Origin of the sequence: Streptomyces sp. A1277, from assembly GCF_004795015.1 — a bacterium.
Classification (GTDB): Bacteria; Actinomycetota; Actinomycetes; order Streptomycetales; family Streptomycetaceae; genus Streptomyces.
The window spans coordinates 173,015-228,537 of sequence record NZ_SSBI01000002.1 but is presented as its reverse complement, the minus strand read 5'-3'; the positions used below and the strand labels follow the sequence as shown (position 1 = coordinate 228,537).

Here is a 55,523-nt window from a genome sequence, read left to right as displayed (position 1 = left end):
CAGCCGCCCAACGGCTTCTGGGCCCAGGCCACCGCCGACCCAGGCCGCACCGTCCTGACCGCACCCGACGGCGAGAGCTGGACGGCGGGCCGGCTGCACGCCGAGGCCAACCGCCTGGTCCACGGACTGCGCGCGGCCGGCCTGGCGGAGGGGGACGCCTTCGCCGTGGTGCTGCCCAACGGCGTCGAGTTCTTCACCGCCTACCTCGCCGCCACCCAGGCGGGCTTCTACCTCGTCCCCGTCAACCACCACCTCGTCGGCCCCGAGATCGCCTGGATCGTCGCCGACTCCGGCGCCAAGGTGCTCATCGCCCACGAACGCTTCGCCGAGGCCGCGACCGCCGCCGCCGACGAGGCGAAACTGCCCGCGAGCCACCGCTACGGCGTCGGCACCGTCGACGGATTCCGCCCGTACGCCGAACTACTGGCCGACCGGCCCGCATCACCCCCGCGGGACCGCACGCTCGGCTGGGTCATGAACTACACCTCCGGCACCACCGGCCGCCCGCGCGGCATCCGCAGGCCGCTGCCCGGCAGGCTGCCCGAGGAGAGCCACCTCGGCGGATTCCTCGGCATCTTCGGCATCAAACCCTTCGACGGCAACGTCCACCTGGTCTGCTCACCGCTCTACCACACCGCCGTCCTCCAGTTCGCCGGAGCCGCGCTGCACATCGGCCACCCCCTCGTCCTGATGGACAAGTGGACGCCCGAGGGGATGCTGCGCGCGATGGACGCCCACCGCTGCACCCACACCCACATGGTCCCCACCCAGTTCCACCGCCTCCTCGCCCTGCCCGAAGAGGTCCGCGCCCGGTACGACGTCACGGCGATGCGGCACGCCATCCACGGCGCCGCCCCCTGCCCCGACCACGTCAAACGGGCGATGATCGACTGGTGGGGCCGGTGCGTCGAGGAGTACTACGCGGCCAGCGAGGGCGGCGGCGCCTTCGCCACCGCCGAGGACTGGCTGAAGAAACCCGGAACCGTCGGCCGGGCCTGGCCGATCAGCGAACTCGCGGTCTTCGACGACGACGGCAACCGCCTCGGCCCGGGCGAACTCGGCACCGTCTACATGAAGATGAGCACCGGCGGCTTCAGCTACCACAAGGACGAGGGCAAGACGAGGAAGAACCGCATCGGCGACTTCTTCACCGTCGGCGACCTCGGCCTCCTGGACGAGGACGGCTACCTCTTCCTCCGCGACCGCAAGATCGACATGATCATCTCGGGCGGCGTCAACATCTACCCCGCCGAGATCGAGAGCGCCCTGCTGACCCACCCCGCCGTCGCCGACGCAGCCGTCTTCGGCATCCCGCACCCCGACTGGGGCGAGCAGGTCCGGGCCGTGGTCGAGGCCGCCGAGGGGTACGAGGCGGACGACGCGCTCGCCGACGAGATCCTCGGCCACTGCGCCGGCCTGCTCGCCGGGTACAAGCGCCCCAAGAGCCTCGGCTTCATCACCACCATGCCGCGCGACCCCAACGGCAAGCTCTACAAACGCCGGCTGCGCGCACCGTACTGGGAGGGCCACGGCTGACACCCACGGGGCCCGCCGGCAGCGACGATGGGATCAAGACCCTTGACCGACGGGCCCCGGCCGCACAGGATCACGCCATGACCGGTGTACGCAGCAGCACAGTCGACGGCCTCGTGACCCGCAGCGCGCGGCGCGCCCCCGAGCGCACCGCCCTGCGGTACGCCGGACGGACCTGGACCTACCGCGAGCTCGACGAGGCCGTCACCACCGCGGCTGCGGCCCTGACCGAGGGCCACCGGCTGCGCCCGGGGGACCGGGTCGCCTCCTACGCCCACAACTCCGACGCGTACCTGATCGCCTTCCTCGCCTGCGCCCGGGCCGGGCTCGTCCATGTGCCGGTCAACCAGAACCTCACCGGCGACGACCTGGCGTACATCCTCGGCCAGTCCGGCAGCTCCCTGGTCCTCACCGACCCGGACCTGGCCGCCCGGGTCCCCGAGGGGTTCGCCGTACGGCGACTGCGCGACGACGAGGGCTCCCTGCTGGCCGAACTCGGCACCCCGCGCCCCTTCACCCCCGCACACGAGCCGACCGCGGACGACCTGGTCCAGCTGCTCTACACCTCCGGGACCACCGCGCTCCCCAAGGGCGCGATGATGACGCACGGCGCCCTCGTCCACGAGTACGTCAGCGCGATCACCGCCCTCGACCTGCGCGCCGGCGACCGGCCCGTGCACGCGCTGCCGCTCTACCACTCGGCGCAGATGCACGTGTTCCTGCTGCCGTACCTCGCGGTGGGGGCCGAGAACACGATCCTCGACGCGCCGGACGCGGGCCGGATCTTCGACCTGGTGGAGTCCGGGCGGGCCGACAGCCTGTTCGCCCCGCCCACCGTGTGGATCGCCCTCGCCAACCACCCCGAATGCGCGGCCCGCGACCTCGGCGGCCTGCGCAAGGCGTACTACGGGGCGTCGATCATGCCCGTCCCCGTGCTGGAACGGCTCCGCGACCGGCTGCCGGGCCTTGCCTTCTACAACTGCTTCGGCCAGAGCGAGATCGGCCCGCTGGCCACCGTCCTGGGGCCGGACGAGCACGAGGGCCGGATGGACTCCTGCGGCCGGCCCGTCCTCTTCGTGGAGGCCAAGGTGGTCGACGAGGACGGCAAGGACGTCCCCGACGGCACCGCCGGCGAGGTGGTCTACCGCTCGCCCCAGCTGTGCAGCGGCTACTGGGACAAGCCCGAGGAGAGCGCCGAGGCGTTCCGCGACGGCTGGTTCCACTCCGGCGACCTCGCCGTCCGGGACGCGGAGGGCTACTTCACCGTGGTCGACCGGGTGAAGGACGTCATCAACTCCGGCGGCGTCCTCGTCGCCTCCCGCCAGGTCGAGGACGCCCTCTACACCCACCCCGCCGTCGCCGAGACGGCCGTCGTCGGGCTGCCCGACGAGCGCTGGATCGAGGCGGTCACCGCCGTCGTCGTCCTGCGGGAGGCGGCGACCGAGGACGAGCTGATCGCGCACGCCCGCGAGCGGCTCGCCCACTTCAAGGCCCCGAAGCGGGTCCTGTTCGTGGACGGCCTCCCGCGCAACGCCAGCGGCAAGATCCTCAAGCGGGAGCTGCGCGACCGCTTCGCCTGACGGCTGTGCGGCCGCGTGTCACCGGACGCGGCCGACGCCGACGTGGAAGGTGTCGATGATCTCCCGGCCCTCCGGCGCGGGGGTGCCGTGGTGCCACTGCGGGGCGGTCACCAGGCCCGGATCGACCAGGTCGAGCCCGTCGAAGAAGCGGGCCACCTCCGCACGGTCACGGGGCCGCAGCGTGATGCCGCTCGACCGGTAGCGGTCGAGCGCCTCCTGGTCGGTGGTGATGAAGTCCTGGGTGAAGTGGGAGAGCACCAGGCAGCTGCCGGCGGGCAGCGCGTCCACCAGGGTGCGCGTGATGCCGTACGGGTCCTCCTCGTCGGCCAGGAAGTGCATCAGGGCGATGAGCGAGAGCGCCACGGGCCGGTCGAAGTCGAGCACCGTACGGGCGTGGGCGAGGATCTTCTCCGGCTCGCGCACATCGGCGTCCAGGTATTCGGTGACGCCCTCGGGGGAGCTGACGAGCAGCGCCTCCGCATGCCTCAGGACGATCGGGTCGTTGTCCGTGTAGACGATCCGGGCCGCCGGGTTGACCTCCTGGACGACCTGGTGGAGGTTCGGCCGGGTCGGGATGCCGGTCCCGATGTCGAGGAACTGGTCGATGCCCGCCCGCGCGGCCCAGCCGGCCGCACGCTGCATGAACGCCCGGTTCTGCGCGACCCCCGCCTTCGCCAGCTCCGGCATCTGCTCGCCCAGTTCCTGGTCGACGGGGTAGTGGTCCTTGCCGCCGAGGAGGTAGTCGTAGACGCGGGCCGGGTGCGGCCTGCTGGTGTCGATCGGTGTCCTGTCCGGGCCTGCCGTCATGGTGTGCTCCCAAGTTCTTCGACGGGAGAACACGGGCCCTCCCTCGCGGACAGCGATCACTCCGGCCCATCTTGCCACAGCAACTCCGGTGGCCAGCAGAGGAGTTGGCGTCAGCTATCCCCGCTCGTCCACGATCCTCCGGAACTTGCCGACCGACCGCTCCAGCGTCTCCGGGTCGAGGATCTCGACGCCCACCGACACCCCGATCCCGTCCTTGACCGCCGCCGCGACCGAGGCCGCGGCCGCCGCCCGCTGCTCGGGCGTGGCCCCCGGCCGGGCCTCCGCCCGCACCGTCAGCACATCGAGCCGGCCCTCGCGGGTCAGCCGCAGCTGGAAGTGCGGCGACACCCCCGGCGTCCGCAGCACGATCTCCTCGATCTGGGTCGGAAAGAGATTGACCCCGCGCAGGATCACCAGATCGTCGCTGCGGCCCGTGACCTTCTCCATGCGCCGGAAGACCCGGGCGGTACCGGGCAGCAGCCGGGTCAGGTCCCGCGTCCGGTACCGGATCACCGGCATGGCCTCCTTGGTGAGCGAGGTGAACACCAGCTCGCCCTTCTCCCCTTCGGGCAGCACCTCGCCGGTGAACGGGTCGACCACCTCCGGATAGAAGTGGTCCTCCCAGATGTGCAGCCCGTCCTTCGTCTCCACGCACTCCTGCGCCACGCCCGGCCCCATCACCTCCGACAGCCCGTAGATGTCGACCGCGTCGATCGCGAACCGCTCCTCGATCTCGCGCCGCATCTCCTGCGTCCACGGCTCGGCCCCGAAGATCCCCGCCTTCAGCGAGGTCGTCCGGGGGTCGACGCCCTGACGCTCGAACTCGTCCAGGATGGTCAGCATGTACGAGGGCGTCACCATGATGACGTCGGGCCGGAAGTCCTGGATCAGCCGCACCTGGCGGGCCGTCATGCCGCCCGAAGCGGGGACGACCGTGCAGCCGAGCCGCTCCGCCCCGTAGTGGGCCCCGAGCCCGCCGGTGAACAGCCCGTACCCGTACGCCACATGGATCTTGTGCCCGGGGCGCCCGCCCGCCGCCCGGATGGAACGGGCCACCACGTCCGCCCAGGTCTCCAGGTCCTTCGCGGTGTAGCCGACGACCGTCGGGCGGCCCGTCGTCCCGCTGGAGGCGTGGATGCGGCGCACCCGGTCCTCGGGCACCGCGAACATCCCGAACGGATAGTTGTCCCGCAGGTCGGCCTTGGTGGTGAACGGGAACCGGGCCAGATCGGCGAGCGAGCGGCAGTCCTCCGGGCGCAGCCCGGCCCGGTCGAACGCCGCCCGGTAGTGACCGACGTTCTCGTACGCGTGCCGCAGCGTGGCCCGCAGCCGTTCCAGCTGGAGCGCCTCCAGCTCGGCGCGGCCCATCCGTTCCGCCGCGTCCAGCAGAGCCGTCATGCGGGCCTCCCTCGTTGCGTGCGCGCCGTGCGGACGACCGATCATTCGGTCGCCTCCTCCGGAGCAGTAATTCAGGATCTTCCGTCCCCTGGCAAGAGGGGCGACGCATCTCGCCCGCCCACCCGGATACGCCCGTACCGAACACGGCTGCATCACCCGTACGACCCTGTTTGGATGGGTCCATGCCGACCTTCCACACGTACGACGGGACCGAGCTGGCCTACCACACCAAAGGCGAGGGCACACCGCTGATCTGCCTGCCCGGCGGCGCCATGCGGGCGAGCGCCTACCTCGGCAGCCTCGGCGGACTCGCCGCCCGGCGGCAGCTGGTCCTGCTGGACCTGCGGGGGACCGGACACTCCGCCGCGCCCGAGGACCCGGCCACCTACCGCTGCGACCGGCTCGTCGGCGACGTCGAGGCACTGCGCGCCCACCTCGGCCCGGACCGCGTGGACCTGCTCGCCCACTCCGCGGCCGGCGACCTCGCCGCGCTCTACGCCGCCCGCCACCCCGACCGGCTGCGCAACCTCGTCCTCGTCACCCCCACCACCCGGGCCGCCGGCCTGCCCTTCGTCGAACGCGAGGCCCGCGAGGCGGCTGCGCTGCGCGGCGCGGAACCCTGGTACGCGGACGCGCTCGCGGCCCTGGAGGAGATCTGGGCGGGACGGATGACGGACGAACTCCGATCCAGGTCCCGGCCGTTCATGTACGGGCGCTGGGACGCGGCCGCGCAGGAGCACGCCGCCGCCTCGCCCGCGCAGATCAACGCCGAGGCGGCCGTGCGGTACGCCGGGGAAGGTGCCTTCGACCCGGCCGCGACGGTACCCGCCCTGCGCCGGCTCCAGGCGCCGGTGCTCGTCCTTGCCGGTGAGTACGACCACCTCATCACGCCCGACCGGGCCGCCGAACTGGCCGCGCTCTTCCCGCACGCGGAGTTCGCCGTGCAGCGCGGCGCCGCGCACTTCCCGTGGGTGGACGACCCGGGGGCGTTCGTCCGCACGGTCGCGGCCTTCCTCGACCCGGAGGTCCACAGCGTCCGGGTCGGCGGGACACGCCTCGCCTACCGGGTGTGGGGCGACCCGGCGGCTCCGCCGGTCGTCCTGGCCCACGGCCGGTGCGGCGACAGCACCACCTGGACCCGCATCGCGGCCGGGCTGGCCGCCACCCACCGGGTGTACGCCTTCGACTTCCGCGGCCACGGACTCAGCGACTGGACCGGCCGCTACTCCTTCGAGCTGTTCCGCGACGACCTGCACGGCTTCCTGGAGGCCCGCAACCTCGCCGGCGCCACCGTCGTCGGGCACTCCATGGGCGGCGCCGCGGCCTACCTCCTGGCCGAGCGGCAGCCCGGACTGATCGGCCGCCTGGTCATCGAGGAGGCGCCGCCGCCCTTCCCGCTCGACCCGCCGCGCCCCGTGCCCGCACGGCCCGCTGGGGAGCTGGACTTCGACTGGCCGGTCGTGCCGTCCATCGACGCCCAGCTGAACGACCCCGATCCGGCGGGCCGTGAACTCCTCGGTGAGATCAGCGTCCCCACCCTCATCATCGGCGGCGGCCCGAGGAGCCAGGTCGCGCAGGAGGACCTGGCCTGGATGTCCGGCCGCATCCCCGGCGCCGAACTCGTCACCATCGACGCGGGCCATCTCGTACACGCCGAACGACCGGAGGAGTTCCTGGCGGCCCTCCGGTCGTTCGGTGTCTGATCAATGAGCTGACGTCACGTCAGTCCCGGTGCAGCAGGGCCACCATCACCTCGTGCAGCGTCGCCTCGGCGTCCTCGACGCCCGACTCCGCGCGCCAGGCGACGAAGCCGTCGGGGCGCACCAGGACCGCACCGTCCGGGTGCGTCCCGTGCGCCTCGGCCCAGTCCGCCCCGTCCTCAGGCGACAGGTCCCCGCCCGGCCCGGTACCGATCCCGAACGCGTCCAGCCGCACCCCCAGCCGGTCACCGACCCGCGCCGCGGCCCGCCGCCACACCGCGTCCGCGCCATCGGTGAGCAGCACGAACGAGCGCTCGTACAGATCGAGGGTCGAGATCCGCTCGCCCGCCCGCCGTACCCACAGGTGCGGCGCCCTGCTGCCCGGGTCACCCGCCAGCCGCATCCCCTCGGGGACCACCGGCTGCTCGGGGGAGACACCCAGCACCGCGCCCCGCACGTAGCGGTAGCCCAGCGCCACGTTCAGCATCCCGCCCCGCTTGCCGCCGCCCACCGAGGGCGGCGGCGCGTAGCCGGGGTGGCTGTGCTCCTCTGACCGGGCCGAGGCCCGCTCACTGGTCGCCCGCGCCACCGGCAGCCGCTCCTGCCCGTACGTCTCCAGCAGACCCCGGCCCGCCTCGCCGCGCAGTACGGCGGCCAGCTTCCACGCCAGGTTGTGCGCGTCCTGGATACCCGTGTTGGAGCCGAACGCCCCGGTCGGCGACATCTCGTGCGCCGAGTCACCGGCCAGGAACACCCGGCCCCGCGAGTACCGCTCGGCGACCCGCTCCGCCGCGTGCCACGGCGCCTTGCCGGTGATCTCCACATCGATGTCCGGGGAGCCCACGGCGGTGCGGATGTGGGCGGCGCACCGCTCGTCCGTGAAGTCCTCCAGCGTCTCGCCGCGCTCGGGCTGCCACGGGGCGTGGAAGACCCACTCCCGCTCGTTGTCCACCGGCAGCAGCGCCCCTTCCGCCTCCGGGTTGGTCAGGTAGCACACGATGAAGCGCCGGTCGCCCAGCACCTCGGCCAGAGCGCGCGAACGGAAGGTGATGCTCACGTTGTGGAACAGGTCGCCGGCCCCCGAACGGCCGATGCGCAACTGCTCACGGACCGGGCTGCGCGGCCCGTCCGCCGCGATCAGGTAGTCCGCCCGCACGGTAGTGTGCTCGCCCGTCTCGCGATTCTTCAGCGCCGCCGAGACACCCGAGGCGTCCGGGTCGAACGACATCAGCTCGGTGGAGAACCGCAGGTCACCGCCCTGCTCCCGGGCCCGGTCCAGCAGGACGGGCTCCAGGTCGTTCTGGCTGCACAGACACCAGCCCGTCGGACTGAAGCGCGCCAGCGCCCCGCCCGGGTCGATTTCCCGGAACAGCCACTCCTGGTCGTCCCCGGTCAGCGAGCCGGCCTGGAGGATCCCGTGGTTCTCGGCCAGCACCGACGCGGCCGCCCGGATCCCCGGCTCCACGCCCGCCCTGCGGAACACCTCCATCGTGCGGACGTTGTTGCCGCGGCCGCGCGGATGGGTCGAGGTGGCGGAGTGCTTCTCGACCAGCAGGTGCTCGACGCCGAGCCGACCGAGGAAGAGGGACGCGGACAGGCCCACCAGCGAGCCGCCCACGATGAGGACCGGTACATGGAGGTCGACGTTCTCGTTCATGAGTTGCTCCAGCTCCGACGCCGTACAGATGCACTGTCCATGCCCGCGTCGGGGCCGTGCCGGAGCGCTTGGGGCCCCTGCTCACCTGAACGGTTCATAAATCTCGCGTCGGGCGGACCAGCGTTTCACGATCGGTCACGGAGACGACGCCCTCGGTTCGGGGCGGGCCGTGCGCGATCGCCGGGAGACTCCCCGTTCCGATTCCCCTCGGCAGCCGACGGCTCCCCCCGGTCCGGCCGGCTCTCCCCGCGTCTTTGCCTCTCAGCGTCGAAGGAGTTCGCAAGATGACCACCACCCTTTCGGAACGGATCTCCCAGTCCGCCTTCGACGGATCCAGACTGCGCGTCGTGCTGCTGCTGGACCTGCACGACGGCGCGCAGACGCAGTTCCTGGAGGCGTACGAGCACATGCGCAACCAGGTCGCCTCGATCCCCGGACACATCAGCGACCAGCTGTGCCAGTCCATCGAGAACCCCTCCCAGTGGCTGATCACCAGCGAGTGGGAGAGCGCGCCGCCCTTCCTCGCCTGGGTGAACAGCGAGGAGCACGTCGCCACCGTGCAGCCCCTGCACAGCTGCGTACGCGACACCCGTTCGCTGCGCTTCAGCGTCCTGCGCGAGACCGGCAAGGGCTTCGAGACCGTGCCCGACCCGCTCAAGGGCGGCCTCCAGACCTCTCCGCGCCTCGGCGACGGCGTCGTACGCCACGCGCTCACCTTCACGGTGAAGCCGGGCACCGAGGACATCGTCGCCGGGCTCCTCGCCGACTACGAGTCGCCCCGCTCGCGCGTCGACGACCACACCCGGTTGCGCCGCACTTCGCTGTTCATGCACGGCAACCGGGTGGTGCGCGCCGTCGAGGTCGAGGGCGACCTCATGGCCGCGCTGCGCCACGTCTCCCGGCAGCCCGAGATCCGCGCCGTCGAGGAGGCCATCAACCCCTACCTCGAACAGGACCGGGACCTCGCCGACCCCGACTCCGCCCGGATGTTCTTCACCCGTGCGGCCCTGCCCACCGTCCACCACGTCTCGGCCGGCCGCCACGCCCCAGAGGAGCTGCGCCGGCACGCGGTGTTCTACCAGGCCAAGGAGGGCTGCGGGATGGCTCTGGCCCGGCTGCTGGCCGGCCACGACGAGGAGGCCGCCGACGACACCGGCAGCCCCATCGACAGCAGCACCATCTTCCAGCGCGACGACGTCGTGGTCCGCCTCCTGGAGGCGAGCGGCCCGCTCGACGCGCAGCCCGCCCAGGCGCTCGGCATCCACGGCCCCGACAAGGCGGCCAGGCTGGCCCGCCTCCTGGACGGGGAAGCGAACGTCGTGCCGGCCACCGACCAGGACGCCGCACGCTTCCTCGCCCGGTCCGAGATGCGGCTGATCACCGACCGGCGGGCCGCGGATTCCTGAACCGCGCTCCGGCACCCGGGGGGTTCTCGCCCGACCCGTCACCACAACGCGCCCTGCGCCCAGGAGGAAAGCAGTCATGACCACGCACCGGCCACGCATCGTGGACCTCAGTGAGACCCAGCCCAACCGCAGGCGCGGAGGCGACCTGCGCGCACTGCTCACCCCGACCGCGGTGGGCGCCACCAGCGGCTTCATGGGGCTGGCCATCGTCGAGCCCGGCGACCGCATCGGCGAGCACTACCACCCGTACTCGGAGGAGTTCGTCTACGTCGTGCAGGGGCTCCTGGAGGTCGACCTGGACGGGGAGACGCACGCGATGCGCCCCGACCAGGGGCTGCTGATCCCGCCGCACGTGCGCCACCGCTTCCGCAACGTGGGCGGCACCGAGGCGCGCATGGTCTTCCACCTCGGCCCGCTCGCCCCCCGCCCGGAACTCGGCCACGTCGACACCGAGGTGACCGAGACCGCCGAGCGCGGCGCGCCGCCAGAACGAACCGAGGCCGCCTCATGACCCGGCGCGTGGCGGTCACCGGAGTCGGCGTCGTCGCCCCGGGCGGCATCGGTGCCCCGGCCTTCTGGGACCTCCTCTCCAACGGCCGCACCGCGACCCGGGGCATCACCCTCTTCGACCCGGCGGGCTTCCGCTCCCGGATCGCCGCCGAGTGCGACTTCGACCCGGCCGCCCACGGACTGGACGACGAGGACACCGCCCGCGCGGACCGGTACGTCCAGTTCGCGATGGTCGCCGCCCGCGAGGCGCTGGCCGACGCCGGTCTCGACACCGAGCGGACCGACCCCTGGCGGATGGGCGTATCCCTGGGTACGGCGGTCGGCGGGACCACCCGGCTGGAGCACGACTACGTCGCCGTCAGCGAGAGCGGGGCGCGCTGGGACGTCGACCACCGCAGGGCCGGCCACCACCTGGAACGCGCCTTCTCGCCCAGCTCACTGGCCTCGGCCGTGGCCGAGCAGGTCGGCGCGCACGGCCCCGTGCAGACCGTCTCGACCGGCTGCACCTCCGGTCTCGACGCCATCGGCTACGCCTTCCACTCCATCGAGGAGGGGCGGGTCGACGTCTGCGTCGCGGGCGCGTCCGACTCGCCGATCACCCCGATCACCGTGGCCTGCTTCGACGCGATCAAGGCGACCTCCCCCAACAACGAGGACCCGGAGCACGCCTCCCGGCCCTTCGACGCGCGCCGCGACGGCTTCGTGATGGGCGAGGGCGGGGCCGTCCTCGTCCTGGAGGAGCTGGAGCACGCCCGGGCCCGCGGGGCGACGGTCTACTGCGAGATCGCGGGCTACGCGACCTTCGGCAACGCGTACCACATGACCGGGCTGACCCCCGAGGGCCTGGAGATGGCCGAGGCCATCAACCGCGCGCTCGGCCACGCCCGGATCGCCCCGCAGGACATCGACTACGTCAACGCGCACGGCTCGGGCACCAAGCAGAACGACCGGCACGAGACCGCCGCGGTGAAGCGGGCGCTCGGCGCGCACGCCCAGAAGGTGCCGATGAGCTCCATCAAGTCGATGGTGGGCCACTCCCTCGGCGCGATCGGGGCGATAGAGATCGCCGCCTGCGTCCTGGCCCTGGTCAACCAGACGGTGCCGCCGACGGCGAACTACGAGTCGCCGGACCCCGAGTGCGACCTCGACTACGTCCCGCGCACCGCCCGCCCCCTGAAGCTGCGCAGCGTCCTGTCGGTCGGCAGCGGATTCGGCGGCTTCCAGTCCGCGGTGGCCCTGACCCGAACCGGTGGGAGGACACCATGAGCACCCGAAAGGCCAGGCGCACCGTCGTCACCGGCATCGGCGTCGTCGCCCCCAACGGCACGAGCACCGAAGCCTTCTGGAAGCGGACGCAGGAGGGCATGAGCGTCCTGGACCGGGTCACCCGCCAAGGGTGCGAGGACCTGCCGCTGCACATCGCGGGCGAGGTCCGCGGCTTCGACCCGGTCGCGCTCATCGAGGAGCGCTACCTCGTCCAGACCGACCGGTTCACGCACTTCGCGATGGCCGCCGCCGACATGGCCCTGGACGACGCCCGGCTCGGCCGCGCCGACTACGAGGACCAGCCGTTCAACGTGGGCGTGGTCACCGCGGCCGGCTCCGGCGGCGGGGAGTTCGGCCAGCGAGAACTGCAACGGCTGTGGGGCCAGGGCTCCACCTACGTCGGCCCGTACCAGTCGATCGCCTGGTTCTACGCGGCGAGCACCGGGCAGATCTCCATCCGCGGCGGCTTCAAGGGGCCGTGCGCGGTGGTGGCCAGCGACGAGGCCGGCGGCCTCGACGCGCTGGCACACGCCGACCGGTCCGTGCGGCGCGGCACCGACGCCGTGGTGGTGGGCGCGGCGGAGGCCCCGCTCGCGCCCTACTCCGTGGTCTGCCAGCTCGGCTACCGCGACCTGAGCGCCTGCGAGGACCCGACGCGCGCCTACCGCCCGTTCACCTCGGACGCCTGCGGATTCGTGCCCGCCGAGGGCGGCGCGATGTTCGTGGTCGAGGAGGAGGAGTCGGCCCGCGAGCGCGGCGCCCGGATCAGGGCCGAGATCGCGGGCCACGCCGCCACCTTCACCACCGCCGCGCACTGGGAGCAGTCCCGTGAGGGCCTCGCCCACGCCATCGAGGGCGCGCTGCGGGAAGCCGGCTGCGCCCCCGAGGAGGTCGACGTGGTCTTCGCGGACGCGCTCGGCTCACCGGCCGCCGACCGGGCCGAGGCGCTGGCCCTGGCCGACGCGCTCGGCCCGCACAGCAGGCGCGTCCCGGTGACCGCGCCCAAGACCGGCACCGGCCGCGCCTATTGCGGGGCCCCCGTCCTGGACGCGGCGGCCGCCGTCCTGTCCATGGAGAACGGCCTCGTCCCGCCCACCCCCAACGTCTTCGAGGTCTGCCACGACCTCGACGTCGTCACCGGGCGGGCCCGCCCCGCCGAACTGCGCACGGCGCTCGTGCTCAGCCGCGGCCTCATGGGATCGAACGCGGCGATGGTGCTGCGGCGCCCCGCGTGAGCCCCACCCACCCTCGTGAGAAGGAGAAGTCCCCCATGACCGAACGACTGACGTATGAAGAACTCGCCGCCCTGATGAAGAAGGGCGCCGGACTCTCCGTCGACCCCCGGGAGATGGAGAACCGCTCCGACACCCCCTTCGACGAGTTCGGCCTGGACTCCCTCGGCCTCCTCGGCATCGTCGGCGTACTGGAGAACCGGCACGGCCAGCCGCTGCCGGCCGACGCGGACCGGTGCAAGACGCCCCGCGAGTTCCTCGACCTCGTCAACAACAGCCTCATGACAGGAGCCTGACGTGTCCGGACACACCGAGAACGAGATCGTCATCGCCGCCCCCCTGGACCTCGTCTGGGACATGACGAACGACCTGGAGAACTGGCCCCGCCTGTTCAGCGAGTACGCCGCCGTCGACGTCATCGAACGGGACGGCGAGCGCACCACCTTCCGTCTGACGATGAAGCCGGACGAGAACGGCAAGGTGTGGAGCTGGGTCTCCGAGCGCACCACCGACCGCCCCGGGCGCACCGTGCGGGCCCGCCGCGTCGAGCCCGGACCGTTCCAGCACATGGACATCCGGTGGGAGTACTCCGAGGTGCCCGGCGGCACCCGCATGCACTGGACGCAGGACTTCGCGATGCGCCCCGACGCCCCGGTGGACGACGCCTGGATGACCGACAACATCAACCGGAACTCCAAGGTCCAGATGGAGCTGATCCGGGACAAGATCGAGCAGCGTGACCGCGAGCGCCGCTCCGCCGCCGTCCCGGCCAACTGACCCGCCGTCGCAGGCCGGCCACCCGGCCTCCCGGCCGGGACCCGGTCCGGGGTAGCAGAAAGGCACCACCGATGCACCACGCTCTGATCGTCGCCCGGATGGCGCCGGGATCGGCCCCGGACATCGCGGAGCTGTTCGCCGCCTCCGACAGCAGCGAACTGCCGCACCTGGTCGGCGTCACCCGGCGCAAGCTGTTCCAGTTCGGTGACGTCTACCTGCACATGATCGAGTCCGAGCGCCCGCCGGGCCCGGAGATCGCCAAGGTCACCGAGCACCCGGAGTTCAGGGGCATCAGCGAACGGCTCACCGCCTTCGTCAGCCCCTACGACCCGCAGACCTGGCGGGGGCCGAAGGACGCGATGGCCCAGGAGTTCTACCGCTGGGAGCGCGACACCACCGCCTGAACAACGACGACCGCCCCGGTTCCGGCCACGCAGCCGGAACCGGGGCGGTTCGCGTACGGTCTCAGCCCGGCACGACGCACTCGAACGCGTGCAGGTACGGGTTGACCGGCCGGATCCCGGCGATCCGCAGCCCCGCCTCGGACAGCCGGCCCACCAGGCTCTGCCGGGTGTGCTTGGCCCCGCCCACGTTCAGGAGCAGCAGCAGGTCCATGGCGGTGGTGAACCGCATCGACGGGGTGTCGTCGACGAGGTTCTCGATGACGACGACCCGGGCGCCCGGACGGGCCGCAGCGACGACGGAGCGCAGCGCCCGGCGGGTGCTGTCGTCGTCCCACTCCAGGATGTTCTTGATGATGTAGAGGTCGGCGGCCACCGGAATGCCCTCGCGGCAGTCCCCGGCCACGATGCTCGCCCGCCCGGCCAGCGCCCCGCCGTCCCGCAGCCGCTCGTCGGCCCGGGCGATCACCCCCGGCAGGTCCATCAGGGTGCCGCTGACCGACGGGTGCTTCTCCAGCAGGCTCGCCAGCACGTGCCCCTGGCCGCCGCCGATGTCGGCGACCACCGAGACGCCGGTGAGATCGAGCAGGGCGGCGACGTCCAGCGCCGACTGCACGCTGGAGGTGGTCATGGCCGCGTTGAACACCTGGGCCGACTCGTGGGCGTCCTGGTGGAGGTAGTCGAAGAACTCCTTGCCGAACACCTCCTCGAAGACGTTGCCGCCGGAGCGCACCGCGTCCTCCAGCCGGGGCCAGACCTCCCACGTCCAGGGCTCCGTGCACCACAGCGAGATGGCCCGCAGGCTGTCCGGGTCGTCCTCCCGCAGCAGCCGGGACATGTCGGTGTGCGCGAAGGTGCCGTCGGCGTTCTCCGTGAAGACGCCGTAGCAGGCCAGCGCCCGCAGCAGCCGCCGCAGCGGCCCGGCTTCGGTCTTCACCGCCGCCGCCAGCCGCTCCGCGGTCTCGGGCGTCTCGCCCAGCGCGTCGGCGACACCCAGCCGGGCGGCGGCGCGCACGGCCGCGGAGCGGGCCGCGCCGAACACGAGCTCGCGCAGCCGCATGGCGGGCTGCGGGGTGGGAAGGGGCTGGACGGGAGTGGTGCCGGGGGTGGTGCTCACGGTGGTCATGCCGTCTCGCTTCTCCTCGTACGGGGGGTCACCGGTCAGCACATTCCGGCCGGTGCGGAGGTCGTGCAGACATTGCCGGCGAACCGGTTGCCCGCCCCGGTGTCCCGGTCGGCCAGGTCCGCGGGCTCGTTGCCGAGGACCACGTTGCCGCTGACGGTGTTGTCGGTGTTCTTCGCGCCCACGAAGCTCTTGAAGAGCACCACGCCGCCGGACAGCGGGGTGTCGCCCACGTTGTCGCGGATCTCGTTGGACCGCACCTCGGTGGACTCGGCGCCGGTCAGGACGATCCCGGAGCCCTGGATCGCGGGCAGCCGGTCCGTGGCGGCGCAGAACTTGTTGTTGCCGGTGATCCGGTTGGAGCGCAGGGTCATGGCGCCGGCCTGTGGCGTTCCCTCGTCGCCCACGACGAACACCCCGCTGCAGTTGGCGGTGAAGGTGTTGTCGCGCACCGACAGGTTGCGCACCCGGCGGGCGGTGAATCCGATCCGGTTGTCGGTCAGGGTGTTGCCCCGGATCAGGGTGCCGCCGGTGTCGGTGGCCCCGCCCTCCTCGTCGACGCTGTTGGCGACGAAGATGCCCGCGTCACCGTTGGAGCGGGCGACGCTGTCCCGGATGTCGGAGCGGGTGGAGCGCTGCTCGGCGATGCCCCAGACGCCGTTGGCGTCGGCGGTCACCGCCCGGACGTCCAGCCGGTCCGTCCAGGACGCCCAGACGCCGCTGCGGGCGAACCCGGTGACCCGCAGGGACCGCACGGACACGCCGTCCGCGGTGGCGTCCGCCCTGCCCTGGACGCAGATCCCGTTCCCGGCCCGCGCACAGGCGTTGTCCGGCTTCGCCCGGCCGGCGGCGGGCATGATGACCGTACGGTCCCCGTAGCCGCGCAGGGTCAGGCCGGGCTTCGTGATCAGTACGCTCTCGCGGTAGGTGCCGGGCCGGACGACGATGGTGTCCCCGGGTCGCGCGGCGTCCACCGCCGCCTGGATGGACTGTCCCGGCGCCACCACATGACCGACCGCGGCGGCGGCCGGGACGGCCGGCGCCGCCGTGCCCAGTCCGGCGGCCGCTGCGGCTGCGATGCTCACGAGGCGTGTGCTGTGTCGTTTCCTCATGAGCCGAAGCTATGGGCGATCCCCCTCCCGTGCCACGTACGGTAAGCGGTTGGACACGGGACGTGCCCGAATGGCTCACGCCCGCCCCGCCGCCCCGCCTGCGCCACGGGCCCGCGACCGTCCACTCGGGTGACGCGGGCCGGGCCGCCCGCGCCCGCCTCAGTCCTCGGCCGAACGGGCGGCGGTGAGGACCGAGCGGGCCCACCGATAGTCCGCCTTGCCGCTGGGGGAGCGCTGGATCCGCGGGGCGATCACCAGGTGCCGGGGGATCTTGTACCCGGCCAGCCTGGCGCGGCAGTGCGCCTGTACGTCGCCGAGCGAGGGCGCGTCGGCCCCTTCCCGCACCTGGACCACCGCCGCGACCCGGTTGCCCCAGCGGGCGTCGGGGGCGCCGGCGACCAGCGCGTCGTACACGTCCGGGTGGGACTTGAGCGCCTGCTCGACCTCCTCCGGATACACCTTCTCGCCCCCGGTGTTGATGCACTGCGAGCCCCGGCCCAGCACGGTGACGATCCCCTCGGCGTCGACCGTAGCCATGTCCCCGAGCAGCACCCACCGCTCCTCGCCCCTGCGGAAGAACGTCTGCGCCGTCTTGTCCGGGTCGTTGTAGTAGCCCAGCGGTACGTGGCCGCGCTGCGCGATCCGCCCCGGTTCACCGGGGGCCACCGGCTCGTACGTCGCCGGGTCGACCACCGCCGTACGGGAGTTGACCCGCAGCCGGAAGCCCTTCTCCGGGCCGGAGTCGTCGGTCGCGGTGCCGTTGAAGCCGGACTCCGAGGAGCCGAAGTTGTTCAGCAGCATCACATGGGGCACCAGCGCCTGGAACTCCGCCCGCACCGAGTCCGACATGATCGCGCCCGAGCTGGAGACCGAGAACAGCGCCGAGCAGTCGGTACCCTTCAGCGGGCCCTTCAGCGCGTCGATCAGCGGCCGCAGCATCGCGTCGCCGACCAGCGACACGCTGGTCACCTTCTCCTTCTCGATCGTACGGAGCACCTCGTGCGGCACGAACTTGCGGTGCAGCACGACCCGCTGCCCGAAGTCGAAGGCGATGAACGCGGTGAGCGTCGAGGTGCCGTGCATCAGCGGGGGAGTGGGGAAGAAGGTGATGCCCTCCCCGCCGGCCGCCACCCGCTCGGCCAGTTCCTCGGGCCGTTTCACCGGCTCCCCGGTGGGCGCGCCGCCGCCGAGGCCGGAGAAGAACAGGTCCTCCTGGCGCCACATCACCCCCTTGGGCATACCCGTGGTGCCCCCGGTGTAGATGATGAACCGGTCGTCCGCCGACCGGGGCCCGAAGCCGCGGCCGGGGTCGCCGGACGCCTCCGCCGCGGCGAACGCGACGGCGTCCGCCGCGCCCCCGCCCCTCGCCGGTTCGCCCACCCGTACCAGGTGGCGCAGGGTCGGTGCCTGCGGAGCGGCGGCCGCGACGCGCCCCTCGAACTCGCCGTCGTAGACCAGCGCGGCCAGGTCCGCGTCACGGTAGAGGTAGACCAGCTCCTCCTCCACGTAGCGGTAGTTGACGTTGACCGGGACGATGCGCGCCTTCAGGCAGGCCAGCACCGTCTGGAGGTACTCGACGCCGTTGTACAGGTGCAGCCCCAGATGCTCGCCCGGGCCGATCCCGGCGGCGATCAGGTGGTGGGCGAGCCGGTTCGCGGCGGCGTCGAGCCGCGCGTAGGTGAGCCTGCGTTCGGCGCCCGTACCGGGGTGGTCGACATGGACGAGCGCCTCGCGGTCCGGGACGGCGTCGACCACCGACTCGAACAGGTCGGCAAGGTTGTACTCCACCGTTCCTCCTGACCCCGGCTGCTGAGTGACCCGGCGGTCATTAGAGCGCCGACCGGCACAAGTGGGAAGGGGGTCCGGGCAACAAAACTGACTGACTGTCAGAAAACTATTGAACTGCCCACCCGTCTCCTGCAACCTGTTCTAGCCTTGAGACGGGAGACGAATCCATGGCCGGTACGGAACACCTCGCCGTGCGGCGCGAAGGCGCCACACTGGTGCTCACCTTGAACAGGCCCGAGAGCAAGAACGCGCTCTCGTTACCGATGCTCGTCGGCCTCTACGACGGCTGGCTCGCGGCGGACGAGGACGAGGAGATCCGCTCCGTCGTCCTCACCGGCGCCGGCGGCTGCTTCTGCGCCGGCATGGACCTCAAGGCCCTCGCGGGCGACGGCATGGCGGGCGAGCGGTACCGGGACCGGATGGCGGCCGACCCCGATCTGCACTGGAAGGCCATGCTGCGCCACCACCGCCCGCGCAAACCGGTCATCGCCGCCGTCGAGGGCCACTGCGTCGCCGGCGGCACCGAGATCCTCCAGGGCACCGACATCCGCATCGCCGGCGAGAGCGCCGTCTTCGGCCTCTTCGAGGTCCGCCGCGGCCTCTTCCCCATCGGCGGCTCGACCGTCCGGCTGCCCCGCCAGATCGCCCGCACCCACGCCCTCGAAATGCTGCTCACCGGCCGCCCCTACAGCGCCGCCGAAGCGGCCGCGATCGGGCTGATCGGCCGCGTCGTCCCCGACGGCACCGCCCTCGGCGCCGCCCTCGCCGTCGCCGAACAGATCAACGCCTGCGGCCCGCTCGCCGTCGAGGAGGTCAAGGCATCGGTGTACGAGACCGCCGAGATGACCGAGACCGAGGGCCTGGCCGCCGAGCTGAAACGCGGCTGGCCCGTCTTCGCCACCGCCGACGCCAAGGAGGGCGCCCGCGCCTTCGCCGAAAAGCGCCCGCCCGTCTACCGGCGGGCCTGAACCGAGAAGGAGGCACCGTGTCCGACGTCCTCAGCGCACCTCTGGTGGTCGAATTCCCCTTCACCCGTTCCCTCGGCCCCGTCCAGAGCGCCTTCCTCACCGGGCTGCGCCAGCGCACCCTGCTCGGCGTCCGCACCGCCGACGGCAGGGTCCTCGTCCCGCCCGTCGAGTACGACCCCGTCACCGCCGAGGAGATCCGCGACCTGGTCGAGGTCGCCCCCACCGGCACGGTCACCACCTGGGCCTGGAACCCCGGGCCCCGCCGCGACCAGCCCCTGGACACCCCCTTCGCCTGGGTCCTCGTACGGCTCGACGGCGCCGACACCGCGCTCCTGCACGTCCTGGACGCACCCGGCCCCGACGCCGTGCACACCGGGATGCGGGTGCGCGTCCGCTGGGCGAAGGACCGCACCGGCGCCATCACGGACATCGCCTGCTTCGAACCGTACGACGGCGAAGCGGGCACGTCCGCCCCGCACGACGGCACCTTCGCCGACCCCGTCACAGGCATCGTCACACCCGCCCGCCTCGACTACACCTACTCGCCGGGCCGCGCCCAGAGCGCCTACCTCGAAGCGCTCGAAGGACGGCGCGTCGTCGGGGAGCGCTGCCCCTCCTGCCGCAAGGTGTACGTCCCGCCGCGCGGCGCCTGCCCCACCTGCGGGGTCGCCACCGCCGAACGCGTCGCAGTCGGGCCGCGCGGCACGGTCACCACCTTCTGCGTCGTCAACATCAAGGCCAAGAACCTCGACATCGAGGTCCCCTACGTCTACGCGCACATCGCCCTGGACGGCGCCGACCTCGCCCTGCACGCCCGCATCGGCGGCATCCCGTACGACCAGGTGCGCATGGGCCTGCGCGTCGAGCCGGTGTGGGCCGACGGCGGCCGCCACCCGGACCACTACCGGCCGACCGGCGAACCGGACGCCGACTACGACACGTACAAGGAGCTGGTCTAGATGCGAGAGGTGGCGATCGTCGCGTTCGCGCAGAGCGACCATCTGCGGCGCACCGACGAACTCTCCGAGGTCGAGATGCTGATGCCCGTCCTGCACCGGGTCCTCGACACGACCGGCCTCAGGACCAGCGACATCGGCTTCACCTGCTCGGGCTCCAGCGACTACCTCGCCGGCCGCGCCTTCTCCTTCACCATGGCCCTGGACGGAGTGGGCGCGCACCCGCCGATCTCCGAGTCCCACGTGGAGATGGACGGCGCCTGGGCCCTGTACGAGGCATGGGTGAAGATCCAGACCGGTGAGGCGGACACCGCGCTCGTCTACGCGTACGGGAAGTCCTCGCCCGGCCAGGTCCGCGACGTCCTCACCCGGCAGCTCGACCCGTACTACGCCGCCCCGCTCTGGCCCGACTCCGTCGCCCTCGCCGCCCTCCAGGCGCAGGCCCTGATCGACGCCGGCGACACCGACGAGGACGCACTCGCCGCCATCGCCGCCCGCAGCCGGCAGGACGCCTCGGCCAACCCGCACGCCCAGCTCAGCGGCCCCGTCCCGGCCGGCGACTACCTCGTACGGCCGCTGCGCACCGGCGACTGCCCGCCCATCGGCGACGGGGCCGCCGCCGTCATCCTCGCCGCCGGGGACACCGCCCGCGCCCTGTGCGAGCGGCCCGCCTGGATACGCGGTATCGACCACCGCATCGAGGCCCACAGCCTCGGCGTCCGCGAACTCACCGCGTCACCCTCCACCCGCCTCGCCGCCGAACGCGCCGGGGCCTTCGACCGGCCCGTCGACACCGCCGAACTGCACGCCCCCTTCACCTCCCAGGAGGTGGTGCTGCGCAAGGCGCTCGGGCTCGGCGACGACGTCCGGGTCAACCCGTCGGGCGGCGCACTCGCCGCCAACCCGCTGATGGCGGCCGGGCTGATCCGCCTCGGCGAGGCCGCCGCCCGCATCCACCGCGGCGAGTCCGACCGGGCCCTCGCCCATGCCACGTCCGGACCCTGCCTCCAGCAGAACCTGGTCGCCGTCCTCGAAGGGGAGAGCGCACATGCCTAAGGAGCCCGTGGCCGTCGTCGGCATCGGCCAGACCAAGCACGTCGCCGCCCGCCGCGACGTCTCCCTCGCCGGACTCGTCCGCGAAGCCGCCCTGCGCGCCCTCCAGGACGCGGCCCTGACCTGGGCGGACATCGACGCCGTCGTCATCGGCAAGGCACCCGACTTCTTCGAGGGCGTCATGATGCCGGAGCTCTACCTCGCCGACGCCCTCGGCGCGGTCGGCAAACCCATGCTCCGGGTGCACACCGCCGGATCGGTCGGCGGCTCCACCGCACTCGTCGCCGCCAACCTCGTCGCGGCCCGGGTCCACCGCACCGTCCTCACCCTGGCCTTCGAGAAGCAGTCGGAGTCCAACGCGATGTGGGGGCTCTCGCTGCCCATCCCGTTCCAGCAGCCGCTGCTCGCCGGCGCGGGCGGCTTCTTCGCCCCGCACGTACGCGCCTACATGCGCCGGACCGGCGCACCGGACACGGTCGGCTCGCTCGTCGCGTACAAGGACCGGCGCAACGCCCTGAAGAACCCCTACGCACACCTCCACGATCACGACATCACCCTGGAGAAGGTCCAGGCGGCGCCGATGCTCTGGGACCCCGTCCGCTACTCCGAGACCTGCCCGTCCTCCGACGGCGCCTGCGCGATGATCCTCACCGACCGCGCGGGCGCGGCCCGGGCACCGCACCCGCCGGCCTGGGTGCACGGGGGCGCGATGCGCAGCGAACCCACCCTCTTCGCCGGCAAGGACTTCGTCTCGCCCCGGGCCGGCCGGGACTGCGCCGCCGATGTGTACCGGCAGGCCGGCATCAGCGACCCGCGCCGGGAGATCGACGCCGTCGAGATGTACGTGCCGTTCTCCTGGTACGAGCCGATGTGGCTGGAGAACCTCGGCTTCGCCGCCGAGGGCGAGGGCTGGAAGCTCACCGAGGCCGGAGTCACCGAACTCGACGGCGACCTCCCGGTGAACCCCTCGGGCGGTGTCCTGTCCACCAACCCCATCGGCGCCTCCGGCATGATCCGGTTCGCCGAGGCGGCGCTCCAGGTGCGCGGGCAGGCGGGCGAGCACCAGGTGGACGGCGTCCGGCGGGCGCTCGGCCACGCCTACGGAGGCGGAGCGCAGTTCTTCTCCATGTGGCTCGTGGGCACCGAACCGCCGCCCGGCTGACCGCGGGGCGGGGCCGGGCGGCCGCGCCCGGGCCGCACCCCGTGGGTAGCGTGGGGGTGTGACAGCCGAGAGCGGTCTTCGAGTCCTGCTGAGCAACCTGCGCCCCGAGCTGCACCCGGGCCGCTACGTCTACGCGACGGCGACCGACGGCGCCCTGCCGGACGCCGTCGCACCGATCGTCACCGTGCGCGAGACCGAGGGACTCACCCTGGTGCTCCCCGAGGCACAGGCCGCGGCGGCCGGGCTGCTCCACACCTACGTGGCGGGCTGGATCACCCTGCGGGTGCACTCGGCACTGGAGGCCGTGGGGCTGACCGCCGCCGTCTCACTGGCCCTCACCGACGCCGGGATCAGCTGCAACGTGGTGGCCGGGTTCCACCACGACCACCTCTTCGTGCCGTACGAACGGGCCGCCGAGGCCGTCGCCGTACTGGAACGGCTGGCCGCGGAGTCGCACACCGGATGACGGTGTCGCACACCGGATGACGGTGTCACCCCGCACGGCACACCACCCGCGCCTGTGGTGCGCCCCGGCCCCGCCCCCGCCCGGGCCCGGCTCGGCGAGGTGAGCCAGGACACGTAACATGTGTGCATGTCCTTCCTCCGCCGCCGTAGCGCCGCCACACCCGCGGGCCCCGACTTCGACGTCCTGGCCATGGACCCCGGTGACTGGCCCGGAAACCTCGGCGCCGGCCTGCTGCCCGCCCCCGACGGCAGCTGTCAGGGTGTGTTCCTGCGGTACGACCTGTTCGGCGGCCGCGGCCCCGCGATGATCATCGGCAACCTGCCCGAGGGCTCGCCCGCGCGCGAGACCGAGGAGGGCCAGGTCCCCTTCGAGGTGGCGCAGCTGCTGCTCGCCCTGGAGAACGACGAGCCGGTCGAGGTCACCGGCACCGAGGACATGCCCGTGATGCAGGGCGACAACCTGCTGATCGTGCGCCGTGTGAAGCTCTCCGAGAGCCGGATCTCCTGCGTCCAGTTCGACCGCAGCGACGGTGTGCTCGTCACCATCGCCAGCTGGGACCGGCCCATCACCGACGACCTGTACACCCTCCTGAAGCCGCTGCCCGCCGAGCTCTTCCAGCAGGGCTGACCCCGGTTGCCGTCACCGGGCCGTGCGGCCCGGTGATCCCACTTCTGTCCAACTGCGCGCGGCCTCTGTCCAAGAGGCCGCTTCGTCATGCGCCTTGCCCGGCCAGTCATCGGACCTCTAGCGTCTTCCGGCATGACATCCGGGATGACGCGACGTACCACAGTGAAGACAGTGATAGGGGCAACCAGTGCGCTGGCACTGGGAGTTCCCGCCCTCTCCGGCACCGCAGCCGCTGCCGGTACCTCCGATGAATCAGTGCACCGCGAGCAGGTAGGGGAGCTGCCGGACCCGGTGCTCCACTACCGTGCCCCCGCCGCCGACTGGGAGCGCGAGTCCCTGCCCATCGGCGGCGGGGCCCTCGGCGCGAACATCTGGGGCACGCTCGCCTCCGAACGCATCACCTTCAACGAGAAGACGCTGTGGACCGGCGGCCCCGGCTCTGCCGAGGGATACGACTTCGGCAACTGGACCGCCCCCAGACCCGGCGCCCTGGACGCGGTGCGCGCACGTCTCGACGCCGAGGGCTCCCTCGCCCCCGACGCCGTGGCCGCCGAACTCGGCCAGGCCCGCAAGGGTTACGGCGCCTACCAGGTCTTCGGGGAGCTGCGGCTCGACGTGCCCGGCGCACCGGCCGCCCCCGACGCCTCCTACCGGCGCGCGCTGGACCTGCGCACCGCGCTCGCCACCGTCACCTACACCCACGAGGGCACCGTCCACACCCGGGAGTACTTCGCCTCCCACCCCGGCGCCGTCATCGGCGGGCGGCTCACCGCGGACGGGCCCGGAAAGGTCACCTTCACCCTGCGCTACACCTCGCCGCGCGACGACTTCACGGCCACCGCGACCGGCGACCGGCTCACCGTACGCGGCGCGCTGAAGGAAAACGGCCTGCGCTTCGAGGCCCAGATCCGCGTCCGCACCAGCTCGGGCACGGTCACCGCCAACGCCGACGGCAGCCTCACCGTCACCGGCGCCGACCGCGCCTGGTTCTTCCTCGCCGCAGGCACCGACTACGCGGACACCTACCCCGCCTACCGGGGCGAGGACCCCCAACGCAAGGTCACGGCCGCCGTCGACTCGGCCGCGGCGGCCTCGTACGAGAAGGTCCGCGCCGCCCACACCGGCGACCACCGCACCCTGTTCGACCGGGTCGCACTCGACATCGGCCAGCAGCTCCCCGACCTGCCCACCGACCAGCTCCTGAGCACGTACACGGGCGGCTCCGGCGCCGCCGACCGGGCCCTGGAAGCACTCTTCTTCCAGTACGGCCGCTACCTGCTGATCGCCTCCTCGCGGGCCGGGTCACTGCCCGCCAACCTCCAGGGCGTCTGGAACGACTCCACCACCCCGCCGTGGTCCGCCGACTACCACAGCAACATCAACCTCCAGATGAACTACTGGCCCGCCGAGGTCACCAACCTCGCCGAGACCACCGCCCCCTACGACCGCTATGTCCAGGCCATGCGCGAACCCGGCCGGCGAACGGCGAAGGAGATGTTCGGCACCGCCGGCTGGGTCGTCCACAACGAGACCAACCCGTTCGGCTTCACCGGCGTCCACGACTGGTCCACCGCCTTCTGGTTCCCCGAGGCCGCCGCCTGGCTCACCCAGCAGATGTACGAGCACTACCGCTTCGGCGGCTCCACCGACTACCTGCGCTCCACCGCCTACCCGGCGATGAAGGAGGCCGCCGAATTCTGGCTGGCCAACCTGCGCACCGACCCGCGCGACGGGCTCCTCGTCGTCACCCCCAGCTACTCGCCCGAGCACGGGGACTTCACCGCCGGGGCCGCGATGTCCCAGCAGATCGTCCACGACCTGCTCACCAGCACCCTGGAGGCCGCCCGCACCCTCGGCGACGCCCCCGCCTTCCGCAGCCGGCTCGAAAAGGCCCTGGACCGCCTCGACCCCGGCCTGCACACCGGGTCCTGGGGGCAGCTCCAGGAGTGGAAGACCGACCGGGACGACCCGGCCGACACCCACCGCCACGTCTCGCACCTCTTCGCCCTCCACCCCGGCCGTCAGATCGAGGCCGGCACCGCCTGGGCCGAAGCCGCCAAGGTCTCGCTCACCGCCCGGGGCGACGGCGGCACCGGCTGGTCCAAGGCATGGAAGATCAACTTCTGGGCCCGGCTGCACGACGGCGACCACGCCCACAAGATGCTCTCGGAACAGCTGAAGAACTCCACCCTGCCCAACCTCTGGGACACCCACCCCCCGTTCCAGATCGACGGCAACTTCGGCGCCACCTCGGGCATGGCCGAGATGCTGCTCCAGAGCCAGCACGACACCATCGACGTCCTTCCCGCCCTCCCGGCGAACTGGCCCGAGGGATCGGTGCGCGGACTGCGCGCCCGGGGAGGATTCACCGTCGACATCGAATGGGCCCGGGGCACGGCCCGCCGTGTGGTGATCACGGCGAGCCGCACCCGCACGGCGACCGTCCGCTCCACGCTGTTCGCGAGCGGCCGGAAGGTCGTCCGGGCCCGTGCCGGCCGGCGCTACACACTGACCCCCGACAGCTGACCGAACAGCGCCGCCACCTGCGCCGCCGACGTGCCGAGCCCCGTGGGACCGTTCAGGTGCCACGGGGCGCCGGTGCCCCGCCGCAGATCCTCCTCGCGGTAGCGCCGGCAGCCCCGGTGCCAGATCAGGATGCCCGCGAGCCAGTGCTTCAGCTCCTGCACGTAGCCCGCAAGCGTCTCCCGCGCCTCCGCATCGAGCCCGAAGTCGTCATAGAGAACGGGCAGTTCGTTCTCGGCGACATGGAGGAACTGCCGCAGCCGCGACTTCATCAGGTCGTACAGGATCGCCATCCCCGTCGGGTAGTCCACCCCGAAGAAGTTCTGCACCACCAGGACCCCGTTGTGCACCTCACCCTCGTACTCGATCTCCTTCTGGTACGAGAACAGGTCGTTCAGCAGGGCCGCGTAGTCGGCGGCCGCGTTCTCCAGGGAGCGCAGCGGGCCGCTCTCGTAGATCTCCGGCGGCACCTTCCTGCCGTGTCCGACCCGGCACAGACTCATCGTCAGGTCCGAGCCGAACGTCATACGCCGCATCTCGACGTAGTCCACCGGGTCGGGAATCCGGTTCTGCGCCTGGTTCGCCAGCTCCCACAGCCAGCTCGCCGTCATGTCCTCCACCGACTTGCGGAACGCCCGCCTGCCGGCGTCGTCCATCGGCCCGGCGGTGCGTTTCCACAGGTCGCCCAAACCGCGCTCCAGCGCGTTGACGGGCTCCGGTGTCGCGCCCCCGTCCAGCGGCATGAACAGCGACAGGCGCTCATTGGCCAGCCGGGCCCCCGCCAGATCACGGCTGCGCCCGTGCACCACGGGGAACCAGTCGTCGCCGTACGTCCCCCAGGCCAGCCACCCCGAGGACAGATCGAGCCCTTCGGGAGTCGCGTCCGGATGGATACCGGCCGCGCACAGTGGCAGGTCGATCGCCCGCAGCCGCTCCTCGTCCCAGATGTGCGAACCCGGCACCCCCGGCTGCGGCCCCAGGATGCCCATCCGGCCGGCCCAGACCACCAACCGCTCCCGGGCACCCTCCAGATGCGGGCTGAGCGTCGTGCCGAACGGCAGGTCGAAGTCGGGCAGCAGGGACGGGCCCACATGCTGGAAGAGCACATGGCTGTGGCTGCGCAGCCTGGCCGACTCCGAGCGCCTGGTGAACCGGATCGACGCGGCGGCCATCCCGAAGCCCGGCTCGGCCCCGGCGGCCCCGCCGTCGTTCATGTACCGGCTGGAGCGCATGTGCCACTCGTGGCCGCCCGACTGCCAGTCCTGCAGCCCCTTGACGTACGCCAGCACCGCCGCCGTCTGCGCCGCGTCCAGGCCCTTCGCCGCGCAGAGCGGGCCCAGCTCGGTCAGCGCCGTGTTCTCGAACTGCTGGAGCCGAGACGTCAGCAGGTCGTTCACCGCCTCGGCCGCCTCCTGCGTCGAACAGTCGAGGAAGCGCTCCAGGACCAGCACGCCGTTGCTGTTCTCGCCCTCGTCCTCCACCTCTCGCTGGTACGAGAAGAGGTCGTTGCGCAGATGGACACCGTCCGAGAACGCGTCGCGCAGCACACGCAGCGCCCGCTCACCGGCCACCGCCTCCGGCACCTCGGCCCCCACCGCGTACTCCACGAGCCCCGCCGACCAGGGGGCCCCGCCCACCTTGCGGCGCATCTCGATGTACTCGACCGGGTTCGCGATACGGCCCTCGTTGATGTTGGCGAGCTCCCACAGCGACTCGTTGAGGAGGTTCCTCGTCGACTCCGCGAACCGCGCCCGCCACGCGTCCGACATCGCGGGCACCGTCCGCGCCCACAGATCCGCCAGCCCCGCCTCGACCGGATTCTCCGGCTCGGGCGTCGGCGCACCGCGCTCCATCGGCATGAACGCCGGCAGCCGGTCCAGGTAGCGCTTGCCGCCCTCCCGGTCCGGGGTGCGCTTGAACAGTTCCAGGAAGTGGTCGTCGAAGAAGAAGACCCACACGTACCAGTCGGTGACGAGCGACAGCGCCTCGGCCGAGCAGTCGGGATGGGTGTACGCGCACAACAGCGCGTAGTCGTGGGCGTCGAGGTCCTTCTCCTCCCAGATACCGGACCCCTCCAGCATCCCTATGGCCCGCGCCCACGTCTTCGTGTGCTGTCGGGCCTCCTCCACGTGGGGGTTGAGACGCGCCGGATACGGAACATAGAAGTCCGGCAGGGTGAACGGCTGAGCCATGTGCGTCCGGCCTTTCCGAAAGCCACCGCGTGAACGTCACGCGCATCGGTCCTGTCGGCGCCAGCACTACCCTTCGGCCGTTCGGGGCACGCACACCCGCAATTAGTCACACCGCAGGAGCGTCCGTTCGAGGGACACGGGCACGAGTCCGACCACGTAGAACCCCGGTAACGCGCCACCGCCAGACGCCCGCGGCTCCCCGCCCTTCGCAGGTCACGGGCCCTGTCAGTGGTCTGGTCCAGTGGCTCACCAGGCGGCCCCCACCGCGCTCTTGACGCCCCTTCACCTCAGGTCACAGAGTGTGCGCGCACGACCAGCAGCGGGATCGGAACACGGACACATCGCTGAACGAACGGCTCCGGAGCACCAGGCTCGACGAAGGGTTGTCATGACGTCCAAGCAGAGGACCAGGCTCGCACTCGCCTTCACCACCGCCGGAGCGCTGAGCCTCGCGCTGCTCGGCCCCGCCGCCCGGGCCGGCGCCGACGGGACACGGCCCGAGTGCCCGCGCGGCCTCGCCTGCGACTGGGTCCCGGCGGCCTACCAGCAGACCGGCGACCCGGCCGACAAGGAGACGTACGGCAACTACGACACCGCGGACCGGCCGCACAGCAACAAGATCGAATTCATCGTGCTGCACGACACCGAGGAGGACTTCGACACCACGCTGAAGATCTTCCAGAACCCGCTGAAGCAGACCTCCGCCCACTACGTCGTGCGGTCCGCAGACGGTCACGTCACCCAGATGGTGAAGAACAAGGACGTCGCCTGGCAGGCGGGGAACTGGTACGTCAACAGCCACTCCATCGGCATCGAGCAGGAAGGCGTCGCCGTCGAGGGGGCCAGGTGGTACACCCCCGAGATGTACCGCTCGACCGCCGCCCTGGTGCGCTACCTCGCCGCCAAGTACGACATCCCGCTCGACCGCCAGCACATCATCGGCCACGACGGCGTCCCGCCCACCAGCGCCGCCGGCACCCAGAACATGCACTGGGACCCGGGCACCTACTGGGACTGGAACCGCTTCATGGCGCTCCTCGGGAAGCCCACCGTGCCCACCGCCCGCAAGGACAGCCGACTGGTCACCCTCAGCCCCACGTTCAAGGACAACAAACAGGCATTCCGCGACTGCGAGAAGGGCGTCGACCTCCCGGTCCAGGGCTCCAGCGCCGTCCCGCTGCACACAGCGCCCTTTGACGACGCGCCCCTCTTCTCCGACCCGGGAGTCCACCCGGACGGCTCGCCCGGGACCAACTGCGCCGCCGACTGGGGCAGCAAGATCAGCGCCACCCAGCAGGCCGTCGTCGCCGGCCACGCACCCGGCTATACGGCGATCTGGTGGTACGGCGAGAAGGCATGGTTCCGCACACCCGCCCACACCCGCACCACCACCCCCACCTCCGGCTACGTCGTCCGTCCGAAGACGGGCAGGGCCGAGGTGCCGGTGTACGGGGTGGCCTACCCGGAGAAGTCCGAGTACCCGGCCGGCTTCGCGGACCAGCGGGTGGGCACACCGCTCCAGTACACGATCAAGGCCGGCCAGTCCTACCCCGGCGGCGGACAGGCCCCCACCGGCTTCTTCTACGCGCCCACGATCGACGCCTCCTACCCCCTGGACCACGCCTACTTCAAGGGCAAGCAGAAGTACGTGACCGTCCAGATCGGCCACCGCGTGGCCTTCGTGAAGGCATCCGACGTGGACATCGTGCGCGCACGCTGAAGCGCGCCACGGGGGCAGGGAACGGGAACACGCAACAGCGCGCCGCGGGCCCGGTGTGTCGGCACCGGACCCGCGGCGCGCCCCGTGGGGCCGGTCAGCGCGTGCCGACCGCTGCCCGCACGGCGCTCCGGGCCATCGCACAGTCGTCGTGCAGGCGGCGCAGCAGCAGCCGCTGTTCCTCGCCGGGCGACAGCGCGCCCGGCCGGTCCTGCCCCGCTCGGGCGGGACCGGGGTCCCGCATGGCCCGCTGCACGGCCGTCTCGTACGTACGGATCTCCCGGGTGAGCACGAGCATCAGATTCACCAGGAACGCGTCCCGCGCCGCCGGGCCCGCCATCTGCGCCAGCTTGCTGATCTCGCGCCGGGCCACCGGCGCGTCACCCAGGACGGTCCACAGCGTCGCCAGGTCGTAGCCCGGCAGATACCAGCCCGCGTGCTCCCAGTCCACCAGCACCGGTCCGGTGGGCGACAGGAGGATGTTGGAGAGCAGCGCGTCCCCGTGGCAGAACTGCTTCATGCTGTGCCGGCCCCCGGCGTGCGCCAGACCGTGCAGCAGCTTCTGCAGATCACCCAGGTCCCGGTCGGTGAAGAGCCCCAGTTCGTGGAAGCGGGTGATCCGCGCCGCGTAGTCCAGCGGCTTGTCGAACAGACCCGTCGGCGGACGCCAGGCGTTGACCCGGGTGATCGCCCCGAGCACCGCCCGCAGATCCGCCCGGGGCGGCGCCTCGGACGGGTGCCTGGTCAGCGCGGCCACCCGGCCGGGCATCCGCTCGATGACCAGGGTGCAGTTCTCGGGGTCGGCGGCGATGAGCCGGGGAGCCCGGACCGGCGGACGGTGCCGGACGAACGCCCGGTATGCCGCTATTTCGTGCCGGAACCGCTCCGACCACGCGGGGGAGTGGTCCAGTAAACACTTGGCGACCGCCGTCGCCCGCCCCGTGGAGCCGACGAGCAGCACCGAACGCCCGCTGCGCCGCAGCACCTGCACCGGGTTGAACTCCGGGCAGATCCGGTGCACGGACGCGATCACCATCCTCAGCTGGGCGCCCTGCGGGCCCGACAGGTCGAGCCGCCCGCTGAGCGAAGGGGCACCCGGTCCCGCCGCGCGCCGGGGCCGCCCGATGCCGGGTGCCGGGACGGTGGCGCGGGGGTCGAGGTACGGTCCGCCGCCCGCTCCGAGGGGACGCAGCGGCCGGGGCGGGGCGGACACGGAGGACGATGCTGTGTACATGGGCGAGACAGATCCCTTCGTGCGCCGACAAGTTGCGTGCGCCGCCCCGGCCGGCGGCCGTTCGGCACCCTGGGGAGTACCTAGGGCTGCCGGGCGGGGTGGCGCTTTCCTACCTGACACCGGCGCGAGGGTGTCTCTCGACATAGCGCACCCTGGCGAACCCTGGCGAATAGTCGCAGGGCATCTGACACGGGGTTACTGTCAACACAGCCGAGAACCTGGGGGCTTGACGTGACCGGAGAACCCAACACCCGCCTGTCGGACCTGTTCGGCCTGGCCGGCTGGTCCAAGGGCGAACTCGCGAGAATGGTGAACCGGAAGGCGGCGGCCATGGGCCACCCCCAACTGGCCACCGACACCTCGCGCGTGAGGCGCTGGATCGACATGGGGGAGTCCCCCCGCGATCCCGTGCCCAAGGTGCTGGCGGCTCTGTTCACCGAGCGGCTCGGCCGTGTCGTGACCATCGAGGACCTCGGGTTCGGCCGGCGCGGGCGTGTGGGGAAACGGCGAGAGGCCGGGACGCAGGACGATCCCGACCAACTGCCGTGGGCGCCCGAGCGGACGGCAGCGGTCCTCACCGAATTCACGGGAATGGACCTCATGCTCAACCGACGCGGCTTGGTGAGCGCGGGCGCCGCGCTCGCCGCCGGCTCCACCATCGCAGGCCCCATGCACGACTGGCTGCACACCGACCCCGTACTGGCGGCCGACGCCCCGCGCGTCGACGACCCCGTCCACGCGGACCCCGCCGGTTTCGACCGGTACGAGGCCGCCCCCATCGGCTCGGAGGAGATCGAGGCGCTGGAGCGGTCCGTGGAGGTCTTCCGCGCCTGGGACGCCTCCCGGGGCGGCGGCCTCCAGCGCAAGGCCGTGGTGGGCCAGCTCAACGAGGTGGGCGGCATGCTCGCCTACCGCCACCCCGACCATCTGCAGCGGCGCCTGTGGGGCGTCGCCGCCAACCTCGCCGTGCTCGCGGGATGGATGTCCCACGACGTCGGCCTCGAACCCACCGCCCAGAAGTACTTCGTCATCGCCGCGCACGCGGCGCGCGAGGGCGGCGACCGCCCGCGCGCGGGCGAGGCCCTGTCCCGCGCGGCCCGCCAGATGGTCCACCTGGGCCGTCCCGACGACGCGCTGGACCTGATGAAGCTCGCCAAGTCCGGCTCGGGCGACAACGTCCTGCCGCGCACCCAGGCGATGCTGTGCACCATCGAGGCATGGGCCCAGGCGTCCATGGGCCGTGGCCAGGCCATGCGGCGCACCCTCGGCCGGGCCGAGGAGCTCTTCGTCTCGGACAAGAGCGACGTACCGCCGCCCAGCTGGATGCAGATGTTCGACGAGGCCGACATGCACGGCATGCAGGCCCTGGCCTTCCGCACGCTCGCCGAGCACGACCCCTCGGCCGCGGTCATCGCCCAGCGGCATGCGAAGCAGGCGCTCGAACTGCGGGTCAACGGCCGCCAGCGGTCCAAGATCTTCGACTACATCTCGCTCGCCTCGGCCTGCTTCATCGCCGACGACCCGGAACAGGCCGACCGCTACGCCCGGCTCGCCCTGGTCACGATGGGGGAGACCTCCTCCCACCGGACCTGGGACCGGCTGCGCGAGATGTACCGGCTGACCGGGCAGTTCGCGGGCTACGCCAAGATCGAGGACCTGCGCCAGGAGATCGAGCTCGCGCTTCCCCAGAAGAACCGCGCCAAGAAGCCGAGGAGCGCGGAGATCTGATGAGCTCCGGGGTGCGAATGCGATGAGCCCCGCAGGTCCATGAGCGACGTGAGTCGGCCCGCCGACGCCTCGGTGCCGTAGGGGTCCGCCGGTGGTTCGCTACGCCCCGATGCGGGCGATCAGCACGCACGCGTCGTCCAGTCGCTCGGCCCCGCCGAACTCCTCGGCGACGGCCCTGACGCACTCCTGTGCCGAACGGGCTTCGCTGAAGCGTGGCGCCAGGTCGAGCAGTGTCTCCGTGCCCGGGTGCGCACCGCCGCGCCCGTCGGCCCGGTCCCGGGCCAGCCCGTCGGTGTGCAGCACCAGCACGTCGCCGGGCAGCAGGCGCGCCTCGTCCTGCTCGTAGGCGGCCCCGGAGGCCGCTCCGAGCAGCACCCCGTCCGGCGGGGGGAGCGGGCGCCCGGTCCCGCCGCGGAAGAGCAGCGGCGCGGGGTGCCCGGCCTGGGCCCAGTCCAGGGTGCGCGTCCGCGGGTCGAAGCGGCAGCACACGGCACTGCCCAGAGCGGGCTGAACGGAGGTTTCCAGTAACTGGTTGAGGTGGCCCATCAGCGCTCCGGGCTCGATGCCGGCCACCGCCATGCCGCGCAGAGCACCCAGGACCACCGCCATCGCGGAGGTGGCCTGGATGCCGTGACCGGTCAGATCACCGACCGTGAGCAGGGTCCTGCCGTCCGGCAGTTCCATCGCGTCGTACCAGCCGCCGCCGACCAGGGCGCTCGTCTCCGATGGCAGGTAGTGGGCGGCGATGTCCAGGGTGCCGGGGCCGTGGTCCGGGAGCCGCAGGGAGCTCTGCCACGGGGGCAGGACGGCCTCCTTCAGCTCCACCGCGACCCGGTGCTCGGCCCTGGCGATGTGCTGGTCGCGCCGCAGGGAGTCGTGGGTGCGGCGCACTACTTGCTGGCTGCGCCGCAGCGCGCTGACGTCCCGCATGACCGCCCACATGGAGGCGGTGCAGCCGTCCGTGTCCAGGACGGGTTCGCCCGTCATGTGCAGGGTCCGGATGCGCCCGTCGGTGTGCCTGATGCGGAACTCGCCGTCTATCGGCTTGCCGTCCACCAGGCAGTCCGTCACGAGCGCGGTGAGTAAGGGCTGGTCCTCGGGGAGCAGCGTCGAGGGCAGGTCGTCCAGCGACAGCCCGCCCGCCTCCGGCGCGCGGCCGAAGATCCGGAACAGCTCGTCGGACCAGCTGACCTCGTCGGTCAGCAGATTCCACTCGGCGCTGCCCACCCGGCCGATGAGGGAGCCCGCGGGCTCATCGGCGGCGTCCTCCTCGCTCGCAGGCGCGGATTCCGCGGGCAGGCCCTCCCTGAGCTGTCCCAGGTGCGTGCCGAGGTCGTCGAGGTGATGGACCGCCAGGTCGCAGAGCGCGCGCTGCCAGCGCATCTGCGGGTCGTCCTCGTCGATGCGCACGGCATCGCGCCGCACCGCGTCCACATCGCCGCGCAGCCGAAGCGTCCGGTGGATCAACGCGTCGACGGCATCGCGCTCGGGCGGCTGGGGGGCGGGGCGGTCCGCGGAGAGGGGGGACGGCATGTCGTACTCCGATACAGGGCGGCACAACCGGTTCTGAAGGGTGGACCGCCTACGACTTTCGCACAGCCGGAAGAGGCCCGTAAGGGAATTGGCAACACTCGATGCGTCCTTGCATCCGGCATATGCCAGCGGCTGACTGTAGCCCATATTCTTCGAACACCCTTGCTGCTGACGGTTGTTGGTGCAAGTCGGCGGGTGCATGGAGGGGCGGTGGGCGCGCGTGCGCCGTGGCCGCGCGGCGTGCGCGCCGGGGCGGGCGGGGCATATGCGAGCCCGGTGCGCGGCGGGTGGGGCGGGGCGGGAATGTGTGCGCGCGCCCTCGCGTTACACCGGACAGAAAGAAAACGAATCCCGTTCTCAGAAGGGGACGGGGTCCGTGATCCGAGTCCGGAGGTGCCCATGGCCCGTAGTGAGATCCGTCCGGTAGTCACCCTCCGCTCGACCGCGGGGACGGGGCAGAGCTATGTGACGCGCAAGAGCCGTCGCAACAACCCCGACCGCCTGGTCCTGCGGAAGTACGACCCCGCCGCCGGCCGTCACGTCCTCTTCCGCGAGGAACGCTGACCGTCCGCCCGGCCCGACCGCTCCTGAACCGCGTCAAGGAAGGAATGCCCATGAAGTCCCGAATCCACCCCGTCTCCCGTCCGGTGGTCTTCCGTGACCGTGCCGCGGGGACGGCCTTCCTCACCCGCTCGACCGCCGACTCCGGCCGGCGCGTGACGTGGGAGGACGGTCGCAGCTACCCCGTCATCGACGTGGAGACCTCGTCGGCGAGCCACCCGTTCTACACGGGGACCCGGCAGGTGCTGGACACGGCGGGCCGGATCGAACAGTTCCACCGCCGCTACGGCACCGAGGCGCCCGCCAAGGGTGAGTGAAGCACCCTCCGCCTTCCGGACCGTGCCCGTGCCCTGGATCACAGTGCGGGGTGGGGATTGCCGGGAACAGGGCGCAGTGGTTTATCGTTCACCTATATGTGGATGACGCGCTGAGCGCCCACACTCAAGCCGCCCCGGCTGGATTCCCCCGATCCGGCCGGGGCTTCCCCTTGCCCGGGCGCCCGGCCCCGGCGGCCTCGTCCCGCCCACGCCGCGCCACCGTCTCGACCAGCAGCGCGGCCACCGCGAGCGCCGCAGCCGCCACGGCACCGGTCGCGGGCCACAGGCGCACCATGAGGGAGGCCAGCGCCGCCCCCGCCACCACGGCGACCAGCCGCCCGGCGACCCAGCCGTCACCCCCGCGCCACGCCCCGACGGCCAGCCGGCCGATGAGGGAGGTCAGGGTTCCGGTGAAGTAGTTCGTGGGCGTGGCGCGCACCCGGCCCTGGATGCCCATCGCGAGCCCCATGAGCGCCAACAGCCCCAGCCGGTCCGCGTCCGACGTGATCAGCCGCGCCGCCCACAGCGCCGCCCCCGCCGCGAGCAGCACCACCTCCGCCAGCAGCATCACCGACACCCGCCGCCACACCCGCTCACCCACCACGGCGGCCCCGGCCACCCCGCAGCCGTACGAGACGAGCGCGGTCACCACACGCAGCGCCACGCCCTCCTCGCCGGCCCCGGCCGCCGAGGCGCCCAGCAGCACCAGGTTGCCGGTCATCACCCCGGCGAAGACCTGGCCCACGCCGATGAAGACGAACGCGTCCGCCGCCCCGGACGCCGCCGAGAGCAGCAGCAGCGCGGTGCGACCGCGCACGGCTGCCGCCCCCTCGGGCCCGGCCGGAGCGGGTGATGACGCGGAACGGGAAGTCGCCACCCCAGCATCTTCGCGGCCGCCGACCCGGCCGGCCGGGTTGCGCCGCACGCGGCGTGGCGGCCTGCGACCGGCCTCGGCCCAGTCCGCGTCAGTCCAGTCCGCGCGCCTGCCTGAACCGGGTCAGCCCCTCGGACAGGTCCACCACCGGCTCCGGATAGTCCAGGCGCTCGCGCTCCGCTCCGGGCAGCTTCCACGGCTCGTGCACGGCGGACCCGGACAGCGACGCCAGCTCCGGCACCCAGCGCCTGACGTAGTCGCCGTCCGGGTCCAGCCGCTTGGCCTGCACCACCGGACTGAGGACGCGGTTGGGCCGGCTGTCGGTCCCGGTTCCGGCCATCCACTGCCAGTTGAGCTGGTTGTTGGCGATGTCGCCGTCCACCAGCAGGTCCAGGAAGTGCCGTGCTCCCACGCGCCAGTCCACGTACAGCGTCTTGGCCAGGAAGGAGGCGGCGAGCAGCCGGCCCCGGTTGTGCATCCACCCCTCGTGCCGCAGCTGGCGCATCGCGGCGTCGACCACCGGATAGCCCGTGCGCCCCTGCCGCCACGCCTCGATCTCGTCGGCCGCGTCCGCCTCGCAGCGCCACCGGTCGTGCTTGGTGCGGTAGTCCTGCCGGGACGCCGCCGGCCGTGCCGCCAGGACCTGGTAGTGGAACTCGCGCCAGCACAGCTGCCGCACGAACGCCTCGGCCCCGGCGCCGCCCGCGTCCCGCGCCCGGTGCACCAGCTCCACCGGGGACAGGGTTCCGAAGTGCAGATGCGGCGAGAGATGGGAGGTGGCGTCACCCGCCAGGTCGTCGTGCCGGTCCTCGTACGCGGCGAGCCCGTGGCGCCGCCACGCCGTGAACGCCTTGCGCGCCGCCTGTTCGCCGCCCTCCGCCAGCCCCTCCGAGACACCGGCGACACCGCCGCGGGCCGGCACCTTCTCCGAACGCGGCCCCTTCGGCACCCGCACCGTGCGCGGCGCGCCGAAGACATCGCGCAGCCGCTCGCCCGACCAGCGCCTGAAGTACGGGGTGAACACGGCGAAGTGGTCCGAGGAGGCGGGGGTCACCGCGCCCGGCGCCACCGCGGTCACCACCCCGTCGTGCACGCGCAGCCGGCGCCCGTCGGACTCCAGCGCCTCACGCAGCCGCTCCTCGCGGCTCCGGGCGTACGCGCTGACGCCCGCCGCCATGTGCACCTCGTCCGCACCGGTCTCCGAGGCGACCCCACACACCTCGGCGGCCACTTCGCCCGAGCGGATCACCAGCCGGCCGCCCCGGTCCCGCAGCCCGGCGTCGAGGTCGCGCAGGCAGTCGGCGAGGAAGGCGCGCCGGTTCGGCGCGCCGAACCCGGCCGCCTCGATCGCGCGGTCGTGGACGAACAGCGGCACGATCTCGTCGGCGGACGCGAGCGCGGCCCGCAGCGGCGGGTGGTCGTGCAGGCGGAGATCGGCGGTGAACAGGACGACCGCTACGGTCATGGCGCAACTCCTGGTGAGGCGGGGGAATGCCATGGTGCCGTCCCCCGTGCGCCCCGGTCCGCACCGCTCAGGACGACACCGCGGGCAGGGTCCGTCCGGGTGAGGCGCCGGTTTCGGCCGCCCGCGCGATATTGCGGGCCATGCCGCCGAACACGACGGCGTGGAAGGGCGAGACGCTCCACCAGTACGCGTGGCCGAGCAGCCCGCGCGGATGGAACAGGGCCCGCTGCCGGTACCGTGTGCGGCCCCTCTCGTCGCGCTCGACGTACATCTCCAGCCAGGCCGGGCCCGGCAGCCGCATCTCCGCGCGCAGCCGCAGCAGCCGGCCCGGTTCGATCTCCTCGACCCGCCAGAAGTCCAGCGAGTCGCCCACCCGCAGCCGGTCGGTGTCGCGCCGGCCGCGCCGCAGGCCCACGCCCCCCACCAGCCGGTCGAGCCAGCCGCGCACCGCCCAGGCCAGCGGGAACGAGTACCAGCCGTGCTCGCCGCCGATGCCCTCGACCACCCGCCACAGAGCCTCCGGCGACGCGTCGACGGTGCGTTCGCGCACATCCGTGTACAGGCTGCCGCCCGCCCAGTCGGGGTCCGTGGGCAGGGGGTCGCTGGGCGCCCCCTGCACCGAGGCGGAGGACCAGCGGGTGGTGACGCGGGCCTCCCGGACCCGTTGCAGGGCCAGCCGCAGCGCCGTCTCGAAGGTGAACGGCTGCCCCGCGCCGTCGGGCACGTACCGGGCGATGTCGTGCTCCCGGCACACCACCTCGTACCGCAGTGACTCCGCGAGCGGCCGGGCGATCCGGGCGGGCACGGGCGTGATGAGCCCCACCCAGTGGCTGGAGAGCCCCGGTGTCAGCATCGGCACGGGAAGGATCAGCCGACGGGGCAGCTGGGCGACCTCCGCGTACCGCTGCATCATGTCCCGGTAGGTCAGGACGTCCGGCCCGCCGATGTCGAAGGTGCGGTTCACGTCCCGGGGCATGCGGGCGCTGCCGACCAGGTAGCGCAGCACGTCGCGCACCGCGATCGGCTGGATCCGGGTCGACACCCAGCTCGGCGTCACCATGACCGGCAGCCGCTCCGTGAGGTAGCGCAGCATTTCGAAGGAGGCGGAGCCGGACCCGATGATGACCGCCGCGCGCAACGCGGTGGTCGGGACGCCGGAATCCAGGAGGATGCGGCCCACCTCGGCCCGCGAGCGCAGATGCGGCGACAGTTCACGGGCCGGCGTACCGGCGGGGGTGAGACCGCCGAGATAGACGATGCGGCCGACGCCCGCCGCCCGCGCCTGCTCCGCGAACGCCGAGGCGGCCCGCCGGTCGGTCTCCTCGAAGCCGGAGCCGGTCGCGAGGGCGTGCACCAGGTAGTAGGCCACGTCGACGCCGTCCATCGCCGGGGCCAGGGACTGCGCGTCCGTGACGTCGCCCCGGACGGTCTCCACCTCCCCGGCCCACGGATAGTCCCGCAGCTTCTCCGGGGCGCGGGCCAGGCACCGCACCCGGTGCCCCCCCGCGAGCAGTTCCGGCACCAGCCGGCCGCCGATGTAGCCGGTGGCGCCGGTGACCAGGCAGTTCAGCGGCGCGTTCGCGTGGTCGCCCGTCATGAGACCTCCGCATCGGTTCGAGTCCTGCCGGCTGCGCCGGGCCTCGTGCGACCGGCCCACTGCGACCAGTCTGACGTCCGGACCCGTGCCCCGCACGGCCGCGGCGGGTGTGCACCCGGCCGTGCGGGGCATCCGACGCCCATGGACGCAGAGGCCGCAAGAGCTGAGCGCGACGGAACCCGGTCCAGGGGATGGGGGCGGCTCCTGCTGCGCGTCTCCGTACTCGTGCTGGCCCTGGTGGCCCTGGTCGGGTTCTCCGTCGTACTGGCGAAGGTGACGCTCACGCCGTCGCCCGCATCCGAGGACCTCGTCACGTCGAACCTGCGACCGGGACGCTCCCTGCGGCAGTACGCCGAGGAGTACACCTTCCTCGCCGCGTGCAAGCAGGCCGGGGGCAACCTGTTGCTGGGCATGCCGTTCGGGATCCTGCTGCCCGTCCTCGTACCGCGGCGGCTGCGGATGATCCGCATGATCCTGCTGACCGTGCTGGTCATCGTCGTGATCGAACTGGCACAGGGAGCGCTCGTCGCGGGCCGAGCCTTCGACGTGGACGACGTCATCCTCAACACCGCGGGCGCGATCCTGGCCTACCTGCTGCTCGGCCGGCGCCTGAGCCACCGCTACCACGTCCTCGCGGACGGACCAGGCCGTACGGAGGAGCCCCCGGTCCCGGCCCGGCGCCCGGAGCCCGGCCGCCGACCCGGCCGGCCGAAGACGCGGAACGGGCGGACCGGCTCGCGCTGGTCGCGGATGCGGCAGGGCCTGCGGGCCGGGGCGGCACGCGTCCGCCCCCGCAAGCGCTGACGGGGGCGAGCAGCCGGATACCTGATCGGCCCGCGGCCGATTGCGGGCCGCTGCCCCCGGGCCGACGGTGACAGGACACCGCGCGTGACACGAGGAGCCGCCGGGCCCGCACGACCACGGGCGGGCCCGGCCCGGCGCGCGAGTCACCGCCGAAGGGGAGCGACATGACGGCCGCCCAGTGGAGCCCGGGGCGACGAGCCGGAGACGCCGACGAATTCCGGCCCGTGCTGGACGTGGTCGAACCCGCGCGCAGGCGCCGGCTGACCGTCCTGTTCCGGCTGCTTCTGCTGATCCCGCACGCCGTCGTGCTGTTCTTCCTGGAGATCGCCGCCTTCTTCACCGTCGTGTTCGCCTGGTTCGCCGCCCTGGCATTCGGCCGGCTGCCCGGGCCCGCCTTCCGCTTCCTCGCCGAAGTGCTGGCCTACCGGACGCGGGTGGGCGCGAGCGCCATGCTGCTCATCGACAGCTACCCGCCCTTCGCCCTGACCCAGCCGCCGCACTACCCGGTGCGCATCGACGTCCGGCCGACGCGGCTGAACCGGCTCGCCGTCTTCTTCCGCCTGGTCCTGGTGATTCCCGCAGCGATCGTGCAGGGCCTCGTCACGTCCGGCTGGTCCGCCCTGGCGATCCTGTGGTGGCTGATCACCCTGGTCCTCGGGCGCATGCCCCGCCCTCTGTTCGAGGCCACGGCGGCCACCCTGCGCTACGAGATGCGCGTGTCCGCCTACCTGTCGATGCTCACTCCCGCCCACCCCAAGGGCCTCTTCGGCGAGGACGCCCTCGCCGTGCCGCGGGGACAGCGGCGCTCCGCCACCAGTTGGCTGGTCATGAGCACCGCAGGCAAGGCGCTGCTGGTCCTCTTCCTCGTCCTCGGGGTCATCGGCGGCGTGACGACGTCCACGGCCCGCTCCTCCTCGGACGACACCGGCTACAGCATGCGGCCGTAAGGGCTCGTGTGCGGGCCCTTCCTCCAGGCATGATCACCGAATGACATGGACAGCCCCAGAAGCCACCCGTACGCCCGGCTCGCTCGTCGGCGGCGAGCGGGAGATGCTCACCGGATTCCTGAACTGGTTCCGATCCACCCTGCTGCAGAAGTGCGCCGGCCTGACCGGTGAACAGCTCGCCGAGCGCACCGTGCCGCCGTCGAACCTCGCACTCCTGGGGCTCGTACGCCATATGGCGAAGGTCGAACGCACCTGGTTCCGGCAGCGGTTCGCCGGTCAGGAGCTCGAGTCGCTGTACGACCCGGCCAAGGGCAAGGACGCGGACTTCGAGGACCTCGACCCGGCCCGGGCCGCCGAGGACTACGCCCGGCTGGTCGAGGAGTGCCGGCTGGCCGACGAGATCGTCGCCGGGGCCTCGCTGGACGACACCTTCACCCACGACGACGAGGTCTACTCCCTGCGTTTCGTCCACGTCCACATGATCAGCGAGTACGCCCGCCACATCGGCCACGCCGACCTGGTGCGCGAGCGGCTGGACGGTGTCACCGGGGCGTGAGAGGCGTCGCTGACGGTGTGCGGTGACCGGGCCGTCCGCTCCCTCCTACGGCGGCCGGCGCAGGCACTTCGGACTCCGGCGTGAATTCGGCGGGCCGGGTCATACGGGCAGTATGACCTCCATCGACTCGGCGACAGAACCGTCCCCGAAGCCCGACCCGGCCGACGACGGCGCCCGGCGCCGTCGCAACCGCTGGGTCCGGGTGGCCGCCGGCTGCGCGGCAGCGCTGGCCCTGCTGCTCATCGGCACCCGCCTCAGCCTGCTTCCGGGGCTGGGCGACCTCCTCGGCGAGGAGACCCACGACCGCTCCGGCCCCGCGGTGCTCAAGTCGATTCAGGACATGAGCAGGTACGAGGCGGCCGCCGGCAACTTCCAGGTCGTCGTCGACCTGGAGAAGGACACCAAGTTCGTCCCCGACGCCATCCGCGGCACCCGCACGCTGTACGTCGGCGCCGGCACCGTCTCCGCCTACGTGGACCTGGGGAAGGTGACGAGCGGGGGAGTCGTCGTCAACGAGGACCGCACCACGGCCGAAATCCGCCTGCCGCACGCGGTCCTGGGCAAGCCGGCACTCGACCCCGACCGCTCCTACGCCGTGTCCAAGCAACGCGGCCTCCTCGACCGGCTCGGCGACTTCTTCTCCGACAACCCAGGCAGCGAACAGGCCGTCAACAAACTCGCCGCCCGCCACATCGGCGAAGCGGCCGAGGAGAGCGGCCTGGCGCAGCGCGCCGAGAAGAACACCACCGCGATGCTGCGGGGCCTGCTCGGCTCACTGGGGTTCGAGACGGTCACGGTCCACTACGGCACCACCCGGCCCTGACGCCCCCGGCTCAACTCAGCTCTCTCTCAGCACCCTTGACGCTCACGCCTCTCTGGGTATGGTCTAGTCCAAGTGCAGGGCCCGGCCCCGGCCACCCCTATACAGGGGTGTCCGGTCATGGTTCTGCCGCGCCCTTCGCGCCTCTTGGCCCCACACTCGAGAGGCTGGACTGCCGCTCCCGGGCTCCCCACGGTCCGCGCGTGCAGCGATGCCTCATGTGAAGGAGAAGCATGCACGCGAAAAGGAAGACCGCCGCAGCCGTCGGAGCCGTACTCGCCCCGGTACTCGCGCTCACCCTGCCCACCGGCTCCGCCAGCGCCCACGGCTACATCTCGTCACCGCCCAGCCGGCAGGCCCAGTGCGCCGCCGGAACCGTCAGCTGCGGTTCCATCACCTACGAACCGCAGAGCGTGGAGGGCCCCAAGGGGCTGACCAGTTGCAGTGGCGGCAACAGCGCCTTCGCCGAGCTGGACGACGACTCCAAGGGCTGGCAGGTCACCCCGGTCAGCCGCAGCACGTCCTTCGAGTGGAAGCTGACCGCCCGCCACGCCACCAGCACCTGGCAGTACTACGCGTCCGGCCAGAAGATCGCCGAGTTCAACGACAACGGCGCCCAGCCCGGCGCGACCGTCACCCACCAGGTGGACTTCGGCAACCTCTCGGGCAAGCAGAAGGTCCTCGCGGTCTGGAACATCGCCGACACCGCCAACGCCTTCTACGCCTGCATCGACGTCAACGTCAGCTGACGTCGACGCCGGGAACAGGAGCCCCCGCCCCGCACCGGGCGGGGGCTCCTGTCGGTGACGGCGCCGTGATCGCCCGGCCGGCGCGCGCGACACGTCGACCGGGGCGGGCTTTCGCGGTGGCCGAAGTCGTTGAAGCCATGATGAGGTGCCGCGGCCGATGAGATGCCCCGGCACCACGCCGACGATGGGAAAGACGCATGCCTCTCCAGGGCGAGTACGAACCGAGCCCCTCACAGATGGTCCGTGACCAGGTCGAGCAGTACGAGAGTTCGGGGGGAACGGAGGGGACGACGATGCGCGGCATGCCCGTCATCGTGCTGACGACCGTCGGCGCGAGGAGCGGGAAGATCCGCAAGACGCCCCTCATGCGCGTCGAGCACGACGGGCTCTACGCGGTGGTCGCCTCCCAGGGCGGCGCCCCCAAGCACCCGGTCTGGTACCACAACCTCGTCGCCGACCCCCGCGCGGAGCTCCAGGACGGGCCGGTGCGCCGGGACATGACCGCCCGCGAGGTGACCGGCGAGGAGAAGGCGGCCTGGTGGGAGCGCGCGGTCGAGGCGTTCCCCGACTACGCGGACTACCAGAAGAAGACGGACCGGGAGATCCCCGTCTTCGTGCTGGAGCCGGTGAACGGCAGCCACTGAGACGGCGGGGCCGGCCCCGGCCGGTGGGCGGTGCTCCGAGCGGGGGCCCCGCCCACCGGTGCGTGGCCCGGATCGCGGGGCGCGAGCGGCTGCGGGACCCGGCGCGCGCCGCGGGATAGTGTCCAGCACGGCCCCTGAGGGGTGGGGCCGAGCGGAAGGATGCAGAACCAGATGACAGACAACTCCGACCTCGTCGCGTTCGTCCGGGCACGCCTCGACGAGGAAGAGCAGACCGCGCGGGAGGCCGGCGGCGAGGGGTGGCGGTGCCCGGCCGAGGTGCCCGGCGAGATCCACGACCGCGGCGGCGCTATCGCCTTCACCCTGCGCACGCACGGCTACGACCATCACATCGCCCGGCAGGACCCGGCCCGCACCCTCCAGCGCATCGAGACCAACCGGGTCCTCTTGGACGAGTACACCGAGGTGGCCGCCCTCGACACCGACCGGCCACAGCGCGATTTCGCCTCCGGCCGGGCCTTCGGCCTCGGTTTCGCCGTCCGGCAGATGGCCGCCGAACACGCGGGCCACCCCGACTACCAGGTGAAATGGCTGCCCCGCTTCATCCAGTGACACCCCGGTACGCCGCCCCGGGGACGGCGTACCCGATCAGAGCGGGTTGATCCCGTGGTCGCCCTTGGTGGTCACCTGGTCGCTCCGCTCCCGGAGCCGGCGCGCCTTGTCCTGGAGGCGCCGCCGCTCCTGCGGGTCGGGGGCACGCTCGGCGGCCTCCTGCATCTCCTGCGCCTTGGCCCGGATGCGCTCGGCGCGGCCACCGGTTTCGTCCGCAACGCTCATGATCACTCCTGGTTCTCGAAGGAGAGCCGACCACTCCAGCGAATCAGCGCCGCCCCGCACCTGCATCTCGAACGGCCCCGGCCCTCCCGCCGGCCCCGCGGCCGTCCGGCCCCTCTTCCGTACCGGCGAACGCCTTCTGGCAAGATCGTGCGCTCGAACGGAGAGCCCGGCCGGGGGAGTCGTCTCGCCCGGCCGGACGAAACGAGCTGGTGGAACGGGGAACGAGAGATATGCGCACGTGGACTCGCGCCGTGCCTGCCGCGATGGGCGCCCTGGTGCTGGCCGTGGTATTGACCGGCTGCAACGGTTCGGACGCGAAGGACGACGGTAAGAGCTCCAGGGCATCGGACGAGAAGACGACCTACCGTCTGGGCGAGGCCGGCCCGCCGCAGGAGAGCACCATGCAGAACTCGAAGGACGCCACCTTCACCGTCACACCCACCAAGGTGGAGACGGGCACCAAGGCGGACATGGACAACTCCGGCCTGGACAAGGACAAGGATGACAGCCCCAGGATCCCCGTCTACGTATGGGCCACGCTCACGCACAAGAGCGGTACGCCCATGGAGGTCGGGGACATGGACGACGACCTGGTCGTCAAGACCGACAAGGGCGAGCGCACGAAGGCGCTCATCGTCCTCATGGGCGAGGCCAAGTGGCCCGACTGCCCGGCTCCGGACACGGAGAAGAAGCTGAGCCCCGGCCAGTCGGAGAAGATCTGCAAGGCATTCCTGATCCCCGAGGGCCAGAAGGCCGCCGCCGTCCAGCTGAGCCAGGGCTTCACCAAGGAGCCGCTGGAGTGGCCCGTCACCGGCTGACGACCGGCCGGACGGCCCCCGACGCCGCCGTATGTCCGGATGTGACAGAGAACCGTCATTGCGGCCACCCCCCGCTGTTGACGACGCTGAGTGCATGTCCACCGCACACCGCGTCGTCATCGCGGTCTTCGCGGCCGTAGGGCACACCATGAGCACCCGCACCAACCAGCCCTCCCCGACGCTGCGCGAGGTCACGGGCGCGGACACCCGGCTGCCCCGGCTGAGCGAGTCGGTCCTGGTCCTGATCGAGCGCCCCCGTCATCCACGTCATCCACGACCTCCCTGGGCGCGGCGGCCGGCAGCACCGGCGAAATGACTGCGCCGGGTTGCCATCGGGCATCCCGGCGTCACGTCGGGGCGAGGAAAGCGGAAGGACTAGAACCATTACAAGGAGTGAGAAGGAAGTCCTTCCATGGCCTCGCCACGACCGACGCTATCAGTCATGCCAGGATCAGGTCGCGCAGATTTTCCGGCGTGACGATCACGGAGTCCGGGTGCAGACCGTCGGGGCGCTCCAGACCGATGTACGTGACCGGGCCGTCCGGGACCGTCACCCCGTCCCACAGCGTGGTGGCCGCCCCGCGTCCCGCCATCAGACCGGTGAGGTACCCGACCGTCAGGTAGTCGCGCTCGACGATGCCGCGCACCAGGGCCGCCACGGACACCCGGTTGCCCTCGACGCGGTTGGAGTGCGGGTTGCCCGCCAGGTACAGGTGGAGCCACCTGGCCCGCCAGCCGCCGTCGGGCCCGCGCAGGAACGCCAGCGGCAGGGCGACCTTGCCCGGTCCGCGCAGTTCCGACTTCATGCGGACCGTACGCGGCTCGAAGGGCCGGCCCGCCTGCTCGGCGTCACGGGTCATGAACCCGAAGAACGACTCCTCGACGGCCTCGAAGTTCTCCCCGGAGAAGATGTTGACCTGCGGGACGACGAAGTCACCGCGTACGGCGCCCAGGCGCAGGTTGATGAACTCCGAGGCCCCCTCGGGCGCTTCCGTGATGTCACCGGAGTGCTCGCCCCCGATCTCGGTGAGCGCGGTGTAGGACAGCCAGCTCACCGTCTCGTAGTCGGCGTCGAGCACCAGCGCCGACAGGTCGAAGTCGGTGTCGTGCTTCGCCTGCTTCCAGTACACGAAGAAGCGCAGCAGCTCCCCGTCGACGGGGGAGAGGGAACCGCGGGGGAGCACCCCGAGGCCCGCGGACGTCGACTTGCCGCTGAGCGGGAGCGCCACGTCCAGGACGTCCGGGTCGATCAGGAGGTGCCCGGCCTCCGGCAGACGACGGCTCGTCTCCGCGTCCAGCGCGGCGATCAGGCGTTCGCGGCCGGACCGCGGCACCGGCGGACGGGTGTCGGTGGCGACCCAGGCACGGGCGCGCTGGTTGACGAAGACACGGCGCCCGCCCGGCGTCCGCCCCCGGTTGTGCAGGTGCTCACGGACCGACAGCAGGACCCGGCCCGACACCTGCGGGGCGGCCTGCTCGGCGGCCGCCACGACGGCCTCGCGTTCCTCGTCGGTACGGCACGTGCGCAGCAGCCGGTCCAGCGAGCGGAACAGCTTGCCCGGGGCGGCGGACAGCAGCCGCGCCGCTTCGGTGACGTCGTCGGCGCCGAGCAGCGCCTCGACGCGGCTGTCGAAGGACCGGGCCTCCCGCTCGCCCCGGGCCACGGCGAAGACCTCGGCGGCATGCGGCCGGTTCGGGTACTCGTGCGGGTGCAGCCGCTCCCCGAGACGCTTGAACGCCTCACGGTGGGCCGGGACGTCGGCGAGCTTGGCGGGAGCCGCCGCGACCACGGCGTCGAGCCCGGCGATCAGCGCCCGGCGCACCGGCCGCGACAGCGACCGGAAACGGGTCGGCTCCGCCAGCGTCACGTCCCCGTCGCTCAACGCGCAGGCCAGGCGGAGCACATCGGTCACGGTGTCCAGCAGGAGGTCCCGGCCGGCCGCGAGACGGCCGGCGTTGACGACGGCCCTGTTCTCCCGCACGGGTATGGACTCCGGCTGCGGCCCGTCCACGCAGTGCGCGGCCAGCACGCCGAGGTCGCGCAGGCCCTCCTCGCCCAGCGGGGTGCTGCTGCCCGCGAGGGCGAGGTAGAGCGCGGTGACCTCCTCGTCGGAGGTCCCGCCCAGGTGCAGGACCGTCACGCGGTCGCCGGCGGCGGCCGTCAACTCCTTGTGCGCGGCGAGCATCTCGGCGTACGTGTGCCGGTAGTTGCCGTACATCGGCAGGGTCAGCAGGTCGATCACGCCCGTGCGCAGCTGCTCGACCGTGCCCGCGCGCGAGGTGCCGTCCAGCAGCGCGTCGGCGATGCACTCCCGCCAGAAGTCGAAGGTGTCCGGCACGCCCGCGGGGAAGTCACGGAAGTACGTGTTGTGCCGGACGTGGTCGCCCACCATCTGCCGCACGACCTCCAGCGTGCGTGTGGCGGTCGCGACCACGGTGTCCTCGGAAAGCGCCGACAGATGTTCCAGCACGGCGGCCGAGAGCTTGAAGCCCACGGACATCAACGCGGAGTCGAACTGCCGGGCAGCGACGTCGCCTTGCCCGGCGGGCCCGGACGGGGCGGGCAGACGGTGGGTGTGCCGGATGACCAGAGGGTCGAAAGGGTGGGACATCCGGGCATGATCCCAGAACCGCACGGGGCGAGGCATGCGAGTTTCCGGGCCGCACCCGGGCACCGGGACGATCCCACGTGGAAGGGGAGGATCGCGTGGGGTGTTCTGTCCGCCGCGGCCCGGGGCGGCCGGGGTGGAACGAGGACGCGGGGCCGGCCCTGCCGGGCCCGTGCGCCGGGTCGACGACGGCCCCGCCGACCGGAGCGCCGGCGGACGGGCGGTCGAGGCGCCGTCCGTACAGCCGCGCCGACGCCGGTCAGCCGTCGCGGACGCCGGCCCCGTCCGCCGGGGACCGATGCGTACGTTCGGCAGCCGGCCGCGCCACGGGTCCCGCTTGCCCGCGACCCGGAACCCGTGGCGCTCGTAGAAGCGGACCGCGCGCACGTTGTACTCGGTGACCCACAGATGCAGGGGCATGTCCCCCGCCCAGGCCAGGAACTCACGCGTCAGCAGGCCGTCGGCCCCGCGCCCCGCGCCTCGTTCAGCGGACACATCGGCGCGAGGCCGACCACCTCGTCCCGGCGGCCGCAGAGGAATCCGACGATCTGCGCGCCCGAGCGCACGACCCGGCAGAACAGCAGATCAGGTCGCTGCCGCGCGGTCGTGACGAACTCGTGCCACCGGGCGGTCCCCTCGGCGGAGGCGGCGGAGCCGCGATGCTCACGGATCCACGCCTCGTCGATCCCCGCCGCCTCGTTGGGGTACGTCTCCAGCCAGGCCGCCAACTGCACGCGCCCCAGCGCCTCGGCGTCCTCGGTCTCCGGGCACGTGACCACAAGCGCCATGCCTGCCTCTTCCCCCGGTGGTCTACTGCGCGGCAGTCTCCCACGCGAAGCCGTCCGGGTCGGTGAAGGAGTCGCTGCCGCCGCCGATGACGAGCCGGTGCGAGCCGGTGTCCTCCGGCGGCACACCGGCGTCCTTGGCGAGGGCGCGGCGCGGGTAGAGGGCCAGCTTGACCGCGCTCGCCGGCGTCGTGAACTCGACGTACTTGCGCCCGTAGCTCTTGCCGACGGTGAAGCCGCGGCCGATGTAGAACTGCTTGCTCGCGACCATGTCCTCGACCCCGAGCAGGACCACGAACTGGTCGATCTTCCCGGTGTCGGGGCCCTTGTCCTTCTTCGCCGAGCTCGCGACCTTCCACAGTGCGCCGTCTGGCGCCCGTACGACGCCGCCGTAGCCCCAGAAGGACTTGGCGGCGGGCTTCACCGGCGTGGCCCCGGCGTCGATCGCCGCGCCGATGAGACTTCTCACGGTGGCCGGCTGGGCGACGGTGAGCGAGAGCGTGTAGCCGCGGAAGCCGGTCGTCGGTTCTTCCGTGGCCCGCGTCCGGATCCGGGAGTCCAGGGCGAAGGCCGCCCTGTAGAAGCGGAGGGCGGCGGCCGGGTCCTCGGCCTCAAGGGTGATGTGTGCGAGGGAGATCATGCGTCGAGGCTGTTTCCGGCTCGGGGAGCGTGCTTCTCGATTCCTGACCGGTCGCCTCCGGCGCTGGTCAGTCCCCCACGGAGGTGGTCGTGAAGCGGTCGCCGCAGATGCGGAGCTGCGGGTCGCGCAGGGTGAGCGCCTCCTTTGAACCGGGCGGGTACACCCGGAGGTAGTCGGCCCGGTCCCAGCAGCCGGATCCGTTGATGTGCTGGTTGAGCGTCTGCAGCGTGGCGTTCGCCGCCTTGCCCGGGGCGATGACCGTCCGCCCGTGCGACGCGCCGTCGCGCTTGGCCGGTACGCCGATGACGCTGCCGTCACGCTTGATCAGGGACACCCCGGGGAAGCCGTTCAGGGTGCAGGAGCGCGCGGACTTGTTCACGAAGGTCAGCCGGTAGTAGAGGTGGCCCGCCCCCGCGTCGGCGCGCCGCACACTCATGGTCAGGCCCTCGGCCGTGCACCGTGCGGAGCCGGAGCCGGAGCCGGAGCCGGAGCCGGCGGTGGCGCCGGCCGCCGTGGTCTTCGTGGTGCCGGGGGAGGCCGGCGGCTCGGCGGGGGCCGAGGAGGCCGGGCCGGGCGGGGCCGCCGAGCTCTGCGGGGAGCCGGTGCCCGCGGTGTGGGCCGCCGCCCCGGTCGGGTCGTCGGAGGACGAGGTGCCGCCGCAGCCCGCCGCGACGAGAGCGAACGACATCATCGCGACCGGTGCGAGGAGGCGCCGGCGGAGCGTGTGAGCTTCTCCGGCGGTCCTGCGGCCCCGTGGACGGAGCGCGCGCTCGGACGGTGAGGGGGTGGCGGGGGTGCGTGAGAGTGAGCCCATAACGGACGGCTGCTCGATTTTCGGCGGCCCGAACCTGTTGATCTCGCGGAATCGTCCCGGCGGGGGCCGGCCGCATCCCTGCGGTCCCCGCTCACTTCGGGGCGGGCCGCACGACGGGCAGCCCGGCCCTCTCCGCCGCCTCCGCGAGCACGTCCCGGAGCATCGCCGCCGTGAGCCGGCCGGTGAAGACGTTGCGCTGGCTCACGTGGTAGCAGCCGAACACCGTCAGCGCGTCGCCCGCCCCGTCGGCCGGGGCCAGCGTCGTGCGGACCCCGTGGCCGAACACCGGGCGCGGCCGGGGCACCTGCCGGCCGGCCTGCTCCAGGGCGGCGAGGGCAGCCTGCCAGCCGAAGCCGCCCAGCACGACGACGGAGCGCACCGTCGGCCGCAGCAGCTGGAACTCGCGGGCCAGCCAGGGCCGGCAGGTGTCCCGCTCGCCGGGAGTCGGGCGGTTGGCGGGCGGCGCGCAGTGCACGGGCGAGGTGACCCTGACCCCGAACAGTTCGAGACCGTCACCCGCATGCGTCACCGTGGGCCGGGAAGCGAGACCGAGCTCGTACAGCGTGGCGTACAGGAGGTCGCCGGCCCGGTCGCCGGTGAACATCCGGCCCGTCCGGTTCGCACCGTGCGCGGCGGGCGCGAGGCCCGTGATCATCAAGGAGGCGTCGGAAGGCCCGAAACCGGGTACGGGGCGCCCCCAGTACTCCCAGTCGCGGTACGCGGCACGTTTGGCGAGGGCGCTCTCCTCCCGCCACTCCACGAGGCGGGGGCAGGCGCGGCACCGGATCAGCTCCCCGTCGAGGCCGGCCAGCGTGTGGGAGTGGGCCGCGGCCCGTACGGGGTAATCCTCGGCGGTGCACATGCTCGACCCGCTTCCACGTCCCTGGCCGACGTTCTCCGGGGCTCGCCCGGTGGCGGGCCCTTCGAAATGAGCGTACCCAGGGCGGATGGGACCATGGCCTTGAACCGGTCCCGCGCACGACGAGAAGAGATGAGAAGAGAAAGGGAGCCGGACCATGAAGGATTTCGCAGTCGGGGACCATGTGCGATGGAACTCCGAAGCCGGACACGTCGAAGGCGTCATCACCAGGAAGCACACCCGCGACGTCGAATTCAAGGGGCGCACCCGGCGCGCCAGCCCGGAAGAACCGCAGTACGAGATCAAGAGCGACAAGACCGATCACACCGCCATGCACAAGGGCAGTGCGCTGAAGAAGACCTGACCGGGCGGGCGGTGACCTGGGCGAGGTGGCGTGGTGAACCGGATCTGCACGATCGGGCATTCGACCCGCGAGTTCGACGAGATGCTGGAGCTTCTGCGCGCGAACGACGTCACCTGCCTGGCCGACGTGCGTTCCTACCCGTCATCGAGAAGGCTCCCGCAATGGAACCAGCAGGAAATCATCGATTCCCTTCCACCCGACATCGGCTATCGGTGGATGCCGAAGCTCGGCGGCCGGCGCCACACCCCGAAGGGGGTGCCGAGCGTGAATGGCGCCTGGCGGGTCAAAGCCTTCCGCGATTACGCCGACTACATGGCGACGGACGCATTCCGGGAAGGTCTCGACGCATTGCTGGAGCTCGCCGAGCACGAAAGGCCGGCGATCATGTGCAGCGAGGCCGTGCCGTGGCGCTGCCACCGCAGGCTGATCACCGACGCGCTGATCGTCGCGGGCGCGGAGGTGGTCGACATCCTGTCGCCCACGTCTACACGGCCCGCGGTCCTGAACAAGGACGCGCGGGTCCGCGACGGCCTTCCGACCTATCCGCCCCACGACTGAGAGGTTCCGCCGGCGCCGGCGCCGGGGCCGTTCCCGGGCCAGGGCCGGAGCTTCTCCGGGTTGCGGACCGCCCAGATCCGGTGCACACGGTCCCCAGTGAGACCGAACGCGGCCACGGTGACGGTGGTGCCCGCGTGCTGGGCGACCAGACCGGGCCGGCCGTTGACCGTCCGCTCCAGGAGCACCAGCCCGGGAACCTTCTCCGCGAAGTGGACCAGGTACTGGGCGACGCGCTCGCCGCCCTCCACCGGGCGCAGGGCCGCCCCGGCCAGGCCGCCGCCGTCGGTGATCATCGCGGCCTCCGGGTCGAGCAGGCCGACCAGGGCCTCGATGTCCTTGACCTCCCACGCCTCCTTGAAGTCCCGCACCAGACCGGCCTGCTCCGCCGAGGGACCCGTTTCGGCCCGCGCGTCGCGAAGGCGCCGGCGGGCCGAAGAGGCCAGCTGCCGGCAGGCCGGGGCGCTCCGGCCGATGATGCCGGCGACCTCGGCGAAGGGGTAGCGGAAGACATCGTGCAGGATGAACGCCACCCGCTCGGCCGGTGTCATCGACTCCAGCACGACGAGGAACGCCATGTTCACGGACTCGTCCAGGGTGACCCGGTCCGCGGGGTCCGCCGGTGCGTCCCCGGCGCCCGCGGCGCGCCCGCCGATCCACTCGGTACGGTCGGGCAGCGGCTCGGGTATCCACTCGCCGACGTAGCGCTCGCGCCTGACCCGCGCCGAACCGAGCACGTCCAGGCATACGCGGCTGGCCACCGTCGTCAGCCAGGCCCCGGGGGACTCGATGGCCTCCTGCTGACTCCGTGACATCGCGTACCAGCGGGCGTATGCCTCCTGCACGGCGTCCTCCGCCTCGGCCAGCGAGCCCAGCAGCCGGTAGGCGAGGTTGATCAGCTGGCGGCGCTCGCCGATGACCGCGCTCAGGCTCGGATCCGACCGCGCCTCGGACCGCTCGTCGCCCGGCTCGGATGGTGTGCTCATGATCGTGACCGTCCCTGGTTCCCGTAGTCCATGTCAGCTACCGGTGGTTCGACGGAACAGCACCTGGGAATGTGAGGCGGACACGCCCCTCACGTTCGCAGGTGCCAAGGCGTCGGGGCGGGCCGCCGCCATTGATCCGGCCGATGGAGGGTACGCGCGGTGGACCCCACGAAAGGACGACGCGTGTCCCCACAGCCCAAGAACATCTTCGTACTCGGTCTCGACGAGGCGAACCTGCCGACACTGAACGCCGTGCCGGACGCCGACACCTACCGCTTCCACCCCCTGCTGACCATCGAGGAGCTGCAAGGGGGTGAGGTGTCGGTCTCCGACCTGATGGGCCGGGCCCGCGCGATCCTCGACGCACACGAGGGCAGCATCGACGCGATCGTCGGCTACTGGGACTTCCCCGTCAGCACGCTCGTCCCGATGCTCGGCAGCGAGTACGGCACCCGCACCACCAGCCTCGAATCCGTCGTCAAGTGCGAGCACAAGTACTGGAGCCGGCTGGAACAGCAGAAGGTCATCGACGCCTACCCCCCCTTCGGCCGGGTGGACCTCGGCAGCGCCGACCCGCAGCCGCCCGAAGGGGTGAGCTTTCCCATGTGGCTCAAGCCGGCCCTCGCCTACTCCTCCGAGCTCGCGTACGGCGTCAAGGACATGGCGGAGTTCCGTACCGCCGTCGACACGATCCGAGAGGGCATCGGCCGGGTCGGCAGGCCCTTCGACGCGGTGCTCGATCTGCTCGACCTGCCCCCCGAGATGGAGGGCGTGGGCGGACAGGTCTGTCTCGCCGAGGAAGCCATGACCGGCATCCAGGTCGCCGTGGAGGGCTACGCGAACAACGGCGACGTCACGGTCTACGGGGTGCTCGACTCGATCAACTACCCCGGCTCGTCCTCCTTCCTGCGCCACCAGTACCCGAGCACCCTGCCGCCCTCCGTGATCCACCAGCTGCACGAGGTGAGCGAGCGGACCATCCGGCAGATCGGCATGGACGCGGCGACCTTCAGCATCGAGTACTTCTACGACCCGCAGACCGAAAAGATCAGTCTGCTGGAGATCAACCCCCGGCACTCCCAGTCCCACGCGGAGCTGTTCCACTACGTCGACGGCGTCCCCAACCATCACCGGATGATCCGCCTCGCACTGGGCGAGGACCCCGTGACACCCAGCGGGAAGGGCCCCTACCGCCTGGCCGCCAAGTGGTACTACCGCTGGTTCGGCGAGGGAACCGTGCACGAGGTGCCCACCCCTGAGAGGATCGCGGCCATCGAACGCGACATACCGGGCGTACGCATCGACGTCGTGCCGTCCGAGGGGCAGAAGCTCTCCACCGTCCCCGGGCAGGACAGCTACAGCTACGAGATCGCCCACATCTTCACCGGAGCGGACGACGAGGAAGGACTGCGGCGCAAGTACGACCAGTGCGTCGCCGCCCTGGGCCTCACCTTCGACGAGACCGCACCGGGCGGCCGCGACGTCAAGTCGTCGTGAACAGGGCCGGCAAGCAGAAAGGAGCAGAGCACAGGTATGCGACACGTCGACCGACTGCCGTACGCGGTGCAGCAAGAGGACCACGTCACCATCACCATGTCGGACGGGGTCCGGCTGTCGGCGAGGATCTGGCGGCCCACCACATCCGACCGGCAACCGGTCCCCGCGATCCTGGAGGCCGTTCCCTACCGGAAGAACGACCTGACCTCCACCCGCGACGCCATCCACCACCCCTACATCGCAGGCCACGGCTACGCCTGCGCGCGCGTAGACCTGCGGGGGACCGGCGAATCCGAGGGCGTCCTGCTGGACGAGTACCTGGAACAGGAACAGCGTGACGCCGAGGAGGTGCTCGCCTGGCTCGCCGCGCAGCCCTGGTGCGACGGCACCACCGGAATGATGGGCATCTCCTGGGGAGGCTTCGCCGCCCTCCAGGTCGCCGCCCGCCGGCCCCCGAGCCTCGGCGCCATCGTCATCGCGTCCTTCACCGACGACCGGTACGCCGACGACATGCACTACGTCGGCGGCGCCATGCTCTCCGACAACCTGGCCGAGGCGGGCACCATGTTCGCCTACTCCACCTGCCCGCCCGACCCGGCCGCCGTCGGCGAGAGCTGGCGCGGCATGTGGCACGAACGGCTGGACTCCGCGCGCCCCTGGGTCCTCGAGTGGCTGCGCCACCAGGAACGCGACGACTACTGGCGCCACGCCTCGCTCAGTGAGGACTACGGGGCGCTGCGCTGTCCCGTGCTCGCCTCAAGCGGCTGGGCCGACGGGTACTCCAACGCCGTCACCCGCCTCCTGAGCCGCGTCGACGTACCGCGCAAGGGCCTGATCGGGCCCTGGTCGCACAAACTGCCCCACCTCGGCGAGCCGGGACCGGCCATCGGCTACCTCCAGGAGGTCGTCCGCTGGTGGGACCACTGGCTCAAGGGCGTCGAGAACGGCGTCATGGAAGGGCCCATGATCCAGGCATGGATGCAGGAGAGCGTGCCGCCCTCCACCTCGTACCAGGAAC

General features: G+C 72.1%; 53 protein-coding genes (2 of these 53 running past the window's edge). 34 read left to right on the top strand and 19 right to left on the bottom strand.

What is annotated here, in order from left to right:
• Both E6R18_RS02435 and E6R18_RS02430 read left to right on the top strand, forming a co-directional pair.
• A protein-coding gene (locus E6R18_RS02435; protein WP_136315135.1) for an acyl-CoA synthetase crosses the window boundary here: on the top strand, window positions 1–1,536 show its 3' portion. It extends 6 nt beyond the left edge of the window; 1,536 of the gene's 1,542 nt are visible here — the last part of the coding sequence; the start codon falls outside the window, past its left edge; its stop codon occupies window positions 1,534–1,536.
• 77 nt (window positions 1,537–1,613) lie between these two features.
• Window positions 1,614–3,113 carry an acyl-CoA synthetase gene (locus tag E6R18_RS02430; protein ID WP_136315134.1) on the top strand — a complete coding sequence of 500 codons (1,500 nt, stop codon included), beginning with the start codon at window positions 1,614–1,616 and terminating at the stop codon, window positions 3,111–3,113.
• An 18-nt stretch (window positions 3,114–3,131) separates the two neighbouring features.
• Here the strand turns inward: E6R18_RS02430 and E6R18_RS02425 are convergent, their stop codons facing one another.
• On the bottom strand, window positions 3,132–3,920 hold the full coding sequence (locus E6R18_RS02425) for an SAM-dependent methyltransferase (RefSeq protein WP_136315133.1): 789 nt from the start codon (window positions 3,918–3,920) through the stop codon (window positions 3,132–3,134).
• A 114-nt stretch (window positions 3,921–4,034) separates the two neighbouring features.
• Window positions 4,035–5,318: a phenylacetate--CoA ligase PaaK gene (paaK, locus tag E6R18_RS02420; RefSeq protein ID WP_136315132.1), complete on the bottom strand. Its 1,284-nt coding sequence runs from the start codon at window positions 5,316–5,318 to the stop codon at window positions 4,035–4,037.
• A 182-nt stretch (window positions 5,319–5,500) separates the two neighbouring features.
• On the opposite strand from paaK, the gene E6R18_RS02415 reads away from it, so the two are divergent.
• Window positions 5,501–7,021: an alpha/beta hydrolase gene (locus E6R18_RS02415; RefSeq protein ID WP_136315131.1), complete on the top strand. Its 1,521-nt coding sequence runs from the start codon at window positions 5,501–5,503 to the stop codon at window positions 7,019–7,021.
• A gap of 19 nt (window positions 7,022–7,040) precedes the next feature.
• On the opposite strand, the gene E6R18_RS02410 is transcribed toward E6R18_RS02415, so the two are convergent.
• Window positions 7,041–8,675 carry an FAD-dependent monooxygenase gene (locus tag E6R18_RS02410; RefSeq protein WP_136315130.1) on the bottom strand — a complete coding sequence of 545 codons (1,635 nt, stop codon included), beginning with the start codon at window positions 8,673–8,675 and terminating at the stop codon, window positions 7,041–7,043.
• Between the two features lie 284 nt (window positions 8,676–8,959).
• Here E6R18_RS02410 and E6R18_RS02405 point away from each other — a divergent pair, with 284 nt between their 5' ends.
• The 7 genes from E6R18_RS02405 (at window position 8,960) to E6R18_RS02375 (ending at window position 14,270) form a co-directional block, all read left to right on the top strand.
• A complete protein-coding gene (locus E6R18_RS02405) occupies window positions 8,960–10,081 on the top strand; it encodes a SchA/CurD-like domain-containing protein (protein ID WP_136315129.1) in 1,122 nt (373 codons plus the stop codon).
• A gap of 76 nt (window positions 10,082–10,157) precedes the next feature.
• The gene (locus tag E6R18_RS02400) at window positions 10,158–10,592 is read left to right on the top strand and encodes a cupin domain-containing protein (RefSeq protein WP_136315128.1); all 435 of its coding nucleotides are present in this window, start codon (window positions 10,158–10,160) and stop codon (window positions 10,590–10,592) included.
• Window positions 10,589–11,857 carry a beta-ketoacyl-[acyl-carrier-protein] synthase family protein gene (locus E6R18_RS02395; protein WP_136315127.1) on the top strand — a complete coding sequence of 423 codons (1,269 nt, stop codon included), beginning with the start codon at window positions 10,589–10,591 and terminating at the stop codon, window positions 11,855–11,857. The genes E6R18_RS02400 and E6R18_RS02395 overlap by 4 nt, the downstream gene beginning before the upstream one ends.
• Window positions 11,854–13,092, top strand: a complete 1,239-nt coding sequence (locus E6R18_RS02390; protein ID WP_136315126.1) for a ketosynthase chain-length factor — start codon at window positions 11,854–11,856, stop codon at window positions 13,090–13,092. Before E6R18_RS02395 ends, E6R18_RS02390 begins: the two co-directional genes overlap by 4 nt.
• Window positions 13,093–13,127: 35 nt before the next feature.
• Entirely contained in the window at window positions 13,128–13,385 is a 258-nt protein-coding gene (locus E6R18_RS02385) for an acyl carrier protein (RefSeq protein ID WP_136315125.1), read from the top strand.
• 1 nt (window position 13,386) lies between these two features.
• Window positions 13,387–13,866, top strand: a complete 480-nt coding sequence (locus E6R18_RS02380) for an SRPBCC family protein (RefSeq protein ID WP_136315124.1) — start codon at window positions 13,387–13,389, stop codon at window positions 13,864–13,866.
• Window positions 13,867–13,937: 71 nt separating this feature from the next.
• Window positions 13,938–14,270 carry a TcmI family type II polyketide cyclase gene (locus E6R18_RS02375; protein WP_136315123.1) on the top strand — a complete coding sequence of 111 codons (333 nt, stop codon included), beginning with the start codon at window positions 13,938–13,940 and terminating at the stop codon, window positions 14,268–14,270.
• 61 nt (window positions 14,271–14,331) lie between these two features.
• Here E6R18_RS02375 and E6R18_RS02370 read toward each other — a convergent pair whose 3' ends face one another.
• The 3 genes from E6R18_RS02370 to E6R18_RS02360 form a co-directional block, all read right to left on the bottom strand.
• Window positions 14,332–15,393, bottom strand: a complete 1,062-nt coding sequence (locus tag E6R18_RS02370; protein ID WP_136315122.1) for a methyltransferase — start codon at window positions 15,391–15,393, stop codon at window positions 14,332–14,334.
• A gap of 35 nt (window positions 15,394–15,428) precedes the next feature.
• Entirely contained in the window at window positions 15,429–16,502 is a 1,074-nt protein-coding gene (locus E6R18_RS02365) for a right-handed parallel beta-helix repeat-containing protein (protein ID WP_136315121.1), read from the bottom strand.
• Window positions 16,503–16,661: 159 nt separating this feature from the next.
• The gene (locus E6R18_RS02360; protein WP_136315120.1) at window positions 16,662–18,290 is read right to left on the bottom strand and encodes an acyl-CoA synthetase; all 1,629 of its coding nucleotides are present in this window, start codon (window positions 18,288–18,290) and stop codon (window positions 16,662–16,664) included.
• Window positions 18,291–18,457: 167 nt separating this feature from the next.
• On the opposite strand from E6R18_RS02360, the gene E6R18_RS02355 reads away from it, so the two are divergent.
• From E6R18_RS02355 to E6R18_RS02325, 7 genes are all read left to right on the top strand, one after another.
• Window positions 18,458–19,258 carry a crotonase/enoyl-CoA hydratase family protein gene (locus tag E6R18_RS02355; RefSeq protein ID WP_136315119.1) on the top strand — a complete coding sequence of 267 codons (801 nt, stop codon included), beginning with the start codon at window positions 18,458–18,460 and terminating at the stop codon, window positions 19,256–19,258.
• Window positions 19,259–19,275: 17 nt separating this feature from the next.
• Window positions 19,276–20,217, top strand: coding sequence for an OB-fold nucleic acid binding domain-containing protein (locus tag E6R18_RS02350; protein ID WP_136315118.1), 942 nt, complete (start codon window positions 19,276–19,278; stop codon window positions 20,215–20,217).
• A complete protein-coding gene (locus tag E6R18_RS02345; protein WP_136315117.1) occupies window positions 20,218–21,270 on the top strand; it encodes a thiolase domain-containing protein in 1,053 nt (350 codons plus the stop codon).
• The gene (locus tag E6R18_RS02340; RefSeq protein WP_136315116.1) at window positions 21,263–22,429 is read left to right on the top strand and encodes a thiolase domain-containing protein; all 1,167 of its coding nucleotides are present in this window, start codon (window positions 21,263–21,265) and stop codon (window positions 22,427–22,429) included. The genes E6R18_RS02345 and E6R18_RS02340 overlap by 8 nt, the downstream gene beginning before the upstream one ends.
• Window positions 22,430–22,487: 58 nt before the next feature.
• Complete coding sequence (locus tag E6R18_RS02335; RefSeq protein ID WP_136315115.1) at window positions 22,488–22,895, top strand: ACT domain-containing protein; 408 nt, start codon at window positions 22,488–22,490, stop codon at window positions 22,893–22,895.
• 126 nt (window positions 22,896–23,021) lie between these two features.
• Complete coding sequence (locus E6R18_RS02330; protein WP_018550733.1) at window positions 23,022–23,522, top strand: hypothetical protein; 501 nt, start codon at window positions 23,022–23,024, stop codon at window positions 23,520–23,522.
• A 291-nt stretch (window positions 23,523–23,813) separates the two neighbouring features.
• A complete protein-coding gene (locus E6R18_RS02325; RefSeq protein ID WP_136315206.1) occupies window positions 23,814–26,048 on the top strand; it encodes a glycoside hydrolase family 95 protein in 2,235 nt (744 codons plus the stop codon).
• Here E6R18_RS02325 and E6R18_RS02320 read toward each other — a convergent pair.
• Window positions 26,024–28,237 (bottom strand): terpene synthase family protein, encoded by a 2,214-nt coding sequence (locus E6R18_RS02320; RefSeq protein WP_136315114.1) that lies wholly within the window; start codon window positions 28,235–28,237, stop codon window positions 26,024–26,026. The two genes, E6R18_RS02325 and E6R18_RS02320, sit on opposite strands and share 25 nt — an antisense overlap.
• Before the next feature lie 388 nt (window positions 28,238–28,625).
• Between E6R18_RS02320 and E6R18_RS02315 the strand changes: the two genes are divergently transcribed.
• Complete coding sequence (locus E6R18_RS02315) at window positions 28,626–29,957, top strand: peptidoglycan recognition family protein (protein ID WP_136315113.1); 1,332 nt, start codon at window positions 28,626–28,628, stop codon at window positions 29,955–29,957.
• A 94-nt stretch (window positions 29,958–30,051) separates the two neighbouring features.
• Here E6R18_RS02315 and E6R18_RS02310 read toward each other — a convergent pair whose 3' ends face one another.
• Window positions 30,052–31,188, bottom strand: coding sequence for an aminoglycoside phosphotransferase family protein (locus E6R18_RS02310; protein ID WP_136315112.1), 1,137 nt, complete (start codon window positions 31,186–31,188; stop codon window positions 30,052–30,054).
• 231 nt (window positions 31,189–31,419) lie between these two features.
• Here E6R18_RS02310 and E6R18_RS02305 point away from each other — a divergent pair, with 231 nt between their 5' ends.
• Window positions 31,420–32,916, top strand: coding sequence for a hypothetical protein (locus E6R18_RS02305; RefSeq protein WP_136315111.1), 1,497 nt, complete (start codon window positions 31,420–31,422; stop codon window positions 32,914–32,916).
• Between the two features lie 99 nt (window positions 32,917–33,015).
• Here E6R18_RS02305 and E6R18_RS02300 read toward each other — a convergent pair whose 3' ends face one another.
• Window positions 33,016–34,449, bottom strand: a complete 1,434-nt coding sequence (locus tag E6R18_RS02300; protein ID WP_136315110.1) for a SpoIIE family protein phosphatase — start codon at window positions 34,447–34,449, stop codon at window positions 33,016–33,018.
• Between the two features lie 399 nt (window positions 34,450–34,848).
• Between E6R18_RS02300 and rpmG the strand changes: the two genes are divergently transcribed.
• A complete protein-coding gene (gene rpmG, locus E6R18_RS02295) occupies window positions 34,849–35,013 on the top strand; it encodes a 50S ribosomal protein L33 (protein ID WP_018524492.1) in 165 nt (54 codons plus the stop codon).
• Window positions 35,014–35,063: 50 nt separating this feature from the next.
• Window positions 35,064–35,327 carry a type B 50S ribosomal protein L31 gene (locus E6R18_RS02290; RefSeq protein ID WP_136315109.1) on the top strand — a complete coding sequence of 88 codons (264 nt, stop codon included), beginning with the start codon at window positions 35,064–35,066 and terminating at the stop codon, window positions 35,325–35,327.
• A 124-nt stretch (window positions 35,328–35,451) separates the two neighbouring features.
• Here E6R18_RS02290 and E6R18_RS02285 read toward each other — a convergent pair whose 3' ends face one another.
• The 3 genes from E6R18_RS02285 to E6R18_RS02275 form a co-directional block, all read right to left on the bottom strand.
• Window positions 35,452–36,123, bottom strand: coding sequence for a YoaK family protein (locus E6R18_RS02285; protein ID WP_136315205.1), 672 nt, complete (start codon window positions 36,121–36,123; stop codon window positions 35,452–35,454).
• A gap of 169 nt (window positions 36,124–36,292) precedes the next feature.
• Window positions 36,293–37,666, bottom strand: coding sequence for a deoxyribodipyrimidine photo-lyase (locus tag E6R18_RS02280; RefSeq protein ID WP_136315108.1), 1,374 nt, complete (start codon window positions 37,664–37,666; stop codon window positions 36,293–36,295).
• Between the two features lie 67 nt (window positions 37,667–37,733).
• Complete coding sequence (locus tag E6R18_RS02275; protein ID WP_136315107.1) at window positions 37,734–39,263, bottom strand: SDR family oxidoreductase; 1,530 nt, start codon at window positions 39,261–39,263, stop codon at window positions 37,734–37,736.
• A 141-nt stretch (window positions 39,264–39,404) separates the two neighbouring features.
• Between E6R18_RS02275 and E6R18_RS02270 the strand changes: the two genes are divergently transcribed.
• From E6R18_RS02270 to E6R18_RS02240, 7 genes are all read left to right on the top strand, one after another.
• On the top strand, window positions 39,405–40,067 hold the full coding sequence (locus E6R18_RS02270; RefSeq protein WP_136315106.1) for a VanZ family protein: 663 nt from the start codon (window positions 39,405–39,407) through the stop codon (window positions 40,065–40,067).
• Between the two features lie 164 nt (window positions 40,068–40,231).
• Entirely contained in the window at window positions 40,232–41,014 is a 783-nt protein-coding gene (locus tag E6R18_RS02265; protein WP_136315105.1) for a DUF4389 domain-containing protein, read from the top strand.
• A gap of 40 nt (window positions 41,015–41,054) precedes the next feature.
• On the top strand, window positions 41,055–41,570 hold the full coding sequence (locus tag E6R18_RS02260; RefSeq protein ID WP_136315104.1) for a DinB family protein: 516 nt from the start codon (window positions 41,055–41,057) through the stop codon (window positions 41,568–41,570).
• 112 nt (window positions 41,571–41,682) lie between these two features.
• Window positions 41,683–42,393, top strand: coding sequence for a DUF4230 domain-containing protein (locus E6R18_RS02255; protein ID WP_136315103.1), 711 nt, complete (start codon window positions 41,683–41,685; stop codon window positions 42,391–42,393).
• Window positions 42,394–42,623: 230 nt separating this feature from the next.
• Complete coding sequence (locus E6R18_RS02250) at window positions 42,624–43,139, top strand: lytic polysaccharide monooxygenase auxiliary activity family 9 protein (RefSeq protein ID WP_136315102.1); 516 nt, start codon at window positions 42,624–42,626, stop codon at window positions 43,137–43,139.
• Between the two features lie 197 nt (window positions 43,140–43,336).
• On the top strand, window positions 43,337–43,783 hold the full coding sequence (locus tag E6R18_RS02245) for a nitroreductase family deazaflavin-dependent oxidoreductase (protein WP_136315101.1): 447 nt from the start codon (window positions 43,337–43,339) through the stop codon (window positions 43,781–43,783).
• Window positions 43,784–43,954: 171 nt separating this feature from the next.
• The gene (locus E6R18_RS02240) at window positions 43,955–44,353 is read left to right on the top strand and encodes a DUF6221 family protein (protein ID WP_136315100.1); all 399 of its coding nucleotides are present in this window, start codon (window positions 43,955–43,957) and stop codon (window positions 44,351–44,353) included.
• A 36-nt stretch (window positions 44,354–44,389) separates the two neighbouring features.
• Here E6R18_RS02240 and E6R18_RS02235 read toward each other — a convergent pair whose 3' ends face one another.
• On the bottom strand, window positions 44,390–44,578 hold the full coding sequence (locus tag E6R18_RS02235) for a DUF6381 family protein (RefSeq protein WP_136315099.1): 189 nt from the start codon (window positions 44,576–44,578) through the stop codon (window positions 44,390–44,392).
• Between the two features lie 230 nt (window positions 44,579–44,808).
• Between E6R18_RS02235 and E6R18_RS02230 the strand changes: the two genes are divergently transcribed.
• Both E6R18_RS02230 and E6R18_RS34375 read left to right on the top strand, forming a co-directional pair.
• A complete protein-coding gene (locus tag E6R18_RS02230) occupies window positions 44,809–45,396 on the top strand; it encodes a hypothetical protein (RefSeq protein ID WP_136315098.1) in 588 nt (195 codons plus the stop codon).
• Window positions 45,397–45,490: 94 nt separating this feature from the next.
• Window positions 45,491–45,712 carry a hypothetical protein gene (locus E6R18_RS34375; RefSeq protein ID WP_206308197.1) on the top strand — a complete coding sequence of 74 codons (222 nt, stop codon included), beginning with the start codon at window positions 45,491–45,493 and terminating at the stop codon, window positions 45,710–45,712.
• A gap of 124 nt (window positions 45,713–45,836) precedes the next feature.
• Here E6R18_RS34375 and E6R18_RS02220 read toward each other — a convergent pair whose 3' ends face one another.
• The 5 genes from E6R18_RS02220 to E6R18_RS02200 form a co-directional block, all read right to left on the bottom strand.
• Window positions 45,837–48,008: a TerD family protein gene (locus E6R18_RS02220; protein WP_136315097.1), complete on the bottom strand. Its 2,172-nt coding sequence runs from the start codon at window positions 48,006–48,008 to the stop codon at window positions 45,837–45,839.
• Window positions 48,009–48,454: 446 nt separating this feature from the next.
• Window positions 48,455–48,793 carry a hypothetical protein gene (locus E6R18_RS02215; RefSeq protein WP_136315096.1) on the bottom strand — a complete coding sequence of 113 codons (339 nt, stop codon included), beginning with the start codon at window positions 48,791–48,793 and terminating at the stop codon, window positions 48,455–48,457.
• Window positions 48,794–48,815: 22 nt separating this feature from the next.
• Window positions 48,816–49,430, bottom strand: coding sequence for a glyoxalase (locus E6R18_RS02210; protein ID WP_136315095.1), 615 nt, complete (start codon window positions 49,428–49,430; stop codon window positions 48,816–48,818).
• Window positions 49,431–49,497: 67 nt separating this feature from the next.
• Window positions 49,498–50,118 carry a DUF4232 domain-containing protein gene (locus tag E6R18_RS02205; protein WP_206308196.1) on the bottom strand — a complete coding sequence of 207 codons (621 nt, stop codon included), beginning with the start codon at window positions 50,116–50,118 and terminating at the stop codon, window positions 49,498–49,500.
• A gap of 217 nt (window positions 50,119–50,335) precedes the next feature.
• The gene (locus E6R18_RS02200) at window positions 50,336–51,106 is read right to left on the bottom strand and encodes a uracil-DNA glycosylase (RefSeq protein ID WP_136315093.1); all 771 of its coding nucleotides are present in this window, start codon (window positions 51,104–51,106) and stop codon (window positions 50,336–50,338) included.
• A 154-nt stretch (window positions 51,107–51,260) separates the two neighbouring features.
• Between E6R18_RS02200 and E6R18_RS02195 the strand changes: the two genes are divergently transcribed.
• Window positions 51,261–51,467: a DUF2945 domain-containing protein gene (locus E6R18_RS02195; RefSeq protein ID WP_136315092.1), complete on the top strand. Its 207-nt coding sequence runs from the start codon at window positions 51,261–51,263 to the stop codon at window positions 51,465–51,467.
• 33 nt (window positions 51,468–51,500) lie between these two features.
• The gene (locus tag E6R18_RS02190; protein WP_136315204.1) at window positions 51,501–52,025 is read left to right on the top strand and encodes a DUF488 domain-containing protein; all 525 of its coding nucleotides are present in this window, start codon (window positions 51,501–51,503) and stop codon (window positions 52,023–52,025) included.
• On the opposite strand, the gene sigJ is transcribed toward E6R18_RS02190, so the two are convergent.
• Window positions 52,007–53,008 carry an RNA polymerase sigma factor SigJ gene (gene sigJ / locus E6R18_RS02185; protein ID WP_136315091.1) on the bottom strand — a complete coding sequence of 334 codons (1,002 nt, stop codon included), beginning with the start codon at window positions 53,006–53,008 and terminating at the stop codon, window positions 52,007–52,009. The two genes, E6R18_RS02190 and sigJ, sit on opposite strands and share 19 nt — an antisense overlap.
• Before the next feature lie 183 nt (window positions 53,009–53,191).
• Here sigJ and E6R18_RS02180 point away from each other — a divergent pair, with 183 nt between their 5' ends.
• Together E6R18_RS02180 and E6R18_RS02175 are read left to right on the top strand one after the other, a co-directional pair.
• Entirely contained in the window at window positions 53,192–54,505 is a 1,314-nt protein-coding gene (locus E6R18_RS02180) for an ATP-grasp domain-containing protein (protein WP_136315090.1), read from the top strand.
• 36 nt (window positions 54,506–54,541) lie between these two features.
• A protein-coding gene (locus E6R18_RS02175) for a CocE/NonD family hydrolase (protein WP_136315089.1) crosses the window boundary here: on the top strand, window positions 54,542–55,523 show its start. It continues 1,067 nt past the right edge of the window; 982 of the gene's 2,049 nt are visible here — the first part of the coding sequence; it begins with the start codon at window positions 54,542–54,544; its stop codon lies beyond the right edge, outside the window.

What these genes read in the sequence shown, in the direction of transcription:
- E6R18_RS02430 (WP_136315134.1), top strand. Translation starts at nt 1,614, where the DNA reads ATGACCGGTGTACGCAGCAGCACAGTCGACGGCCTCGTGACCCGCAGC.
- E6R18_RS02425 (WP_136315133.1), bottom strand. Translation starts at nt 3,920, where the DNA reads ATGACGGCAGGCCCGGACAGGACACCGATCGACACCAGCAGGCCGCAC.
- paaK (WP_136315132.1), bottom strand. Translation starts at nt 5,318, where the DNA reads ATGACGGCTCTGCTGGACGCGGCGGAACGGATGGGCCGCGCCGAGCTG.
- E6R18_RS02415 (WP_136315131.1), top strand. Translation starts at nt 5,501, where the DNA reads ATGCCGACCTTCCACACGTACGACGGGACCGAGCTGGCCTACCACACC.
- E6R18_RS02410 (WP_136315130.1), bottom strand. Translation starts at nt 8,675, where the DNA reads ATGAACGAGAACGTCGACCTCCATGTACCGGTCCTCATCGTGGGCGGC.
- E6R18_RS02405 (WP_136315129.1), top strand. Translation starts at nt 8,960, where the DNA reads ATGACCACCACCCTTTCGGAACGGATCTCCCAGTCCGCCTTCGACGGA.
- E6R18_RS02400 (WP_136315128.1), top strand. Translation starts at nt 10,158, where the DNA reads ATGACCACGCACCGGCCACGCATCGTGGACCTCAGTGAGACCCAGCCC.
- E6R18_RS02395 (WP_136315127.1), top strand. Translation starts at nt 10,589, where the DNA reads ATGACCCGGCGCGTGGCGGTCACCGGAGTCGGCGTCGTCGCCCCGGGC.
- E6R18_RS02390 (WP_136315126.1), top strand. Translation starts at nt 11,854, where the DNA reads ATGAGCACCCGAAAGGCCAGGCGCACCGTCGTCACCGGCATCGGCGTC.
- E6R18_RS02385 (WP_136315125.1), top strand. Translation starts at nt 13,128, where the DNA reads ATGACCGAACGACTGACGTATGAAGAACTCGCCGCCCTGATGAAGAAG.
- E6R18_RS02375 (WP_136315123.1), top strand. Translation starts at nt 13,938, where the DNA reads ATGCACCACGCTCTGATCGTCGCCCGGATGGCGCCGGGATCGGCCCCG.
- E6R18_RS02370 (WP_136315122.1), bottom strand. Translation starts at nt 15,393, where the DNA reads ATGACCACCGTGAGCACCACCCCCGGCACCACTCCCGTCCAGCCCCTT.
- E6R18_RS02365 (WP_136315121.1), bottom strand. Translation starts at nt 16,502, where the DNA reads ATGAGGAAACGACACAGCACACGCCTCGTGAGCATCGCAGCCGCAGCG.
- E6R18_RS02355 (WP_136315119.1), top strand. Translation starts at nt 18,458, where the DNA reads ATGGCCGGTACGGAACACCTCGCCGTGCGGCGCGAAGGCGCCACACTG.
- E6R18_RS02345 (WP_136315117.1), top strand. Translation starts at nt 20,218, where the DNA reads ATGCGAGAGGTGGCGATCGTCGCGTTCGCGCAGAGCGACCATCTGCGG.
- E6R18_RS02340 (WP_136315116.1), top strand. Translation starts at nt 21,263, where the DNA reads ATGCCTAAGGAGCCCGTGGCCGTCGTCGGCATCGGCCAGACCAAGCAC.
- E6R18_RS02330 (WP_018550733.1), top strand. Translation starts at nt 23,022, where the DNA reads ATGTCCTTCCTCCGCCGCCGTAGCGCCGCCACACCCGCGGGCCCCGAC.
- E6R18_RS02320 (WP_136315114.1), bottom strand. Translation starts at nt 28,237, where the DNA reads ATGGCTCAGCCGTTCACCCTGCCGGACTTCTATGTTCCGTATCCGGCG.
- E6R18_RS02315 (WP_136315113.1), top strand. Translation starts at nt 28,626, where the DNA reads ATGACGTCCAAGCAGAGGACCAGGCTCGCACTCGCCTTCACCACCGCC.
- E6R18_RS02310 (WP_136315112.1), bottom strand. Translation starts at nt 31,188, where the DNA reads ATGTACACAGCATCGTCCTCCGTGTCCGCCCCGCCCCGGCCGCTGCGT.
- E6R18_RS02300 (WP_136315110.1), bottom strand. Translation starts at nt 34,449, where the DNA reads ATGCCGTCCCCCCTCTCCGCGGACCGCCCCGCCCCCCAGCCGCCCGAG.
- rpmG (WP_018524492.1), top strand. Translation starts at nt 34,849, where the DNA reads ATGGCCCGTAGTGAGATCCGTCCGGTAGTCACCCTCCGCTCGACCGCG.
- E6R18_RS02290 (WP_136315109.1), top strand. Translation starts at nt 35,064, where the DNA reads ATGAAGTCCCGAATCCACCCCGTCTCCCGTCCGGTGGTCTTCCGTGAC.
- E6R18_RS02280 (WP_136315108.1), bottom strand. Translation starts at nt 37,666, where the DNA reads ATGACCGTAGCGGTCGTCCTGTTCACCGCCGATCTCCGCCTGCACGAC.
- E6R18_RS02275 (WP_136315107.1), bottom strand. Translation starts at nt 39,263, where the DNA reads ATGACGGGCGACCACGCGAACGCGCCGCTGAACTGCCTGGTCACCGGC.
- E6R18_RS02270 (WP_136315106.1), top strand. Translation starts at nt 39,405, where the DNA reads ATGGACGCAGAGGCCGCAAGAGCTGAGCGCGACGGAACCCGGTCCAGG.
- E6R18_RS02265 (WP_136315105.1), top strand. Translation starts at nt 40,232, where the DNA reads ATGACGGCCGCCCAGTGGAGCCCGGGGCGACGAGCCGGAGACGCCGAC.
- E6R18_RS02260 (WP_136315104.1), top strand. Translation starts at nt 41,055, where the DNA reads ATGACATGGACAGCCCCAGAAGCCACCCGTACGCCCGGCTCGCTCGTC.
- E6R18_RS02255 (WP_136315103.1), top strand. Translation starts at nt 41,683, where the DNA reads ATGACCTCCATCGACTCGGCGACAGAACCGTCCCCGAAGCCCGACCCG.
- E6R18_RS02250 (WP_136315102.1), top strand. Translation starts at nt 42,624, where the DNA reads ATGCACGCGAAAAGGAAGACCGCCGCAGCCGTCGGAGCCGTACTCGCC.
- E6R18_RS02245 (WP_136315101.1), top strand. Translation starts at nt 43,337, where the DNA reads ATGCCTCTCCAGGGCGAGTACGAACCGAGCCCCTCACAGATGGTCCGT.
- E6R18_RS02240 (WP_136315100.1), top strand. Translation starts at nt 43,955, where the DNA reads ATGACAGACAACTCCGACCTCGTCGCGTTCGTCCGGGCACGCCTCGAC.
- E6R18_RS02235 (WP_136315099.1), bottom strand. Translation starts at nt 44,578, where the DNA reads ATGAGCGTTGCGGACGAAACCGGTGGCCGCGCCGAGCGCATCCGGGCC.
- E6R18_RS02230 (WP_136315098.1), top strand. Translation starts at nt 44,809, where the DNA reads ATGCGCACGTGGACTCGCGCCGTGCCTGCCGCGATGGGCGCCCTGGTG.
- E6R18_RS34375 (WP_206308197.1), top strand. Translation starts at nt 45,491, where the DNA reads ATGTCCACCGCACACCGCGTCGTCATCGCGGTCTTCGCGGCCGTAGGG.
- E6R18_RS02220 (WP_136315097.1), bottom strand. Translation starts at nt 48,008, where the DNA reads ATGTCCCACCCTTTCGACCCTCTGGTCATCCGGCACACCCACCGTCTG.
- E6R18_RS02215 (WP_136315096.1), bottom strand. Translation starts at nt 48,793, where the DNA reads ATGGCGCTTGTGGTCACGTGCCCGGAGACCGAGGACGCCGAGGCGCTG.
- E6R18_RS02210 (WP_136315095.1), bottom strand. Translation starts at nt 49,430, where the DNA reads ATGATCTCCCTCGCACACATCACCCTTGAGGCCGAGGACCCGGCCGCC.
- E6R18_RS02205 (WP_206308196.1), bottom strand. Translation starts at nt 50,118, where the DNA reads ATGTCGTTCGCTCTCGTCGCGGCGGGCTGCGGCGGCACCTCGTCCTCC.
- E6R18_RS02200 (WP_136315093.1), bottom strand. Translation starts at nt 51,106, where the DNA reads ATGTGCACCGCCGAGGATTACCCCGTACGGGCCGCGGCCCACTCCCAC.
- E6R18_RS02195 (WP_136315092.1), top strand. Translation starts at nt 51,261, where the DNA reads ATGAAGGATTTCGCAGTCGGGGACCATGTGCGATGGAACTCCGAAGCC.
- sigJ (WP_136315091.1), bottom strand. Translation starts at nt 53,008, where the DNA reads ATGAGCACACCATCCGAGCCGGGCGACGAGCGGTCCGAGGCGCGGTCG.